Annotated in this window: 38 protein-coding genes and 2 pseudogenes; 29 read left to right on the top strand and 11 right to left on the bottom strand. The window is 69.2% G+C overall.

Features of this window, described 5'->3' with window-relative positions:
- Positions 1-38: 38 nt before the first annotated feature.
- Positions 39-1,142, top strand: a pseudogene (locus OQF71_RS03915) (helicase-related protein); the annotation flags it as partial.
- Positions 1,143-1,164: 22 nt separating this feature from the next.
- Here OQF71_RS03915 and OQF71_RS03910 read toward each other — a convergent pair.
- Positions 1,165-2,232 (bottom strand): phytoene/squalene synthase family protein, encoded by a 1,068-nt coding sequence (locus tag OQF71_RS03910; RefSeq protein ID WP_280585932.1) that lies wholly within the window; start codon positions 2,230-2,232, stop codon positions 1,165-1,167.
- Positions 2,233-2,346: 114 nt separating this feature from the next.
- Here OQF71_RS03910 and OQF71_RS03905 point away from each other — a divergent pair, with 114 nt between their 5' ends.
- Positions 2,347-3,492: an acyl-CoA dehydrogenase family protein gene (locus OQF71_RS03905; protein ID WP_280585930.1), complete on the top strand. Its 1,146-nt coding sequence runs from the start codon at positions 2,347-2,349 to the stop codon at positions 3,490-3,492.
- Between the two features lie 18 nt (positions 3,493-3,510).
- Here OQF71_RS03905 and OQF71_RS03900 read toward each other — a convergent pair whose 3' ends face one another.
- The 4 genes from OQF71_RS03900 to OQF71_RS03885 all read right to left on the bottom strand — a co-directional run bounded on the left by OQF71_RS03900 (position 3,511) and on the right by OQF71_RS03885 (position 7,825).
- On the bottom strand, positions 3,511-5,475 hold the full coding sequence (locus tag OQF71_RS03900; RefSeq protein ID WP_280585929.1) for a PH domain-containing protein: 1,965 nt from the start codon (positions 5,473-5,475) through the stop codon (positions 3,511-3,513).
- The gene (locus tag OQF71_RS03895) at positions 5,472-5,936 is read right to left on the bottom strand and encodes a PH domain-containing protein (RefSeq protein ID WP_280585928.1); all 465 of its coding nucleotides are present in this window, start codon (positions 5,934-5,936) and stop codon (positions 5,472-5,474) included. The genes OQF71_RS03900 and OQF71_RS03895 overlap by 4 nt, the downstream gene beginning before the upstream one ends.
- Before the next feature lie 170 nt (positions 5,937-6,106).
- Positions 6,107-6,796 (bottom strand): DUF2071 domain-containing protein, encoded by a 690-nt coding sequence (locus OQF71_RS03890; protein ID WP_280585927.1) that lies wholly within the window; start codon positions 6,794-6,796, stop codon positions 6,107-6,109.
- A 96-nt stretch (positions 6,797-6,892) separates the two neighbouring features.
- Positions 6,893-7,825, bottom strand: a complete 933-nt coding sequence (locus OQF71_RS03885) for a cation diffusion facilitator family transporter (RefSeq protein WP_280585926.1) — start codon at positions 7,823-7,825, stop codon at positions 6,893-6,895.
- Between the two features lie 208 nt (positions 7,826-8,033).
- Here OQF71_RS03885 and OQF71_RS03880 point away from each other — a divergent pair, with 208 nt between their 5' ends.
- Positions 8,034-8,735: an HD domain-containing protein gene (locus tag OQF71_RS03880; protein WP_280585934.1), complete on the top strand. Its 702-nt coding sequence runs from the start codon at positions 8,034-8,036 to the stop codon at positions 8,733-8,735.
- Positions 8,736-8,747: 12 nt separating this feature from the next.
- Here OQF71_RS03880 and OQF71_RS03875 read toward each other — a convergent pair whose 3' ends face one another.
- Positions 8,748-9,428, bottom strand: a complete 681-nt coding sequence (locus OQF71_RS03875; protein WP_280585925.1) for a TetR/AcrR family transcriptional regulator — start codon at positions 9,426-9,428, stop codon at positions 8,748-8,750.
- 169 nt (positions 9,429-9,597) lie between these two features.
- Between OQF71_RS03875 and OQF71_RS03870 the strand changes: the two genes are divergently transcribed.
- Complete coding sequence (locus OQF71_RS03870; RefSeq protein ID WP_280585924.1) at positions 9,598-11,271, top strand: hypothetical protein; 1,674 nt, start codon at positions 9,598-9,600, stop codon at positions 11,269-11,271.
- Positions 11,272-11,313: 42 nt separating this feature from the next.
- Positions 11,314-13,839: an MMPL family transporter gene (locus tag OQF71_RS03865; RefSeq protein ID WP_280585923.1), complete on the top strand. Its 2,526-nt coding sequence runs from the start codon at positions 11,314-11,316 to the stop codon at positions 13,837-13,839.
- On the opposite strand, the gene OQF71_RS03860 is transcribed toward OQF71_RS03865, so the two are convergent.
- Genes OQF71_RS03860 through OQF71_RS03850 form a run of 3 tightly spaced genes read right to left on the bottom strand, consistent with a single transcriptional unit; the run spans position 13,836 to position 16,662 of the window.
- Positions 13,836-14,843: a metal ABC transporter permease gene (locus tag OQF71_RS03860; protein ID WP_280585922.1), complete on the bottom strand. Its 1,008-nt coding sequence runs from the start codon at positions 14,841-14,843 to the stop codon at positions 13,836-13,838. The two genes, OQF71_RS03865 and OQF71_RS03860, sit on opposite strands and share 4 nt — an antisense overlap.
- Positions 14,840-15,595, bottom strand: coding sequence for a metal ABC transporter ATP-binding protein (locus OQF71_RS03855; protein WP_280585921.1), 756 nt, complete (start codon positions 15,593-15,595; stop codon positions 14,840-14,842). Before OQF71_RS03855 ends, OQF71_RS03860 begins: the two co-directional genes overlap by 4 nt.
- Positions 15,592-16,662, bottom strand: coding sequence for a metal ABC transporter substrate-binding protein (locus OQF71_RS03850; protein ID WP_280585920.1), 1,071 nt, complete (start codon positions 16,660-16,662; stop codon positions 15,592-15,594). Before OQF71_RS03850 ends, OQF71_RS03855 begins: the two co-directional genes overlap by 4 nt.
- Before the next feature lie 149 nt (positions 16,663-16,811).
- On the opposite strand from OQF71_RS03850, the gene OQF71_RS03845 reads away from it, so the two are divergent.
- From OQF71_RS03845 to OQF71_RS03795, 11 genes and pseudogenes are all read left to right on the top strand, one after another.
- Positions 16,812-17,258, top strand: coding sequence for an SHOCT domain-containing protein (locus tag OQF71_RS03845; RefSeq protein WP_280585919.1), 447 nt, complete (start codon positions 16,812-16,814; stop codon positions 17,256-17,258).
- Positions 17,259-17,347: 89 nt separating this feature from the next.
- A complete protein-coding gene (locus OQF71_RS03840) occupies positions 17,348-17,593 on the top strand; it encodes a YhbY family RNA-binding protein (protein ID WP_280585918.1) in 246 nt (81 codons plus the stop codon).
- Positions 17,593-18,510 carry a mechanosensitive ion channel family protein gene (locus OQF71_RS03835; protein WP_280585917.1) on the top strand — a complete coding sequence of 306 codons (918 nt, stop codon included), beginning with the start codon at positions 17,593-17,595 and terminating at the stop codon, positions 18,508-18,510. Before OQF71_RS03840 ends, OQF71_RS03835 begins: the two co-directional genes overlap by 1 nt.
- Positions 18,511-18,603: 93 nt before the next feature.
- A complete protein-coding gene (trkA, locus tag OQF71_RS03830) occupies positions 18,604-19,941 on the top strand; it encodes a Trk system potassium transporter TrkA (protein WP_280585915.1) in 1,338 nt (445 codons plus the stop codon).
- Positions 19,942-19,948: 7 nt separating this feature from the next.
- Positions 19,949-21,451 (top strand): TrkH family potassium uptake protein, encoded by a 1,503-nt coding sequence (locus OQF71_RS03825; protein ID WP_280585914.1) that lies wholly within the window; start codon positions 19,949-19,951, stop codon positions 21,449-21,451.
- 79 nt (positions 21,452-21,530) lie between these two features.
- Positions 21,531-23,066 (top strand): TrkH family potassium uptake protein, encoded by a 1,536-nt coding sequence (locus OQF71_RS03820; RefSeq protein WP_280585912.1) that lies wholly within the window; start codon positions 21,531-21,533, stop codon positions 23,064-23,066.
- Positions 23,067-23,186: 120 nt separating this feature from the next.
- The gene (locus tag OQF71_RS03815) at positions 23,187-23,627 is read left to right on the top strand and encodes a universal stress protein (RefSeq protein WP_280585911.1); all 441 of its coding nucleotides are present in this window, start codon (positions 23,187-23,189) and stop codon (positions 23,625-23,627) included.
- Positions 23,624-26,011 (top strand): amino acid permease, encoded by a 2,388-nt coding sequence (locus tag OQF71_RS03810; RefSeq protein WP_280585910.1) that lies wholly within the window; start codon positions 23,624-23,626, stop codon positions 26,009-26,011. The genes OQF71_RS03815 and OQF71_RS03810 overlap by 4 nt, the downstream gene beginning before the upstream one ends.
- 95 nt (positions 26,012-26,106) lie before the next feature.
- Positions 26,107-26,940 (top strand): annotated as a pseudogene (locus OQF71_RS03805) (universal stress protein); the annotation flags it as partial.
- A 109-nt stretch (positions 26,941-27,049) separates the two neighbouring features.
- Positions 27,050-27,733 (top strand): TrkA family potassium uptake protein, encoded by a 684-nt coding sequence (locus tag OQF71_RS03800; RefSeq protein ID WP_280585908.1) that lies wholly within the window; start codon positions 27,050-27,052, stop codon positions 27,731-27,733.
- A 1-nt stretch (position 27,734) separates the two neighbouring features.
- On the top strand, positions 27,735-29,429 hold the full coding sequence (locus OQF71_RS03795; protein WP_280585907.1) for a potassium transporter TrkG: 1,695 nt from the start codon (positions 27,735-27,737) through the stop codon (positions 29,427-29,429).
- Between the two features lie 80 nt (positions 29,430-29,509).
- Here the strand turns inward: OQF71_RS03795 and OQF71_RS03790 are convergent, their stop codons facing one another.
- Positions 29,510-29,866 (bottom strand): hypothetical protein, encoded by a 357-nt coding sequence (locus tag OQF71_RS03790; RefSeq protein WP_280585905.1) that lies wholly within the window; start codon positions 29,864-29,866, stop codon positions 29,510-29,512.
- Positions 29,867-29,987: 121 nt separating this feature from the next.
- Here OQF71_RS03790 and OQF71_RS03785 point away from each other — a divergent pair, with 121 nt between their 5' ends.
- The gene (locus tag OQF71_RS03785) at positions 29,988-31,688 is read left to right on the top strand and encodes a methylmalonyl-CoA mutase family protein (protein WP_280585903.1); all 1,701 of its coding nucleotides are present in this window, start codon (positions 29,988-29,990) and stop codon (positions 31,686-31,688) included.
- Between the two features lie 79 nt (positions 31,689-31,767).
- Here OQF71_RS03785 and OQF71_RS03780 read toward each other — a convergent pair whose 3' ends face one another.
- On the bottom strand, positions 31,768-32,004 hold the full coding sequence (locus tag OQF71_RS03780; RefSeq protein ID WP_280585902.1) for a hypothetical protein: 237 nt from the start codon (positions 32,002-32,004) through the stop codon (positions 31,768-31,770).
- Positions 32,005-32,116: 112 nt separating this feature from the next.
- Here OQF71_RS03780 and OQF71_RS03775 point away from each other — a divergent pair, with 112 nt between their 5' ends.
- The 12 genes from OQF71_RS03775 to OQF71_RS03720 form a co-directional block, all read left to right on the top strand.
- Positions 32,117-32,881 carry a 4-phosphopantoate--beta-alanine ligase gene (locus OQF71_RS03775; protein WP_280585901.1) on the top strand — a complete coding sequence of 255 codons (765 nt, stop codon included), beginning with the start codon at positions 32,117-32,119 and terminating at the stop codon, positions 32,879-32,881.
- Positions 32,882-32,989: 108 nt separating this feature from the next.
- On the top strand, positions 32,990-33,439 hold the full coding sequence (locus OQF71_RS03770) for an Lrp/AsnC family transcriptional regulator (RefSeq protein ID WP_280585900.1): 450 nt from the start codon (positions 32,990-32,992) through the stop codon (positions 33,437-33,439).
- Positions 33,440-33,503: 64 nt separating this feature from the next.
- A complete protein-coding gene (locus OQF71_RS03765) occupies positions 33,504-34,658 on the top strand; it encodes a DUF63 family protein (protein ID WP_280585899.1) in 1,155 nt (384 codons plus the stop codon).
- A gap of 142 nt (positions 34,659-34,800) precedes the next feature.
- A complete protein-coding gene (locus OQF71_RS03760; RefSeq protein WP_280585898.1) occupies positions 34,801-35,325 on the top strand; it encodes a hypothetical protein in 525 nt (174 codons plus the stop codon).
- Between the two features lie 90 nt (positions 35,326-35,415).
- Entirely contained in the window at positions 35,416-36,591 is a 1,176-nt protein-coding gene (gene coaBC, locus OQF71_RS03755) for a bifunctional phosphopantothenoylcysteine decarboxylase/phosphopantothenate--cysteine ligase CoaBC (protein ID WP_280585896.1), read from the top strand.
- A gap of 146 nt (positions 36,592-36,737) precedes the next feature.
- Positions 36,738-37,994, top strand: coding sequence for a monovalent cation/H+ antiporter subunit E (locus OQF71_RS03750; RefSeq protein WP_280585895.1), 1,257 nt, complete (start codon positions 36,738-36,740; stop codon positions 37,992-37,994).
- The gene (locus tag OQF71_RS03745; RefSeq protein WP_280585894.1) at positions 37,991-38,296 is read left to right on the top strand and encodes a cation:proton antiporter; all 306 of its coding nucleotides are present in this window, start codon (positions 37,991-37,993) and stop codon (positions 38,294-38,296) included. Before OQF71_RS03750 ends, OQF71_RS03745 begins: the two co-directional genes overlap by 4 nt.
- Entirely contained in the window at positions 38,296-38,622 is a 327-nt protein-coding gene (mnhG, locus tag OQF71_RS03740) for a monovalent cation/H(+) antiporter subunit G (RefSeq protein WP_280585892.1), read from the top strand. The genes OQF71_RS03745 and mnhG overlap by 1 nt, the downstream gene beginning before the upstream one ends.
- On the top strand, positions 38,619-39,194 hold the full coding sequence (locus tag OQF71_RS03735; RefSeq protein WP_280585891.1) for a DUF4040 domain-containing protein: 576 nt from the start codon (positions 38,619-38,621) through the stop codon (positions 39,192-39,194). The genes mnhG and OQF71_RS03735 overlap by 4 nt, the downstream gene beginning before the upstream one ends.
- Entirely contained in the window at positions 39,191-39,817 is a 627-nt protein-coding gene (locus tag OQF71_RS03730) for an MnhB domain-containing protein (protein WP_280585890.1), read from the top strand. The genes OQF71_RS03735 and OQF71_RS03730 overlap by 4 nt, the downstream gene beginning before the upstream one ends.
- Entirely contained in the window at positions 39,814-40,371 is a 558-nt protein-coding gene (locus tag OQF71_RS03725; RefSeq protein WP_280585889.1) for a cation:proton antiporter subunit C, read from the top strand. The genes OQF71_RS03730 and OQF71_RS03725 overlap by 4 nt, the downstream gene beginning before the upstream one ends.
- Positions 40,364-41,887: proton-conducting transporter membrane subunit (locus OQF71_RS03720; protein ID WP_280585888.1), on the top strand; the 1,524-nt coding region annotated here is incomplete at its 3' end. The genes OQF71_RS03725 and OQF71_RS03720, both read left to right, overlap by 8 nt.

Raw genomic sequence — 41,887 nt, 5'->3', positions numbered from 1 at the left:
CCTCGGACGGGCCCGCCGTGGAGACGTGATTCGTGTCGGCGGCCGCGGCCGCCGCCGACGAGGTCGAGGACGTCGACGGCACCGTCACGGGGCGACAGCTCGCCGACTGCCTCCGCTCGGGCGTGGCGTTCCACCACGCCGGGCTCCGCTCGGGCCACCGCTCGGTCGTCGAGGCGGCGTTCCGCGACCGCGACGCGGCCTGTATCTGCGCGACGCCGACGCTCGCCGCCGGCGTCAACGTCCCCGCGCGCCGCGTCGTGGTCCGCGACCAGAAGCGGTACGCCGGGTCGGCGATGGAGTGGCTCCCGACGCTGGAGGTCCACCAGATGTGCGGCCGCGCGGGCCGCCCCGGGCTCGACCCGCACGGCGAGGCGGTGCTCGTCGGCGACGACGACACCGAGGCCGAGCTCGTCGAGCGCTACGTGGAGGGCGATCCAGAGGCCGTCGACTCGACGCTCGCGGACCCCGCCTCGCTCCGGACCCACGTCCTCTCGGCGATCGCGACCGGCTTCGCCGAGACCGAAGAGGAGATCCTCGGCGTGTTCGAGGGCACCTTCTACGCCCGGGAGGCCGGCGCCGGCGGCCTCGCCGACGCCGTCGCGGTCGCGGTCGACGGCCTCGTCGCGGCCGGGATGGTCCGCCGGGAGACCGGCGGGGTCGACGAGTACCGGCTGGTCGCCACGCCCGTCGGCGAGACCACCTCGAAGCAGTACGTCAGGCCGGAGACCGGCGAGCGAATCGTCGCCGGCCTTCGGACCGCCGCGGGGATGTCGACCGCGACGACGCTCACCGTCCTCGAGGTGATCTGCGACACGCCGGACATGCAGGACACCTACCTCGGCAACGAGGAACGCGCCGAGATCTACCGCTTCGCCCGGGCGAACGCGGGCGATCTGACCACGGCGATGCACGAGACCGACGATTTCGAGGAGTGGCTGGAGTCGGTGAAGACCGCCCGGATCCTCGACGAGTGGATCGGCGGGTCGACGGTGGAGGAGCTCGTGGAGGCGTACCGGATCGGGCCGGGCGACCTCGACTCGCGGATCGAGCGCGCCGAGTGGCTGTTGAGCGCGGCCGAGGCGCTGGCGGAGACGACCGGCGTGAGCGTGCCGGCGGTCTCGCGGGCGCGGGCGAGACTCTGAGATCCGTAATGAAAAGCGACCGTCAGTCGGCCGGCTCGACGGCCCGGTGGAACGGCGTCCGGGCGATCGTCCGCCGGAGGTCGGCCAGCGAATCGCGGCCGGCGTCGCCGGCGACGGCCATTACGGCGAACACCTCCTGTCTTGACACCTTCACGCCGGTCTCGGTGAGCGCGTCCTCGGGGCGGGAGCTGAGCTCGCGGAGGGTGCCGACCGCGAGCAGGTACGGGACCGTCCACGCCTCCATCGTGTTCCCGTTCGAGAGCGGCATCGTCTCGAGGTACGCCTGCGCGTCGTCGAGGAAAGACCGGGCGTACTCGGCGGTACGCCCGACGACGCGGGCGGACGACTCGCGGTTCTCTGGGTGCACGACGCGCTCCTGTTCGACCCCCTCGTCGGCCAGCCACTCGGCGGGCAGATAGACGTTGTTCTCCTCGGTGTAGTCGTCGTACACGTCCTTCGAGACGTTGACGAGTTGGAGGAGGAGTCCGAACTCCTCGGCGGTGTCGCGGAGCTGTTGTGCCCGGTCCTCTCCGACGTCGCCGCGGGTGAGGAGGTTCGTGATGAGGTTGCCGACGGTACCGGCGGCGTAGTAGCAGTACTGCTCTAACTCGTCGCGGTCGTCGATGCGGAGCCCGCCCTCGGTGGCGTGGCGGTCGACGAACATCGCCATCCCGTCGACCATCTCCAGCACGGGCGGGACGATCGCCCCGCGGGCCTCGGGGCCGAGGTCCTCGAACGTCGCCACGATCGTCGGGGCCTCGGCGACGACCTCCCAGTCCTCGTCGCGCTCGGCGGGCGCCGGGAGCCACTCGTTGACACCGTCGCGAAACGCCGCGATGTCGACGTCCGTGTCCGGGTCGATGGCGTTCCGGTACGTGCGCAGCACGTCGCTTTGCGCCTCGGGAGGGATGTGGCCGGCGTCCTCGACGGTGTCGGCGACTCGACAGAGGAGGTACCCCACGCAGATCTGCGAGGCCATCGGCTCCTCCAACACGTCGACCGTCAGCGCGAAGGTCCGAGAAACGCCCTGAACCGCCTCGTGACACCACGAGAGATCGGGATCAGCGGGACCGTGTGCTCGTCCGCTCATTCAGTTACCGACACTTACGGCACAACGCATAAAAAGCCTCGTGGAACGCGCGAACTCGGAGGGCGTGTACAACCGTGTGGAAACGGCTAAGTTTCCCTGCGGGAAGGGGTAGCCATGGACTTCACGCTCTCCGAGGAACAGCGCCAGATCCGCGACACGGTCGCGGAGTTCGTCGACGAGGAGGTCGTTCCGCGTGCCGCCGAGATCGACGAGACGGACGAGTTCCCGGCCGACCTGATCGACGAGATGGCGGAGTTGGGGCTCATGGGGATGCCGTTCCCCGTCGAATACGAGGGCGCCGGGCTCGACTATCACAGCTACGCGATCGGTCTCGCGGAGATCTCGCGAGGCTCCGGCGGGCTCGGCACCGTCGTCGCCGCTCACACCTCGCTTGCGGGCAATATGCTGTACGAGTTCGGCGACGAGCGTCAGAAGGAGACCTATCTCTCCGCGCTCAACACCGGCGAGGACATCGGGGCGTTCGCGCTCTCGGAGGCCGAGGCCGGCTCGGACGTGCCGGCGATGACGACCGCCGCGGAGCGCGACGGCGACGGCTACGTCGTGAACGGCGGGAAGCTCTGGATCTCGAACGGCTCCGTCGCGGACACGGTCACCCTGTTCGCGAAGACGGACCCCGACGCGGGCCGGAAGGGAATCTCCGCGTTCGTCGTCCGCCCGGAGGAGGACGACGGGTTCGTCGTCGAGGGGACGGAAGACAAGCTCGGCGACAAGGGGTGTCCGACCGCCGAGCTCCGCTTCGACGACGTGTGGATCCCCGAGGAACGCCGGCTCGGCGCGGAGGGTGAGGGGTTCGTGCAGGCCTTAAAAACGCTGAACGGCGGCCGGATCACGATCGCGGCGCGCTCGGTCGGGATCGCGCGGGCCGCGCTGGACGAGGCGGCGTCGTACGCGCAGGAGCGCGAGCAGTTCGACCGCGCCATCGCCGACTTCCAGGCGATCCAGCACAAGCTCGCAGATATGGATACGAAGGCCCGCGCCGCGGAGCTGCTCATGCACGAGGCGGCGGACCTGAAGATGCGCGACGAGGACTACATCAAGGAGGCCGCGCAAGCGAAGCTGTACGCCTCCGAGATCTCCCGCGAGGTCGCCAACGAGGGGATCCAGATCCACGGCGGCTACGGGTACACGAAGGACTTCCCCGCCGAGCGCTTCTACCGCGACGCGAAGCTCTCGGAGATCTACGAGGGGACCAGCGAGGTCCTGCGAAACACCATCGCGCAACGGTTGCTCGACGAGTAGTCAGGGGTGGGTGCCGGGTTACTTTTCGTCGCCTGCGGTGTCGTCGTCCGACTCCTCCTCGGTCTCGGCCGGATCGTCTGAGAGCTCGTCGTCCGGAGTCTCATCGTCACTCTCCTCGTCTCGTTCGTCTCCCCGACGTGCCACGTCCGCGTCGGACGGGAACCGGTCGACCGCGTACTCACCGGTGTCGATCCGTTCGGCGGGCTCGGAGTAGTCCCGTTCGCTCGTGGCGAAGTCCGGTCGGATCACGCCGTTGTCGGGGATCTCCGGGCTGGTCTCGTCGTCGCGGTTGTCGGCGTCGTCGGCGTCGTCGGCGTCGATACCGCTGCGCTCGGGATCGCGGTCAGCGTCGGGAGTCCCGGCGGTGTCCGCGATACCCGGTTCGGTGGTGCCTTCGGCGGATTCGGTGTCCGTGGCATCGTCGGCGCCAGCGGTGTCGACGGCAGCGACATCGTCGCCGCGGTCCGACTCGACCGCGTCGTCGAGGTCGCCCTCGAACCACTCGAAGCGGTCGCGCCGGTCGCGGTGGCTCGCGAGCGCCGACTGGAGCCGCTCTTGGAGCGCCTCGCGGAGCTCGATCGCCTCGTCGACCTCGAAGTCGACGGCGGCGGCCGACGTGCCGGCGATGGAGCTGCTCCCGGCGGTGTCGGCGACGATCGTCGCCACGTTCCAGCGGCGCTGGAAGATCGTCCGGCTGTCGATGACGGTCTGTATCCGGTAGTACGGGACGACGGTCACCGTTCGGCTCCAGAAGCCGTTGCGCGTGAGGAGGTGGTCGTCACCGAGCCAATAGCCGCGGTGTTTCCACTTCAGGTGCGCCGCGGGCAGCACCGCCACCAGGAGAACGGCGGGTCCGTACCACGGGAGGTCAGGGGTCACGTACCAGTCGACCGCGAAGGCGACTCCGACGAGGACCGCGACGGCGATCGCATACCGGAAGACGTACCGCCACCGGATCCGCTTCGGCGGGCGGGAGAACGTCGGCGTCCCGAACGACTCCACCTCGTGGGCGAGCCGGTAAACGCGGTCCGTCGTCGCGATGGGAACGGCCGCCTGACTCCCCCCGTCACTGGACTGTCCGGGGGCGTAGCCGGCGGTCTCGATCGACAGGCTCGCGTAGCCGAGCGCCCGCTTCGCCGGGTTGTCGGTGATCGTCAGCGTCTGGATCTTCTCGGTCGGAATCGAGCCGCTGTACCGCCGGAACAGCCCTCGCTCATACCGGAGCTCGTCGCCGGCCCGCGAGAGGCGGAACCCGTAGTAGTTCGAGAACGCGACGCCGGCGCCGAGGATCCACGACACGAGGAACAACCCGCCGACGGCGACGATGGCGGTCGCAGTGAGTGCGACGGCGGACGTCTCGGGGATAAATCCCGAGAGCACCGGGACCGATCCCGAGCCCAAAAAGGCCATCAGACCGATGAGCCGGCCGTCGAACGACAGCGCGCCGACGAGGGCGAGTTCGCCCGGCGAGATGGCGAACAGGTCCTCCTCCGCGGGCTCGACCGCGTCGCGGTCGGCGTCGGCAGCCCCGTCCACCGCACCGGCCTCACCGGCCGACGCGCCGGACTTGCGGCGCTGGACTTCGCGGCGGAGCCGCGTCGCCTCCTCCGGCTTGACGAAGCGGATCGACCCCTCGGTGGAGGAGCCGCCGGCGGTCTCCAGGTCGACCGCGGCGATCCCGAGCGCCCGCTGGATCACGCTCTGGCTCACGTCGACGTTCTGGATCCGCCGGTAGGGGATCTCCCGCTCGCGCCGCGAGATCACGCCCGAGGAGATGTCGAGCGTGTCCGCCGTGAGATCGTACGCGAACCGCCGGTAGTAGGCGACCTCGTACGCGAGCGCGACGAGAAGGATGGCGCCCCCGGCGGCCGCCGCCGCCGGGAGCCCCCAGTCGTTGCTGTTCACGACGAAGAAGGCGACGACGACGAACCCCGACACCTTCTGGAGTGTGCGGTACGGGACCGACTGGGGCGCGAGTTTCACACCGCGTCCTCCCCGTCCGCACGGATCGCCAGTCGCTTCAGCTCCTCGCGGAGGTCGCTCGCGCCGTCCGGCGTCAGTCCCGGAATTCGGACGTCCGCGCCGCGGGAGCCGGCCGTGTAGACCACACAGGAGGCGAGGCCGACGCTGCGCTCGACCGGACCGCGTCGGGAGTCGACGTGCTGGATCCGTACCAGCGGCACCGTCGTCCGGACCTGCGTGACCACGCCGCGGTCGAGGTACAGCGCGTCCTCGCGGATCTCGTAGCTCCAGCGTCGGTACTTGAGCACGGCGTGGACCACGCCGAGCGCGAGGACGACGCCGCCCGCGACGACCGGCGCCCACCTCGGGAGGCGATCGAGGTAGAACGCACCGACGAACGGGAGGGAGAGCACCGCCGCGACGATCACCGCACGGAGGACCCACACGACCTGAATGCGGGGGTGCAGCGACTGTGTCGTCATCGACGTTCCCCCGCCGCGTGTCCACGTGTCATACGCCGCCGTTGTCGGCGGCGACGTATAAGTCCGGGCGAAACGGGCTCGCTCCGTCGCGTACCGGCTCGCGTTCGCACGCCGAGCTTCCAGAGGACCGCGAGTTGGTCCCGTCGGCGGTCGAACCCGATCGTCTCGCGTCAGACCCGCCGGATCCGGTCCGCACTCACGTCGATCCTCTCGGCGGAGTGAACGATCGGCTCGCCGTCGGGTCGCTCGAAGCCGTTCGCCGCGAAGAGGGTGTTCTCCCGGACCTCGGCGGTCCCCTCGCGCAGCGTCCACGGCTCGTGAGCGATCTCGCCGCGGTAGAGGCGGTTGCCGTGGGCGTAAAACCGGTAGTTCTCGACGAGGAACGCCGCGAGCGACCCCGAGTCTGCCGTGAACGCCTCGCCGGTCGACCCGTAGGTCGCGTCGAACCGGGCGCTCGGGACGCCGCGGTGCGTCCGGCGGCTTCGGAACCGGACGCCCCCGTCGTCGCCGGCGGCCGCCGCGCTCATCTCGGCGCGGTAGTACGGCAGGGCGAACAGCCGCCGGGCGACAGCGACGCCGAGCCGGTCGTCGGCGTCGAGGTTGTAGAAGTAGACGCCGGGACCCTCCGGCCCCTCGACGTATGTCCTGAGGTTGAGTTCCGGGAAGGTGAGGCCGACGGGAGCTCCCCGGGGACGGATGTCCTCCATCACGAACGCGACGACGCCGAGGTAGGCCTCCCCGTCGTGGGTGGCGACCGAGAGACCCTCCGGAAGCGTCTCGTCGACGACGGCGGGATCGACCGGCCAATGAAGGAACAGACCGTCGCGCCACGTCATCTCCAGCCAGCGGCGTCCGAGCATACGAACGGTAGGGTCGCGAGGGGCAAAACCCGCACGGCGGGCGAGCCGACCGCCGCGTTCGGCGATCGGAGCGCGACCGGAAGGGATCCGCCCTCGTCAGTCGCTCCGAGCCCGTGAATCGGGGGCGTCTTCGGCCTCCTTCCACTCCCCGAGTCCGGAGGGATCGAGGTGGATGTGGACATCGCCGACGTCCTCCAGATCACGGAGCCCGGTGACGAGCGCCGTCTCGACCGCGTGGGCCTCGTGGAGCGTCATCCCGCCGTCGACCTCGACGTGGACCTCGACCTCCAAGTCGGTCCCGTCGTAATACACCGTCAGGTCGTGCACGCCCTCGACGGCCGAGTGTTCGCGGAGCGCCTCGGTGACGCGCTCGCGGTCACCGGCCGGCGGCGCCGCCCCGACGAGGTAGGTGACGTTCTCGCGGGCGATCTTGACGCCCTGATACACGACGAGGAGACTGACCAGTGCGCCGGCAATCGGGTCGAGGACGGGAAATCCGAGCAGCACGCCGAACACGCCGACCAGCGCCGCGATGGTGGTGTAGATATCGTTGAGACAGTCGGCCGCGAGCGCGGTCAGGGCCGTCGATCCGAGGGTCGCGTTGACGCGCTCCGTGTACCAGTAGAGGAGGTACATGTCGACCATCGCGAACAGCAGCGCGGCGACGAGGACCGGGCTCGCAGCGACCTCCGTGGGACCGATCAGTCCGACGACCGACTCCCGGAGCAGGAGGGCGCCGAGCAGGACGATGGTCGCGCCGACGAACAGCGCCGTCAGCGGCTCGATCCGCTGGTGACCGTGCGGATGCGTCTCGTCGGCGTCGTCGTACCGCGAGCCGCCCCAGACGAACACGACCGCGCTGGCGACGAGATCGGCGACCGAGTGCGCGGCGTCCGCCAGCAGCGCCACGCTCCCGAACGTCACCCCGGCCGCGCCCTCGACCGCGATCTTCACCGCGTTGCCGAGGACGTTCATCCACGCGGCTCGCTGGAACCGAGCCTTCTCGCCGTCGCCCCACGGGCGCCACATACGTCCAAGTTGCCGTCGGCCGTGTTTAAGAACCTCGCCGTTTCGGTCGGCATCGTCGACCCGCGGACGCGCGTGAAGTTGTTCCGGTCCGTCGAGGCCGTCGACGACCGGTGCGTTCTGCGGAAAAACGCGGATCGCCTCCCGTCGTAACGACTAAGAACGAAACGCTCCTCGGTTACGATAATGAATTATGAGTCTTTCGCCCGAGGTGGTCCCCATGGGCGTCGAGATTAAGGAAACGGAGGTGAGCGACGAGGACTTCGAGGAAATGAAAGGGTTTGTGAGAGATTACCTCGCAGCCAGCGTCGAAAGCGAGGTGGACGGCGGTCGAATGCGCTGGTATCCGTGGCACTCCGCGGACTACCGGTTCAACCACATCCTCAACGTCGTCGATCTCGCGACCGAGATCGCCGAGGCGGAGGGCGCCGACGGCGACGTGGTCCGAGTGGCCGCGGTGTTTCACGACGTGGCGAAGCTGGAGGCGGAACAGGACGTGCACGCCGAGGCGGGCGCGCGCGTCGCCCGCGAGTACCTCCAGAGCCGCGGCAACTACCCCGAGTCGTTCGTCGAGGAGGTGTGCGGGGCCGTCGTCGAGCACTCGTACACGGGCGATCTCGCCGACGTGCCGCTGGAGAGCCGGTGTCTGATGGAGGCGGACCTGCTGGACAAGGTCGGCGCGAACGGCGCCGTGCTGATGCTGCTCCGGATGGGGTACGAGTCTCGCACGCACATGGACGCCGCGAAGATGGTCGACCGCGTGCTCCAGCGCGCCCGCGACCACACGGAGCGCGTCGTCTCCGACAGCGCCGAGAGCATCGCCCACCAGCGTATCAAGCGCGTGAAGTGGCTCCGCGAGTGGTTAGAAGAAGAGGTCACGCGGATGGACGCGGAGGGCGTCACCGACCGCTGAGCGCGGCGCGTCTCACTTCTCCGGGTCGACCCGCGGGAGCATCGTCTCTACGTATTTTCGGGTGCCGCGCCGGGTGCCGTCCGCCCAGTCGCGGTCGGCGGTCGTCGCCCAGCGGAGCATCCCGCCCATCGCGAGCGTCTGCAGCGTAGAGGCGACCTCCGCCGAGCTTATCCGAGACGGCTCGTGAGGCGCGTCGGTTGCGTCGCCGAGGTTCGCGTCGGCCGGGCTCCCCGCGTCGAGGGCGGCCGCCGCCTCGCGGACGGTCCGTTCGAGGAACGCCTCGAACACGCGGTCGCTGCGGTCGAAGTGGTCGCGGTAGGCGTCGTCGCTGGCGGCCTGTGCCCGGAGCTCGATGATGACGGTCAGGAACTCGGCGTCCGGCGCGTACTCGTCGTCGACGGACCCGGGCTCCGTCGTCGCCGCGAGGTAAACGTCGAGCCGCTCTCGGGGCGTCAGGTCGAACTCGCCGGCCGACACCGACGCCTCGAATCCGTCGAGGAGGAAGCCGAGCAGGTCGACGAGCAGCTCGTCTTTCCCGTCGTAGTGGTGGTAGACGAGCGACGGGCTCTTGTCGAACTCCTCGCCGATCCGGCTGATCGTGAGGTCGGCGTACCCGTGCTCGCAGAGCGCGCGGAACGCCGCCCCGAGGATGGCCTGACGGGTGTCGGTCGGCTCCGCGAACGGGTCGTGCATGGGCGACGTACCGCGGCCACGTATAAATCGGCCCTGATTGAACGTTCATTCAACACGCTTAACACGGGAGCGATCCATACGACCGTATGACTCGACGCGAGGCATTCGGCGGTCGATCGGCGGCTCGAGGCTCGACCGCGGTCGACGGGGACGGCGACGGGGGCGGGAGATGAGTCGGCTCGCACGGGCCGGCACGCTCGTACTGGTGGCCGTCGCCGTTACGGCCCTCGTCGGCGCCACCGCGTTCGCTGGGGCCGCGGCGCCCGCGGGAGGTGATGCGCCCACGCCCTCCTCCTCCCTTGCAGACGACGATATCGCCGCGCAGACGACGGATCGACAGATCCGCGGATCACCCGCGCTCGAACTGTTCGCCTCCCAGCGAACGGTGCCGAGCGGCGCCGAATCGACGGTGACCCTCGACATCCTCAACACCGGGCAGATGGTGTTCGGGAACCAGCTCGACTCGCGGGTGACGACGGCACGCGGGCTCACGCTGGAGATCGACGACGGCGACGTACCGATCGAGGTCGGCGACGGTCGGACCGTCGTCGGCGACGTGCGAACCGAGGCGAGCCCGGTCCAGGTTCCGCTCGACGTTACGGTCCCCGACGACGTGCCGGACGGGGAGTACGAGGTCGAGGTGACGGCCCGTTACCGATACACCTTCGAGGTCATCCCCGAGTTCAACGACCACAAGGACCGGCGCGGCACCGACCGCTTCGACGTCACGATCGTCGTCGACGACGGCGCGCGGTTCGCGATCGTCGAGACCGACACCGACGCCCAGGTCGGCGGGGGCGGCGACGTGACCGCGACGCTCCGGAACGTCGGCGACGAGGCCGCCCGCGACGCGGTCGTCTCCGGGACGACGACCAGCAGCGCGGCGGTGGTCGGCGACGGGAGCGCCGAGACGTTCGTCGGCGACTGGGCGCCCGGAGAGAACCGGACCGTGACGTTTGATTCCACGATATCCTCGTCGTTCGGCGAGGGAGCGTACGCGCTCGTCACGTCCGTCGATTATCGGGACCCGGACGGGATCGACGAGACCTCTCCCTCCTCTCGGGCCGGCGTGGTGCCGATCGGCGAACAGTCGTTCTCGATCGACGGGGTGGAGGGAAGCTTAGAGGTCGGCTACTCCGGGGCCGTTAGCGGGACGCTCACCAACGAGGGGCCGCTCGACGTCGACGACGCGGTGCTCGTCGCCGACCCGCAGAGCGACCGCGTGACGATCGGCGAGCGGCGGTACGCGCTCCCGGAGATCTCGGCGGGCGAGTCCGTCGAGTTCTCGTTCGACGCCGACGTGAGCGGGAGCGCCGACCCCGGCCCCCGTCAGTTCCGGTTCACCACCGAGTACACGAACGGCGATTCGACCATCGCGGTCGACGAGACCCGTCGGATCGAAGTCGCGCCGCGCCAGCCCGAGTTCGCCCTCGTCGCGAACAACGCGACCGTCCCGGCCGGCGAGACGCGACGGGTCACCTTCGAGATCACCAACCAGCGGCCGGAGACGCTCTCGTCGATCAACGCCGGGCTGTACGCCGACAGCCCGCTCTCGGCCCCCAACGACGAGGCGTTCATCGACGAACTGGCGCCGGGCGAGTCGACCGAGATCAGCTTCGAGGTGGCCGCCTCGTCCGGCGCGAGCGTCGAGACCCACCCGATCGAGTTGGACTTCCGCTACGACGACGAACGCGGCAACGACCGGATCTCGGACGTCACCCAGTATCCGGTCGAGGTGACGGAGTCGACCGACGACGGCGGGCTTCCGCTCGTCCCGATCGCCGTCGGCCTCCTCGTCGTCGTCGCCGGCGCTGGAGCCGTCGTCCGCTATCGGCGGCGGTGACCGGATGGGCGACCACAGCGCCCGCGCGAATCTGATCGAGCGATGGGCCCGGAGCCGACGGAGGCGGCCGTGACTGCGGCCGACCGGATCGTCGAGCGGGTCGACGCGCTCGTCACGGACCGACCGGCGGCCGTGATCGCCGTCTTCCTCCTCGTCAGCGTCGTCGCCGTCGGCGGTCTGGCGGGGATCACCACCTCGGCCGGCGCCGACCAGTTCACGCAGGACATCCCCGCGCAGCGCGCGCTCGACGACATCGACGAGGAGTTCGAGACGTCGATAGGCGGGTCCGCGACGTCGGCGCAGGTCATCGTCACCGACGACAACGTGCTCTCGCGGTCGACGCTGATCCGCGTCCTGGAGACGCAGGATCGGCTGGAGTCGCGGTCGACTCTCCGGGTACGCTCGACGACGAGCCACGCGGACGCGATCGCAAGACAGCTCGACCCGTCCGCCGAAGCGCCGGGCGAGCGCCGCGACGCGGTCGCGGAGGCGACGCCGGCCGAGCTGCGGGCGGCGATCACGGACGCCGATGCGTCCGGGGCCGTCGCGGCACAGGTGTCCGTCGACTACAATCCGACCGCCCAGCGAGCCGACGCCGCCATCGTCGGTATCACCTACGACCTGCCCGAGTCGGCGACGACCGGTCGGGTGACCGAGCTGCAGACGCAGAGCGTCGCCGTCGTCGACTCCGTCCCGGGCAACGAGGCCGGTGACAACGCCGTCCTCTTCGGCGACGGCATCCTTCAGTCGGAGATCACGGCGCTGCTCGGCGACACCGCGATCATCGTCTTCCCCGCGGCGCTGCTGCTCATCCTCGGCTTCCTCGTGTTCGCCTACCGCGATCCGATCGACATGGGGATCGGGCTCGTCGCCCTCCTGCTGTCGCTGTTATGGACGTTCGGGTTCATGGGGTACGCGGGGATCCCCTTCTCCGACTCGCTCATCACCGTCTTCCCGCTGCTGCTCGCGGTCGGGATCGACTTCGGGATCCATATCGTCAACCGCTATCGGGAGGAGCGCGGCGAGGGGCTTTCGATCGCGGCCGCGATGCGGACGACGACCGACCAGCTTTTGATCGCCTTCCTGCTCGTCACGATCACCACCGTGTTCGGGCTCGTGTCGAACGTGGTGAGCCCCTTCGAGCCGAACCGGGACTTCGGGATCGTCGCCGCGGCGGGGATCACGTTCACGCTCGCGGTGTTCGGCGTGTTCCTCCCGGCGACGAAGGTGCTCGTCGACCGCTGGCGCGAGCGGCTCCCGATCCCCGAGTTCGGGACGACCGCGCTCGGGTCGGGCGGTTCGCGGCTCGGGCGCGTGTTGCGCGTCGGCGTCGACCTCTCGAAGGTCGCTCCCGTGGCGGTCGTCGCCGTGTTGCTCGTCGGCGGGGCGGTCGGGGGCGCGTACGGGACCGGCGTGAACACCGAGTTCTCCGAGGAGGCCTTTTTCCCCGACGAGGACCGGCTGGAGACGTACTCGAACCTGCCGGAGCCGTTCGCGCCGACCGACTACACCTTCCTCCGGGTGCTCTCGCTGTTCGAAGAGGAGTTCGAGCAGAGCTTCGTCGGGAGCGTGACGCTGTACGTCGACCAGTCCGTGCGCGACGACGACGCCTTGGAGCTGATCGACCGGACCACGCGCAACCCGCCGGACACCTTCGCGACGACCGACGAGCGGCGCGCCGCGTCCACGAGCGTCGTGACCGTCATTCGGGACCAAGCGGAACGGGACCCCGAGTTCAGCGCGCTCGTGGATCGCAACGACCGGCTCGGCACCGGGGTCCCCGACCGCGACGTCGACGAGGTGTACGACGCGCTGCTCGACTCGCCCGCCCGGGGCCAAGCACGCGGGTACCTCGCCGCCGATCGCGGGAGCGCGCGGATCGACTACACTATCCGCCCCGGCGTCGACAACTCCGAGGCGGTCGCGGACGTCCGCGACCTCGCCGAGCGCACCCCCTTGGAGGCGGTGCCGACCGGCGATCTCGTCGTCAACGAGGCCGTGATCGACCGGCTCACGACCTCCGCGATCCGAAGCCTGTTCGCCGCGTTCGGGCTCACCGCGGTGTTCCTCGCGCTGTCGTACGCCTACCTGGAGGGGAAGGCCGTCTACGGCCTCCTCAACCTCGTCCCCGTGCTCGTCACGGTCGGGCTGCTCGTCGGGTCGATGCGGCTGTTCGATATCCCGCTGACGCCGATCAACGCGCCGATCCTCTCGGTGTCGATCGGGCTGGGGGTGGATTACACCGTCCACTTCGTCCACCGGTTCGTCGACGAGTTCAAGGCCGGCAAGGCGGTCGACGAGGCGCTCGACGTCACCATCGCGGGCACGGGCGGGGCGCTCACCGGGAGCATGCTCACGACCGTCTGCGGGCTCGGCGTCCTGTGGCTCGCAGTGATCCCGCTCCTGCGGGACTTCGGCGTGCTGCTCGCGCTCGGCGTGCTGTACGCGTACCTCTGTTCGATCCTGCTGGTCCCGTCGCTGGTTGTCGTCTGGAACCGGTACGGCGACCGCGTCGGGCTGGGGCTCGACGGCGGGCTTCGCGACGAGTCGGCTGAACGGGCGGACTAGTCGCTCGTCGGTTTCTCGGCGTCGTCGGCGCGCTCCGGGACCTCGTCGCCCGCGCGCCGCGACTGGACCTTCCCGGCGAGCACCGCGGCGATGTAGACGCCGACGGCGACGAGGACGATCGTGCCCCCGGCGGTCGTGTTGTAGTTGAATGACAGCGTGATCCCGGCGACCACCGCGATCTGCGCCAGCACGACCGACGCGAGCAGCGCCTCGCGGAAGCCGCGGGCGAGCTGCGCGGCGGCCGCGACGGGGACGACGAGCATCGCCGCGACGAGGATGACGCCCATGATCTGCATCGCGCCGACGACGACGAGGGCGGTCAGCGTCGTCATCAGACGGTTGTACCACGGGACGTCGATCCCGGCGACGCGGGCCGCCGTCTCGTCGAACGTGACGTACAGCAGCTGCTTGTAGGTGATCGTGACGACCAGCGAGACGATCGCGAAGAGGACGACCAGCAGGACGGCGTTCTCCCGCGAGACCGTCGAGAGGTTTCCGAACAGGTACTGGTTGATCCCGACCGCGAGCCCGCCGGTGTTCAGGCTGATGAGGACCGCGCCGAGCGCGAACCCGGTCGAGAGCACGATCGCCATCGACACGTCGTTGTACGCGTCGGTGGTCTCGGCGATCAGCTCGATCGCCAAGGCGGCGATCACGGCGACGACGATCGCGGTGACGTACGGCGAGATCCCCGTGCCGAGCAGCGAGTTGACGAACAGCCCGACGGCGACCCCCGCGAACGCGGTGTGCGCGAGCGCGTCGCCGATGAGCGCGAGCTGCCGGTGGACGAGGAAGGTGCCGATCAGCGGCGCCATCACGGCGATGAGCGCGCCCACGAGGAACGCGTGGTGCATGAAGACGTACTCCAGCATCGCGATCCCGAGCCGGTCGCCGACCCAGCCGAGCCCGTCGCTCCACAGCCCGACGAGCCGCGAGAGGAGCTCAACGGGGGCGTTCAGCAGGGGAATCAGCGCGGTCGTCGGGAGAGAGACCGGCGGGGTCACGTGACGATCCCCCCCTCCTCACGACGGACGTTTGTCCCATAGGCCCGGTCGAGCGCGTCGCTCTCGGCGAACGCCGCCGGATCGCCGTCGAAGTACACCTCGCGGTTGAGACAGACCACCCGCGAGGCGTGCTCGATGACGGCGCCGATGTCGTGTTCGACGAGCAGGACGGTGAGCCCGTCCGCGACGAGCCCGTCGAGGAGGTCGAAGAAGGCGTCGACCGACTCGGCGTCGACGCCGACGGTCGGCTCGTCGAGGACGAGCAGCTCCGCCTCGCCGGCGAGCGCCCGGGCGATGTACGCCCGCTGTCGCTGGCCGCCCGAGAGCGCGGTGATCTTCCGGTCGGCGAGGTGTCCGATCCCGACCGTCTCCAGCGCGTCGCGGGCGCGGTCGCGGTCGGCCTCGGTCACGCGGCCGAAGCCGGCGTGCGGGAACCGCCCCATGAGGACGACTTCGCTCACGGTGATCGGCATGCGCTTCTCGTCTTCGGTCACGTCCTGCGCGACGTAGCCGACGCGCTCCCGCTCCGCGAACGCCCGGGCGGGGTGGCCGAGCAGCTCGGCCGATCCCGCGTCAGGCTCGTGGAGGCCCAACACGAGGCGGAGCAGGGTGCTCTTCCCGGAGCCGTTCGGGCCGACGATCCCGACGTACTCGCCGCGGTCGACCCGCAGGTCCACGTCCTCGATCACCGGCGTCGCGGCGTAGCCGAACGTCAGCCCGCGGACGTCGACGAGGGGTGACTCCCCGCTCATGGCTCGAAGTTTCGGCCGTAGTCGGCGAACGTCACGTCGGCGGGGTCCGCGATCCCGAGCAGGATCCGGAAGGTCGGGAGGTTCACCTGACGGGCGATCTCGAAGTACCCCCACCCCCGCTCGACCCACGACTCGGCGGTGCCGGCGTACGGCGTCACCGGGAAGTACGCCTTGACGTCGGTCTGCTCCAAGAGCTGTCTCGCCGGGCGGATGGGTTCGAACACGGCCGCGCCGATGTGGCGGATGTCGTTGTCGGCGATCGTGTCCTGCGCCCGCTGCATGTCGGCCGGCCGAACGTCGTTGCTGGCCGCGAGATTCACCACCAGCGGCTCGATCGTCGCGCCGTAGCGCTCCGAGACGTAGGCGAAGGCGTTGTGCGCGGCGAGAAACGCCACCTCGCGTTCGGCGGCGTCGAAGACGGCCGTCCACTCCTCGTCGAGAGCGTCGAGCTCCGCGTCGATCGCGGCGGCGTTCTCGCGGATCGTCGCCTCGTCGTCGGGAGCGAGCGCCGCGAGCCCGTCCGCGATGTTCTCGACCGCGACCTTCGCGCGCTGGGGGTCGAGCCAGAAGTGAGGGTCCTTCGCGTCCTCGACCGCCTCCTCCTCGGTGAGCGAGTCGGCGAGGTCGAGCAGCTCGACCCCGGCTCGGGCGTTGATAAGCGCCGTCTCCGTCGACTCCGCAGCCAGCGTCTCGATCGCGCGGTCGACCCACGGCTGGAAGTCGGGCCCGACGTGGACCAAGGCGTCGGCGTCGGTGATCCGGCGCTGGATCGACGGATCCGGCTCCCAGCCGTGGCCGTGGAGCCCGGTCGGCACTAGGTTCTCGACCGTCAGGGCCGTCCCCTCGGCGAGGGTGTCGGCGAAATCGTAGAAGGTGAAGAAGGACGCCACGACCGTGTACTCGCCGTCGTCGTCGCCGGACTCGTCGGCCGCCGAACCCCCGCTGCCAGTTCCCGGATCGGCCGCGTTCCCCGTACAGCCCGCGAGACCGCCCGCGAGAACGCCTGCGCCGATCCCGGCGAACCGCCGCCGGTAGACGCCAGTCGTCTCGTTCGTGTCGGTACTCATTACCGCTTGTTTGGCGAGGTGTATATAATACCCTTTGGATCTAATAAAAAGATTAGATAAGTCTAATTTTGTCGGCGGGCGGAGAAACACGACGGAGCGCCACGAGACCGCCGATACGATTTAGTCGGCAGGCCGAGAGGCGCAGCATAATGGCGGGCACCACCGTGCGCGAGCGCTTCAAGCGGAACGCGAGCGGGATCGCGGCGACGGTCGTGACGGGAACGTGGCTCGCGGCGCTGTTCCTCAACGTGGAGTGGTGGCTCCCGCTGATGCTGTTCGGGTACATCGTCGTCGTGCCGGTGATCGCGATGCTGTTCGAGGAGGAGAGAGAATGGGACGAAGAGAGAGCGCGGGCCGCGGAGATCGAGCGCGAGTCGAGCGCCGAGACCGATGTCGATGACGGACCTGAGCGCGTGCAGGACGCGCTCGATCGGCTCCGGACCCGGTACGCCGAGGGCGATCTCACCGACGAGCAGTTCGAGCGGAAGCTCGGCCGGCTGATGGAGACGGAGACACCGGAAGACGCCGCGGAGTACGTCGAACGGAGCCGCCGGGCCGGGGCGGACTCGGAGCGCGATGTCGAGCGCGAGCGCTGAACCGCCTGCAGTATATATAAACAAGCGCAGGTACCCCTGCTCGACCCGCGAACCTCAAGCTTCAACTGCCGCGACCGAGTGAACGACGTATGAGCGACCAACAGCTCCGCAAGGAAGCGCACGACCTCGACGTCACCGTCTGGGTCGGGAAGAAAGGCGTCGACGCCGTCGTCGACGAGACCGCCGATCAGCTCGACGACGCCAAGCTCGTGAAGGCCAAGTTTCTCCGCGCGGCGCGGGGCGGGACCACGACCGACGAGCTCGCCGCCGAGCTGGCCGACGCGGTCGACGCCGAGCTCGTGGAGACGCGCGGGAACACGGCGGTGCTTCACTGATGAGCGCCGCGGGCGGTACGAATTCGGTCGTCGCGGTCGCGGGGACGCTGGAACCGTTTCTCGGCCCGCTGACCGGTATCGTTATCGACGCCGCGATCTTCCTCGTCGTCGTCGTCGCGACGTACGTCATTTATAAGGCCGTCATCACGTCGCTGATGGAACGCCTGTTCGACAGACAGGGGCTCGACGAGCACGCGCGGCGCCCGCTCCAGAAGATCGTCGCGTTCCTCGTGCTGTTCGGGGGCGTCACGGTCGCGTTCGGCGCGGCGGGGTATCAGGGATTCCTGCGGTCGCTGGCGACCATCGCCGCCGCGGCGACGCTCGCGATCGGCTTCGCGCTCCAAGACGTGATCAAGAACTTCGTCGCGGGCGTCTTCATTTACACCGACAGGCCGTTTCGCATCGGCGACTGGATCGAGTGGCAGGGGAACTCGGGGATCGTCGAGGACATCTCGCTCCGGGTCACTCGCGTTCGCACGTTCGACAACGAGCTGCTCACGGTGCCGAACCACGCCCTGACGAGCGACGTGGTGAAGAACCCGGTCGCGAAGAAGACGCTGCGCCTGAAGTTCGTCTTCGGAATCGACTACGGGGACGACGTCGAGAAGGCGACCGAGATAATCGTCGAGGAGGCCGAAGAGAGCGACGCCATCCTCGACGACCCGGCGCCGTCGGTCCGGCTGACCGAGCTGGCCGACTCGTACGTCGGCCTGCAGTCGCGGATCTGGATCGACGACCCGTCCCGGGCCGACTTCGTGAAGGCGCGCGCCGACTACGTGAAGGCGGTCAAAGTGCGGTTCGACGAGGAGGACATCACCATCCCGTTCCCGCAGCGCACCGTCTCCGGACGGGACGCGTGGTCCGAGCCCTCGTCGTTCGGCGGTGCGGGAGAAGGCGGACTCGGCGGCGACTCGTAAGCCGGTATCGGCGAGGGATCGCGGAGCGACGTCTCCGAGACCGCGTCGACATCGATAGTAACGAACTTGAGGGTCCGGTAACTCGTTGCGTCCATGCATGTGGTCGTCATCGGGGCCGGCGAGGTCGGCACGAGCATCGCTTCAAGCCTCGCGTCGGACCACGTGGTCGTCGTCGTCGACGTCGACCCCGACCGCGCGGAGCAGCTCAAGTACGAGCTCGACGTGCTCACGATCGCCGGCGACGGCACGGCGTCGGACATCCAGACGGCGGCGGAGGTCGACCGCGCGGACATGGTCATCGCCTGCACCGACAACGACCAGACGAACCTCGTCGCCTGCGGCACCGCGAAGACGCTCGGCGACGCGTTCACGATCGCCCGCGTGAAGAGCACCGAGTACCTCCGGACCTGGGAGAGCAGCGAGGGGGCCTTCGGCGTCGACTTCATGGTGTGTACGGACCTCCAAACGGCGGAGAATATCGTCCGCGTGATCGGGCTCCCGGCGGCGATAGACGTCGACCCGTTCGCGAGCGGGCTTGTCCAGATGGCCGAGTTCGAGATCGCCGAAGAGAGCCCCGTGGCCGGGCAGACCGTCTCGGAGGCGGACCGGTTCGAGTCGCTCACCTTCGTCGGACTGTTCCGCGACGGCGAGATGACGATCCCGCGCGGGGACACGGGCATCGAGGCCGGCGACCGCGCGGTGGTGATCGGGAGCCCCGAGAGCGTCCAGGCGTTCGCGACCGACCTCGCGCCGGAAACGACCCCCGGCCGCGCCGACGAGATCGTCGTCGTCGGCGGCAGCGAGATCGGCTACCAGACCGCGCGGCTGCTGGAAGAGCGCGACTTCAGGCCGCGGCTGATAGAGCGGGACCCCGATCGCGCGCGCTGGCTCGCGGAGAACCTCCCGGACACCGTCGTGATGGAACACGACGCCACCGACACGGAGTTCCTCTCGCGCGAGCACGTCGACGAGGCCGATATCGTCGTCACCGCGCTCCGCTCCGACGAGAAGAACCTGCTCATCTCCGTGCTCGCCAAGCGGCTCGGCGTCGACCGGGTGATCGCCGTCGTCGACAGCCCGGACTACGTCACCGTCTTCGAGGAGATCGGCATCGACATCGCGATCAACCCGCGGACCGTGACCGCCGAGGAGATAACGCGGTTCACCTACGAGAGCGTCGCGGAGAACATCGCCGTGTTGGAGAACGACCAGGCGGAGGTGTTGGAGCTCGAACTCACCGAGGGGTGCGGGCTCACCGGTCGGCCGATATCGGAGATCGTCGCCGACAGCGACGCGCGGTTCGTCATCGGCGCGATCACGCGGGACGACGAGCTCGTCACGCCGCGGGGCGACACCGTGCTCCGGGCCGGCGATCACGTCATCCTGTTCGTGGAGTCGGAGTCCGTGAGCGCGATCACCTCGATGGCGTGAAAGTTTCGTGACCTCCGGTATCCGGGTCGGTTGGCGGGCGAGCGTGGGGCTCACCGGCGACGTCCTTGCCGCCCTCCCGGTTCCGCTCGCGTTCCCGCTGCTGATCGCCCTCTACTACGGCGAGTCGCCGCTCCCGTTCGTCGCGGCCATCGCGGTCTCGCTCGCTCTCGGCGCGGCGTTCCGGTCGGTGCAGGACCCGGAGGAGAACCTCGGGCCCCGCGAGGCGTTCCTCGCGGTGGCGCTGATCTGGTTCCTCGTCGCCGCGGTCGGCGCGATCCCGTTCGTGGTCGCGGGCGTCGGGACGGTCGCGCATCCCGTGAACGCGATGTTCGAGTCGATGAGCGGGCTGACGACCACGGGCGCGACCGTGTTGCGCGACTTCTCGCTCCACTCGCGCTCGGTCATGATGTGGCGGCAGGTGATCCAGTGGCTCGGCGGGCTCGGCATTCTGATCTTAGCGACCGCGGTGCTCTCCGAGGTCGGGGTCGGCGGGGCGCAGCTGATGGAGTCGGAGTCGCAGACGCAGGACGTCAACAAGCTCACGCCGAAGATCTCGCGGACCGCGCAGCTCATCTGGGGGACCTACTTCGGGCTCACGGGGCTCGCCGTCATCACCTACTTCCTGCTCGGGCTCGCCGTCGACCCGCGGATGGACCTGTACAACGCGGTCGCGCACGCGTTCACGTCGGTCGCCACGGCGGGGTTCTCCCCGGAGCCGCTTTCCGTCGGCGCGTTCCATCCCGTGATCCAGTGGGCGGTCGTCCCGTTCATGGTGATCGGTTCGACGAGCTTCGTGCTCATCTACTTCTTCATCAACGGGGAGCCGATGCGCCTGTTGAAAAACGAGGAGTTCCACTTCTATCTCGGCGCAATGGGGACGCTCGCGTCGATCGTCGCCGTCGGGCTGTTCCTCGATCCCAGCACCGCATTCGGCGCCGAGGGGACGATACGGCACGCCGTCTTCAACGTCGCGTCGATCGTGACGACGACGGGGTACGCCAGCACCGACTACGTGCTGTGGGCGCCCGCCGCGAAGCACATGCTGTTCATGGGAATGTTCATCGGGGGGATGGTCGGGTCGACCACCTGTTCGATTAAGTCGCTCCGGTGGCTGGTCGCGCTGAAGTCGTTCCGCCGGAACCTCTACACCGCCGTCCACCCGGAGGCGGTTCGGCCGGTCCGCGTCTCGGGGAAGTCGGTCGACGAGAGCGCGATCCGCGACATCTACGCGTACCTCCTCCTGTCGCTCATCATCTTCTTCCTGCTCGCCGTGTTCATCGTCGTCGACGCCGAACGGGGAGACCTCCGAGTGACCGAGTTCGAGGCGCTCGGCGCCGCGGCGACGACGTTCCTCAACATCGGCCCCGCGTTCGGCGACGCGGGCCCGTACGGGACGTTCGCGTCGTTCTCGATGAGCACTCGGGCCGTGATGATCGTCTTAATGTGGATCGGACGAATCGAGATCATTCCCGTACTCGTGCTGTTCACGAAAGCGTTCTGGATGTCGTGACTCCCTTTCAGCCTCTCGGCGTCGTCCCTTCGACAGTTTAATACAGCGAACGAGCAACCCCCATAGCGATCGAATACACATGTCTTGGGGCGTCAACTGGAAGGCGAGCGTGGGGCTTCTCGGGGTCGGAATCAAGTACCTCGCCGTCACGATGCTGGTGCCGCTGGTCGTGGCAGCCGTGTACGGCGAAGATATCTGGGTGTTCCTCGCCTCGATGGCGCTCGTCGCCGCGATCGGAATCGCGGTAGAGCGGGTGGATCCGGACCCGGACCTCGGGCCACGAGAGGCGCTGCTTTTCGTCTCGCTCGCGTGGCTCGCAGCTGCGGTCATCGGGACCATTCCCTACATGCTCGCCGGGCACGGCACGGCGTCGACCGTCGCGACTCCGGTGAACGCGCTGTTCGAGTCGATGAGCGGGTTCACCACCACGGGCGCGACCGTCCTCGGAGAGATCAGTACGGACAGGCACTCTCACGCCCTGCTGATGTGGCGTCAGCTCACGCAGTGGCTCGGCGGCATGGGGATCATCGTCCTAATGATCGCCATTCTGCCCGAAGTCGCCGTCAATGGCGCCCAGCTGATGGCGTCGGAGGCCCCCGGCCCGGAACTACAGAAGCTCACACCGAAGATCGCGGAGACGGCGCGAGCGCTCTGGCTGATCTACTTCGGCTTCACCGTCCTGCTCGTGGCGCTCCTGTACGCGCTTCACCTTCTCGGAATGGCGCCGAACATGGACCTGTATAACGCCGTGGCCCACGGGTTCTCCACCCTCCCGACCGGCGGATTCTCGCCGCAGGCCGACAGCATCGGCGCGTTCTCGGCAGTCGTCCAGTGGGTCATCATCCCGTTTATGCTCGTCGCCGGCGTCAACTTCGCGCTGTTCTGGCACGTGCTACGCGGCGAGGCCGAGGTCATGCTGGAGAACGCGGAGTTCCGCACGTACGCCGGCGCGCTCGCGGTGATCACCGCCCTGCTCGCCGTGATCCTGTTCGGCGGTGCTGCCCCGCCGCTCGAACTCGGTGGGACGACCCAAGGAGTCGCCGAGAACTCGCTCCGGCAGGCGGCCTTCCAGGTCGGGTCGCTGTTGAACTCGACCGGGTTCGCGACGGCCGACTTCGCGCAGTGGGACACCCACGCGCAGGTGTTTCTTCTGTTTACGATGTTCATCGGAGGATCCGCCGGGTCGACCGGCGGCGGAGTGAAGATCGTCCGGTGGCTCATCGTGGGGAAGGCGATCCGCCGCGAGCTGTTCACCACGGCGCATCCGGACGTCGTCCAACCGATCCGCCTCAGCGGGAGCGTCGTCGACGAGGACGCCATCCGCGGCATCATGGCGTTCACGATGATGTACGTCGTGCTGTTCGCGCTCTCGGCGGTGTTCCTCTCGCTCGACGCCGCGCGGATCGGGACCCAACTGACGATGCTGGAGTCGACGAGCGCGTCGCTCGCGACGATCGGGAACATCGGCCCGGGGTTCGGTCGGCTCGGGCCGTTCGGGAGCTACCTCTTTTTCCCCGACACGTCGAAGCTGCTGATGGTGTTCCTGATGTGGATCGGCCGGCTGGAGATCGTCCCGGTGCTCGCGGTGTTCATCTCCGCGATGGACAGTCGGTGACAGAGGGGGTCGAAAACCACAAGCGGTGCGTTTTCAGCGCCGAAGACGGCTTGTAACACCATCTGATTGCTCGGTTGTGCAGAGCGTATCTTCTTAACTGACGAGAGTATGAATGAGGGTATGACGAGCACCGACCAACCGGAGGGAGGAGGCCTACTCGACCACGTTCTCCTGCCAGTGGCTCACGAGGAGGACGCGATGGCGACGGCGCAGGCGCTCGGACCGTATCGACCGGAGCGGGTCACGGCGCTGCACGTCGTCGAGAAGGGCGAGGGCGTCCCGGACAAGACGCCCGTCGAACAGTCCGAGGAGCTCGCGGCAGAGTCGTACGACGCGGTCCGATCGGTGTTCCCCGACGCCGGCGAGCACACCGCCTACTCGCGGGACGTCGTGGGCGCCATCTTCGACGCGGTCGACGAGGTCGACGCGACCGCTATCGCCTACCAGTCTCGGGGCGGGAACCGGCTCGTCCAGTTCCTCTCGGGCGACCTCTCTGTGAAGCTCGTGACGAAGTCGCACGTTCCCGTGATCGCGCTCCCGCGCGAGGGATCCACCGAATGAGCGACGAGGAGCTGGCGAAGGACCTCGGTCCCCTCGCCGCACTCACGATCGGGATCGGCACGATGATCGGGGCCGGCATCTTCGTCCTCCCCGGCACCGCGGTCGCGCGTGCCGGTCCGCTCGCGGCGTTCACGTTCGTCCTCGGCGGCGTCATCGCCCTGTTCACGGCGCTGTCCGCCTCCGAGCTCGGGACGGCGATGCCGAAATCGGGCGGCGCGTACTTCTACGTCAACCGGGCGCTCGGACCCATGTTCGGCTCCATCGCGGGGTGGGCGAACTGGCTCGGCCTCGCGTTCGCCTCCGCGTTCTACATGTACGGCTTCGGCGAGTACGTCAACGCGCTCGTCGAGCTCGGACCGGTCGGGATCGGCCCGGTGACGCTGGAGGCCGCGCAGGTGATCGGGCTCGCCGGCGCCCTCCTCTTTATCGCAGTCAACTACTTCGGCGCGAAGGAGACGGGCGGGCTCCAGATCGTCATCGTCATGTCGCTTCTGGGAATCCTCGCCGTCTTCACCGTCGTGGGCCTCTTGAACGCCGACATGGAGTCGCTGCGGCCGATCGCGACGCCCGAGACGACGCCGGAGATACTCCCGGTGACGGGGATCATCTTCGTCTCCTATCTGGGCTTCGTCCAGATCACCTCGGTCGCCGAGGAGATCAAGAACCCGGGCCGGAACCTCCCGCTCGCGGTCCTCGGCTCGGTCGTGATCGTCACGGTCGTCTACGCGCTGTTCCTGCTGGTGTTGCTCGCGGCGGTCCCGAACGAGCTCGTGGCGAACAACGAGACCGCGGTGGTCGATGCCGCCCGCCTCCTGTTCGGTAACTACTCGATCTTCGGCTTCTCGCTGGGCGCCCTCGGCGCCGGAATGTTACTGATCGGCGGACTGCTCGCGACCGCCTCGTCGGCGAACGCGTCGATCCTCTCGTCGTCCCGGATCAACTTCGCGATGGGCCGCGAGAAGATCGTCACTCCGAAGCTCAACGAGATCCACGAGCGGTTCGGCACGCCGTACAAGTCGATCGCGCTCACCGGCGCGCTCATCCTCGTGTTCCTCGTCGCCGGGGGCGTGGAGTCGCTGTCGACGATGGGATCCGTGCTCCACCTCATCGTCTACGGCCTGCTCAACCTCGCGCTCATCGTGATGCGCGAGTCGGGGGTCGAGGGGTACGACCCGGACTTCGAGGTCCCCTTCTACCCGGCCGTCCCGATTATCGGAACGCTGTCGTCGTTCGCGCTGATCATCTACATCGAGCCGACGATCATCCTGATCTCGTTCGGCCTCGTCGCCTTCGCCGTTCTCTGGTACCTGCTGTACGCCCGCAACAAGGTGGAGGCGCGGGGCGTGCTGGGCGCGTGGATCCTCGACCGCTCCGACGAGCTCCCCAAGGCCGCCGTGTCGGCGGCCACGTCGGTCCAGCCGAGCGGCGACGACTACCGCGTGATGGTGCCGCTCGCGAACCCCGCGACCGAGGAGCACCTGATCACGCTCGCGTCGGCCATCGCCAAGCAGCGGGACGGGACGGTCGTCGCGGTCAACATCGCGAACGTGCCCGACCAGACGTCGCTGGAGGCCGCCCGCGACCGCGGCGCCCACGCGGCGGCGCACGACCTGCTGAACAAGGCCCGCGACGACGCCGAGACGTTCGGCGTCGACGTGGAGACGCACGTCGTACTCTCGCACCGCGTGTTCGAAGAGGTGTTCGACGCGGCCCGGACGTACGGCGCGGATATGACGGTGATGGGCTGGGGGGAGGACTCCCACGGGGCGCCCGGCCGCGCGGAGACGGCGGTCGACGAGCTGGCGCGCTCGCTGCCCTCCGACTTCCTCGTGTTCCGCGACCGCGGGTTCGACCCGTCGCGGATCCTCGTGCCGACCGCCGGCGGCCCGTCCTCGGACCTGTCCGGGGCGGTCGCCAAGATGCTTCAGGTCGAGTTCGACGGGGAGGTCACGCTGCTGCACGTCGCCGACGACGAGGCGGCCGGACGGCGGTTCCTCATGGGGTGGGCCGCCGAGCACGACCTCGCGGACGCGACGCTCCGCGTCGAGAGCGGCGACATCGAGGAATCCATCGAGCGCGCAGCGCGGGACGTGACGATGCTGATCATCGGCGCGACCCAGAAAGGGCTGCTCTCGCGGCTGGTGAGCGGCTCGCTCGTGCTACAGGTTCTCGAGGACGTCGAGTGCTCGGTACTGCTCGCCGAGAAGCGCGACGAGCGGGGGATCCGAGCGCGGCTGTTCGGGAGCGGCGCCCGGTCGAACGCCCCGGGCGACGTCGACGCCCCTGAGGCGGACGACGCGACCGCCGAGGCGCGAGGCGACGGCGGGGTGGGGCGGCCGGAAGCAGACGACCGGGCGGAAGCGGACGAGCGGGCGGAGGAGTAGGCGAACGGAGCGATGAGCGAAACAGACGAACGAGCGAACGGACGACCACCGAGGACATAGGGACCGTGTTCGAGACGACGAACGGGTCCCGAGACGAGGGCCCGACGGTCATGGTCGCGGTGTCGAACCCGCACACGGAGAGCGCGCTCATCACACTTGCCGGCGCGATCGCACGGCACGAGGGCGGTCGCGTGCTCGCGACGCACATCGTCACGGTCCCGGACCAGACGTCGCTGGAGAAGGCCGCCGAGGACCGCACCGGTCTCGACGAGTCATCCGAGGAGCTGCTGGCCGCCGCGGCCGCCGACGCCGAGGCGTTCTACGTGCCGATCGAGACGAAGACGATCCTCTCGCACCGCGGGATTGAGGAGGTGTTCGACGCCGCGAGAACGAACGACGCCGACACCGTCGTGATGGGCTACGGCGGGACGCGGTTCGCCGGCGGGCGCGTCGAGGGGTCGCTGGACGAGCTCACCCACGACCTCCCGTGCGACTTCCTCGTCTTAGACGGCCAGCGGCTGGACCTCTCCGACGTGCTCGTCCCGACCGCCGGCGGCCCCTCCTCCGACCTCTCCGCTGAGGTCGCGAGGGCGCTCCGGGACGCCGTCGGCGTCGACGTCTCCCTGCTGTACGTCGTCGAACTGGGGGAGGAGGAGTCCGGCCGGGAGTTCCTCACGGGCTGGGCCGACGGCCACGGTCTGGGCGACGCCGACCTGCGGATCGAGACGGGCGGCGTCGAGGAGACGATCGGCCGCGTCGGCGAGGAGTACAGCCTCGTCATCATCGGCGCGACCGAGCGCGGGCTGCTCTCGCGGATCGTCCGCGGGTCGCTGGCGTTCGAGACGATCGAGAACCTCGACACGCCGGTGCTGCTCGCCGAGCGGCCGTCCGCGCGGTCGCTGTGGGAGCGGCTGTTCGGCGGGCGCTGAGGGCGGGGCGACGAGGACGATCGCTGAGGACGGAAACCGAGGGCGGCCCGTCCCCGCGTTTCGCCGCGGAGCGGTAGGCTTTCGGTGGTCGCTTCTGAACGGGTGACACATGTATCTGATCGTCGTGGGCGCGGGCGACATCGGGACGCCGCTCGTCAAGCTCGCGACCGAGAGCGGCAACGAGGTCGTCGTCATCGAGAGCGACGAGGAGCGCGCGGAGCGGGCGTCGCGGGGGTACGACTGCCTCGTCATCAACGACGACGCGACCTCGAAGGAGACGCTGCAGGACGCCGGCGCCGAGCGCGCGGACGCCCTCATCTCGACGACGGACCAGGACGCGACGAACATCATGGTCTGTCTGCTGGCACAGGAGCTGTCGGTCCCGAACATCGTCTCCGTCGTCCACAACCCCGAGCACATGAACGTGTTCGATCAGATCGGCGTCAACACGATGCAGAACCCGCAGAGCCTGATCGCCGAGTACCTCTACCGGGCGGTGAGCCGTCCCTCAGTCGTCGACTTCATGCACATCGGCGAGGAGGCGGAGGTGTTCGAGATCACCGTGGGGCCCGACGCGCCGATCGCGGGGAAGACGCTGCGCGAGGCGGACGAGGCGGAGCTGATCGGGGAGCAGACCCTGATCGTCGCCGTCGAACGGGACGGGGAGGAGACGCCGATAACGCCGCGCGGGAACACGCGCATCGAGGCGGGCGACCTGCTCACGGTGTACTCCGGGGACGGCGTGACCCCGGAAGTGACGGACGTGTTCGGGCACCCGGAGGACGGCGACTGAGATGGCCGAACGGACCGGCGGCCGAATCCCGGGCGACCTCGGCGTCATCGCCCGCGACGTCGGCTCGCTCCTCCTGATGGAGGCCGGGCTGATGACCGTGACCGTGCTCGTCGCGCTCGGGTTCCGCGAGTTCCACGCCGCGCTCGGCTTCCTCGTCGCGGGCGGCGCGACCGCCCTCGTCGGCGGCGTCGCCAACCGGCGGTTCGCCGACGCCCCGGAGCCGAAGATGAAACACGGGATGGTGATCGCCGCCGGCGGGTGGCTCATGGTCGCCGTCTTCGGCGCCCTCCCGCTGTTCCTCACGGCGTGGCTGACGCCGCCGGCCGTCATGGACGCGTTCGTCCCCGCCGCCGCGGACACGGCCTCGTGGGAGCCGATCGGGGTCGGCGGGACGACGACCCTCTCCAGTCTCGCCTACTTCCGCGACCCGCTGCACGCCTTCTTCGAGAGCATGAGCGGCTGGACCGGGAGCGGCCTGACGATGGCGGTCCACGAGCCGTCGCTGCCGCGGACGGTGCAGTGGTGGCGGTCGTTCATCCAGTGGGTCGGCGGCGTCGGCGTCATCGTCCTCACCGTCTCCATCCTCTCGCGGCCCGGCAGCGGGAGCTACGCGCTCTACCGGAGCGAGGCCCGCGAGCGGAAGATCCACCCGAGCGTCGTCTCGACGGTCCGGACCGTCTGGAAGCTCGTGGTCGGCTACACCCTCCTGTCGTTCGCGGCGCTGTTCGCCGCGATCCGCGCGAGCGAAAGCGACTACGCCGAGTCGCTCTCGCTCGGCGAGACCGCTTGGCAGGCGCTCAACCACGCCATGACCGGCCTGACGACGGGCGGGTTCTCCGTCACGGACAACTCGATCGCGACGTACGGCTCGCCGCTGGTCGAGGCCGTGCTGCTGCCGATCATGATCCTGGGCGCGATCGCGTTCCCGGTCCACTACGTCGTGCTCAGGGACCGGAGCCTCCGCGAGCTGGTGGGGGACCTCCAGACCCGGTGGCTGTTCGCGCTGCTCGCCGCCGGCGTCGCCGCGCTCTCGGCGCAGAACGTCGCGTCGGTTCCGGTGGCCTCCGGCGCGTTCGCGACGGAGTCGTTCCTCTCGTTCCCGGTCCCGCTCCTCGACGGGGCCGGGCTCGACGCGGTCCGGGACTCGACGTTCCAGTGGATCAGCGCGATGACCGCCACCGGCTTCCAGTCGGCCCCGATCGGTCGCTGGGTCGCCGGCGCGAAGGTGGTGGTCGTCGGCGCGATGGTGCTCGGCGGCGCGGCCGGGTCCACCGTCGGCGGCATCAAGATCGTCAGAGCGTACACCGTCGCGCGCGGCATCGTCTGGCAGTTCTCCCGCGTGTTCCTCCCGAGCAACGCCGTCGTCACCGCGCGCATCGGGGACCGCACGCTGGACCGCGAGACGATGGAGCGGGAGTTCAGCGAGGCCGCCATCGTCACCCTGCTGTGGCTCGTCGCGCTCGCGGTCGCCAGCGTCGTGCTCGTCAACGTCGCCGGCCCGGAGTTCGGCTACGCCGACGCCCTGTTCGAGGTCGCCAGCGCCCAGGGCAACGTGGGCCTCTCGTCCGGGATCACCGGCCCGTCGATGTCGCCGGTGGCGGAGGCGATGTTCCTCTTCAACATGTGGATCGGGCGGCTGGAGATCATCCCGGTGCTGGTGTTCATCCGGGCCGGGATCTGGGGGTTAAACCCGTGAGCCGTCCCCCTCGACGCCGCGGGTCCCCGCCGAGCGGGTGATCGGCCCGCCGGCGCCGCCGGCGCGACCGGCGCCCGCGGTCAGTCCCCGTCCGCGTTCACTCGACCGATGAACGACCAGTGGGTCTCGCGGGTCCCGTTGGGCAGGGTCTCTTCGGTGACGTGGTAGAGGTACGGCCCGTGCGGGCAGTCGTCGCAGCCCTCCGAACAGGAGTACTGCTTCACCACCTCGGTGTAGCCGTCGTGTTCGGTCATCCGAAGGATGTCGTCGCCGGCCTCCGCCTCGACCGGGAGCGCCGACTCCTCGTGGTAGTACAGCAGCTCCTGCGCGTGGACGATCGCCTTCCGGAGCTCCTCCGGCGTGCTGTTCGTCAGCTGGTCGACGAGCTTCGGGGGTAATCCCTCGGGCGGAGTCGGTCGATCCGAGTCGTCGGTCATGGTCGAGGGTTGATTCCGAGCCCACATAACAGTCGGTACGGATTCGGTGCGGCGGCGAATCCGCCGGTCGCCCCTTAAAATATAATGAATGTTTATACGAGTTCGGTGGGTAGCTGACGGCATGTACGACGACGAGGAGCTCTCCGAGATCCGCGAGGCCCACGCCGAGTGGGAGGCGGAGACGCTCGATCCGACCCTCGACCGGCACGGCGAGCGCCGCGACCGCTTCGCCACGGTGTCGAACCGTGAGGTCGATCGCTTATACACCCCCGCCGACGTGGCCGACCTCGACTACGGCGAGGACCTCGGCTTCCCCGGCGAGGAGCCGTACACCCGCGGCGTCTACCCGACGATGCACCGCGGGCGGACGTGGACGATGCGGCAGTTCGCCGGCTTCGGCACCGCCGAGGAGACGAACGAGCGCTTCCACTACCTGATCGACGAGGGGCAGACCGGGCTCTCGACCGCCTTCGACATGCCGTCGCTGATGGGGCTCGACTCCGACGACCCCATGTCCCTGGGCGAGGTCGGCAAGGAGGGGGTCGCCGTCGACACGCTCCGCGATATGGAAGTACTGTTCGACGGCATCGACGTGAGCGAGGTGTCCACCTCCTTCACGATCAACCCCACCGCGCCCGTGATCTACGCGATGTACGTCGCCATCGCGGACCAGCAGGGCGTGCCGCGCGATGAGCTTCGAGGGACCCTCCAGAACGACATGCTCAAGGAGTTCATCGCGCAGAAGGAGTGGGTGATCCCGCCGGAGCCCTCACTCGACCTCGTGACCGACACCATCGAGTTCGCGGTCGCGGAGACGCCCAAGTTCAAGCCCATCTCGGTGTCGGGGTACCACATCCGCGAGGCCGGCTCGACCGCGGTCCAGGAGCTCGCGTTCACGCTCGCCGACGGGTTCGCGTACGTCGAGGCGTGTCTCGACCGCGGGCTCGACGTCGACGCGTTCGCGCCGCAGCTCTCCTTCTTTTTCAACTCGCACAACTCCGTCTTCGAGGAGGTGGCGAAGTTCCGCGCCGCCCGCCGAATCTACGCGCGTATCATGGACGAGTGGTACGACGCCGAGGCCGACGCCTCGAAGCAGCTGAAGTTCCACACCCAGACGGCGGGGCAGTCGCTGACGGCCCAGCAACCGCTGAACAACGTCGTCCGCGTCACGCTTCAGGCGCTGGCGGGCGTGCTCGGCGGCACCCAGAGCCTCCACACCAACTCCTTCGACGAGGCGCTGGCGCTCCCCTCCGAGCAGGCCGTCCGGGTCGCGCTCCGCACCCAGCAGATCATCGCCGAGGAGTCGGGCGCGGCCGACATCGTCGACCCCCTCGGGGGGTCGTTCGCGGTGGAGGCGCTCACGGACGAGGTCGAGGCCGAGGCGACGGCGTACATCGAGGAGATCCGAGAGATGGGCGACGGCTCGGTCCGGGACGGCGTGCTCCGCGGGATCGAGCAGGGGTACTTCCACCGCGAGATCCAGCAGGCGTCCTACGAGTACCAGGAGCGGGTCGACGAGGGCGAGGAGACCGTGGTCGGCGTCAACGCCTATCAGGTCGAGGCGGACACGGAGCCCGACCTGCTCCGCGTCGACGAGACGACCCGGGAGCGCCAGCTCGACCGACTGGAGTCGGTGAAGGCGGAGCGCGACGACGACGCGGTCGACGCGGCCTTAGACGACCTCCGCGACGCGGTCGACGCCGGCGAGAACGTGATGCCGGCGATCGTCGCCGCGGTGAAGGCGTACGCGACGATGGGCGAGATCATGGCGGTGTTCGAGGCGGAGTACGGGACGTACCGCGAGCGGATCGGCGTCGCCTGAGCGGGCCCAAAACGGGGACGGCGAGACGGGCGGACCGGAGGCACGCTACGCCGGATCGACCGGGCGGGCCGGAGGCACGCTACGCCGGATCGACCGGGCGGGCCGACTCCGCGCACCACGCGTTGCCTCGGCGGCCCGCGCGCCGGAGATCGAGCTCGACGACCGACCCGGCGTCGAGCGACGAAAGCTCGGCTTCCACGTCGGGGTCGTCGTACTCGACGACGTACAGCGTCCCGTTGCGGGGGTATTCACGGAGGGTGACCGCCCCGTGGTCGTTGCACGCTCTCACGACGGTGTACTTGCCAGTCTGTTCCATCCCGCTCGACGCTACGTAGTGACGTATGTTAACGCTTGTGCGAATGGGTGCCGGAGTCACACGCGACGACCGCGAACGGTTCACTTTAATCGGCGCGTCGCCTCGCTCGGGTATGACGGAGACGGAGGTCTCGGAGGACCACCCGCGGTACGCCTCGCTCGTGACGCGCCACCGCATCGAGGCGGGCGTCGAGGAGGGGATCACCTCGAAGCAGGGGCTCATCGCGCAGGGGCGCGGCGAGGCCTTCGACTACCTCCTCGGCGAACGGACGCTCCCGAGCGCGGACCGCGCCGCGCGCGCCGCCGCGGCGACGCTGCTCGCGGCCGAGCACCCGGTGATCTCGGTGAACGGGAACGTCGCGGCCCTCGCCCCCACGGAGACGGTCGAACTCGCCGAAACGGTCGACGCCGATATCGAGGTGAACCTCTTCAATCACACCGCCGAGCGCGTCGGACGTATCGCCGACCACCTCCGCGAGCACGGCGCCGATGAGGTGAAAGGGCTGACCGGCGACGGCGAGATCCCCGGGCTGTCACACGCCCGCGGCGTCGTCGACGCCGACGGGATCGAGTCGGCGGATGTCGTGGTCGTCCCGCTGGAGGACGGCGACCGCGCCGCGGCGCTCGATTCGATGGGGAAGACGGAGATTGTGATCGACCTCAACCCCGGGAGCCGGTCGCCACGGACCGCGGACGTGCCGATCATCGATAACCTGATCCGGGCGGTACCGAACATCACGGATCACGCGCGGGATCTCGCGGACGCGCCTCCCGAGGAGTTGCGAGAGATCGTCGACGCGTTCGACGCCGACGAGGCACTCGCGGCCGCGGAGGCCGCCATCCGGGACGGTTCGTTCGCGGCGCAGGACGAGACGTAGCCGGATGGGCCGATGTCGGGCGAGACGCAGCCGGGAGGTGTTAAGAATACGACGGGTAGCGCCCTACTACGCCGGAACTGCAAAGTCCACCCCCGACCTAGCACACTCATGGAAATCGACGAGACGGACCGCGCAATTCTCAGAATCCTCCAGGAGGACGCCCGGACGCCGTTCTCGGAGGTCGCGCGTCGGATCGACATGTCGAGCGCGACCGTCCACGACAGGGTGGGACGGATGGAGGAGGCCGGCGTCATTCAGGGGTACCACGCCGAGGTCGACCCCAAGGCGGTCGGATACGGGGTCAGCGCGTTCGTCGGGCTCCGCGTCGAGCAGGGACGCGAAGAGGACGCGCTCGAACGGCTCCGCGACATCGACGGCGTCAGTGAAATCCACCTGACGACCGGCGAGTGGGACGTGATACTGCGCGTCGTCGCCGCCGACACCGATAACCTCCGCGAACTGATGTTCGATGAGATCGCGGAGATAGAGGGCTTCTCCCGTTCCCAGACGATGATCATACTCGGCAGCGATTTCGAGGCCGACGGCCCGCCGATCTGAGCGCAGTCTGACGCGACGAGTCGGGACCGGAACGCTCAACTCGGGCACTCGCCGAACGGGTATCATGAGTACTCGGGTCGCCGAACGGGTGAGGGAGTCGCCGGAGCGGGCGTGGGCGGCGGTCGTCGGCGGGATCGCGCTCCTGCTCGCGATCGGATCGGCCGTCTTCCCACGGGCCGTGTACGACCGCTTCCTCTGGCGGTACTTCTGGGGACCGGTCGTCGCCGACGGTCGGGGGGCGCAGTGCGCCGTTCGGGACGCCGGCGGCACGGAGCTGCTCGGCGGCTCGACGGCGTGTCAGGCGGCCATCGACGCGGGCGAGGTCGTCGCGTTCCCGGGGTACACCACCGTCTCCACGGTGAGCTACGTGGTCGTCCTGCTCGGAATGCTGATCGGCGTGGTCTTCCTGCTCCGCCGGTTGGACATCGGCAACGAACTGCGATTCTTCTACGCGCTGTTCCCGTTCATGCTGCTCGGCGGCGCGCTCCGCACCGTCGAGGACTCGGGCGTCGCCGCGGTCCGCGCCGGCACCGAGCCGCTGATATCGTTCCCCGCGAGCGCGCTGCTGATCAGCCCGTTCATCTACTTCACGGCGTTCGGCGTCACCCTCGGCTGCGTCCTCGCGGCGTACGCGCTGGAGAACCGAGAGATCGTCGACGACTACGCCCGACCGCTGTTCGCGATGGGGACGCTCGCCCTCGCGGCCTCGGTCGGGTACCTCTCGTATCTCGCCGGCGCGACCGACTACGTCGAGTTCTATCCGCAGGTGCTCGGACTCACGCTCGTCATCGCGACCGTCTCGGCCGCGGTCACGTGGAAGCTCGCGACCGCGTACGAACCGACGGTCCGGCAGGGGACGGGCGCGGCGGGGATCGTCATCATCTGGGGGCACGCGATCGACGGCGTCGCCAACGTGATCGGACTCAACTGGATGCCGGCCCTGACCGGGACGGCGAACCTCGTGCCGAAACACGTCGTCAACGCGCTGATCGTCGACTGGACCGCTCGGCTCCTCCCGGACTCGATCCTCGCCGTCACCGGCGACGCGTGGCCGTTCCTCCTCGTGAAGCTCGCGGCCGCGACGTTCGTCGTCTGGGTGTTCAACGGCGAGATGTTCGAGGAGTCGCCGCGCTACACGCTGATGCTGCTTATCACCGTGCTGGCCGTGGGCCTCGGTCCGGGCACGCGGGACATGCTGCGCGCGACGTTCGGGATCTGAGCCGATCCGAATTCGCCGGGACGAACTGAGAGGCGGACGGCAAGCGGGTCGCCGACCGGGGGACGAGCAGCACGCCCCGCGTGACGCGTCTCCGTCGGCGCCTGACGGAATCGCCAAGTGGCCCGAGAACCGAGCCCCGGGCGTGATTGACACACCGCGACGACGCGTGTTAGCGGCGGCGGCGACGGGATCGACGCTCGGGCTCGCCGGCTGCGGCGACCTCGCCGGATCAGATGGCGACGCCGCCGGACAGACTGACGGCGGCGAGGATGGCGGGGCCGGCGACGAGGGTTCCGGGAGCGGACCCGGAGACAGTGAGGCGGCGCGCGCGACGGTCGCGCTCGACGTGCAGGCGGAGATTCAGGCGGCCCGAGAGGAGATCGGAACGCGTGTCGAGGAGGGGAACCTCTCCCGGGAGGACGCGCAGGGGGAACTGCGCGACGCCCAGGCCGATATCATCTCGGCCGCGGTCGAGGAGGTGCGGACGTACGCAGCCGATACCGACGACCTCACCGTGGAGAACGCCAACGAGCGGGCCGGTGCGGTCCTTGTCGCCGGGGCGGCCGCGGCGGTGTTGGGCGCGTTGGAGGCCGGGCCGGTGAACGCGCTGTTGTCCGCCGCCGACTTCCCCGCACCGCGGGAAGGCGGGCAACCGAACGGCTCCTGATTCGGGGCGACCGCGCTCTCGGCGCCGACCCGACTCGGGTGAGGGCCGCAACGGGATGTTATAAATCTCCCCGGGCCGACCGTTCAGGTAATGCTACAGGGGGTCAACGTCGCGCTCGGCGTCTCGGGGAGCATCGCGGCGGTGAAGGTCGTCGAACTCGCCCACGAGCTGCGCCGACAGGGGGCGAGCGTGCGCGCCGTCATGTCTCCGGCGGCGACGAACATCGTCCACCCGTGGGCGGTCGACTTCGCGACCGACGAGCCCGTCGTCACCGAGATCACCGGGAGCGTGGAACACGTGGAGCTGTGCGGCCGCGAGGGCTGGGCCGACGTGCTCCTACTCGCGCCGGCGACCGCGAACACGGCCGGGAAGATCGCGGCCGCCGTGGACGACACGCCCGTGACGACCTGCGCGACGACGGCGCTCGGGGCGGACGTACCGGTCGTGATGGCCCCGGCGATGCACGAACCGATGTACGACCACCCCGGCGTGCTGGAGGCGCTCGACCGGCTGGAGGCGTGGGGCGTGACGTTCGCGGACCCCCGAATCGAGGAGGGGAAGGCGAAGATCGCGGCCGAGGCGGAGATCGTCACGGAGGTCGCCCGCGCGACGACCCCCCAGTCGCTCTCGGGCGCGCACGTCGTTGTCACCGCGGGCGCGACGAAGGAGCGCATCGACCCGATCCGCATCCTGACGAACCGGGCGTCGGGGAAGACCGGCCGGGCGGTCGCCCGCGCGCTCTACGTTCGCGGCGCGAAGGTGACGCTCGTGCAAGACGGTTCGGACGCACCCTACGCCGACGTCGTCGCCGTCGAGACCGCAGACGAGATGATGGCGGCGTGTCGACGGGCCGCGGCCACGGCGGACGCGCTGGTCTCCGCGGCGGCCATCTCCGACTTCACCGCCGACGCCGTCGACCAGAAGATCCGGTCGGGATCGCCGCTCTCCGTCGACCTCCGCCCCACGCCGAAGCTCATCGACTCGGTGCGAGAGGCGTATCCGGACCTGCCGATCGTCGGGTTCAAGGCCGAGACGTCTGGCGACGACGACGGGATGGTCGCGGAGGCCGAGGGGATCCGCGACCGCGTCGATCTCGCCTTTGTCGTCGCCAACGACGCGAGCGTGATGGGCGACGACGAGACGCGCGTCCTCCTCGTGGGTGCCGAGGGGACCGAGCCGGAGGAGGCGGCCGGCTCGAAAGATCGCGTCGCCGGGCGGATCGCCGACCGACTCGCAGTCGTACTGGGGCGAGAAGCGGACTCCTGACCGTCGCCGCTCGTCGCCGCCACCGCGGCCGGTCCGCCGATATCGACTGGGATACAAACTGTTTTGAGGCGGTAGGGAAAGGATCCCGGTAGTGATACCCATATGCCCAGAGACGGTCGACTCCGGACCCGTCGGAGGTGTGGTGGGTGACTGACACCGACGACGCAAACGGGGCCGTCACGGACGACGCCGGTGCGGCCGAAACCGATGCGGCCGGCGCGGAACGGCGACCGACGGTCGTCGTCCCCGTCGAACCGTCACCGACGCTCCGTGCGACCGTCGCACACGTCGTCGAGGCCGCAGTCGACGGCGAGTTCTCCGTGGTCCACTTCGTGGAAATCGCCTCGTGGCGCGACGGTGACCCGGGCTCCGGTGACCGAACCGCCGAGGCCCGGCGCGTCCTCGAACGGGTGGTCGCGTGGGCCGAGGCGGACCTCGACGACGCCGACGGCGACACGGGCGACGGCGTGACCGTCGTCTCGACGCTGATCGGCGCCGACGAGTACCTGTTCGGCCCGGACGACTACGTCGACGTGATCGCCGAGTACGCCGAGGACCAGGGCGCCGACACGGTGGTGCTCGACCCCGAGTACACGCCGGTCGGCAACACGGCGTTGCTCCAGCCGCTGGAGTTCGCGCTCTCGAACACGCCGCTGGCCGTTCGGACGGCGCCGGTCGGTCGACCGACCCGGCGGGAGCGGCTCCGGAGCGAGGCGACGGGCGTGCGGTTCGCGGCGATGTTCGGGCTCTCTCTCGCCTTTTATTTCGTCCTCGGCGACCCGCTCTACTGGTTCGACTGGGTGACTGGCGTCGCCACCGCGGTCATCGTCTCGATCACCCTCTCTCAGATCAGCTTCGACGCCGACCCGGGCGTCCCGCGGACGCCACAGCGGCTGGTCCGCGGCGCGATCTACGTCCCCGTCCTGCTGTACGAGATCGTCGTGGCGAATCTGGTGGTCGCTCGCGTGATACTCGACCCGCGGCTCCCGATCGACCCGACGCTGAACCGCGTCCGCGTGATCGTGGGAAGCGGGCTCCCGCTGATGACGCTCGCGAACTCGATCACGCTGACGCCGGGAACGCTGACGGTCCGTGCGCGCGACAGCAACCTGTACGTCCACTCGCTGGTGCCGTGGGCACGCGAGGGGCTGTTCGACGGCTCGCTGGAGCGGTGGACGCGCTTCGTCTACTACGGGCGCTCGGCGGCGCGCCTACCTACGCCGCGTGAACGTGAGGACTACGCGGTTCTGCAGGGTCCTGACGCCACCGAAGAGCTACCCATCGCCGCTGCGGACGGCGGTGCGACTCCCGGCGACGAGACGGGGGCGCCACCCGATGAGGCTGCGGCGACCGCCGACGGCGACGAGACGAACGCCGGGGACGAAGGGGTGACCGACGAGTGACGCTCGTCGATGCCACGGTCGCCGCCGGCTACACGGTCGGCGACTTCCTGCTTCTCGCGGCCGCCGGATTCACCGTGCTCGCGATCGGCATGCTGTACCGTGCGGTGAAGGGCCCGACGATGCAAGACCGAGTTCTCGCGGTGAACGTCCTCGGGACGAACACCGTCGTCATCCTCGCGCTTCTGGCCGCGGCGCTCTCGGAGCCGACGTTCCTTGACATCGCACTCGTGTACGCGCTGTTGAACTTCCTGATGGCGATCGCCATCTCGAAGTTCACGGTCGAGCGGGGTGGTGTGCTGTGATGGACGCGGTCGGGACGCTCCGCGTCTGGCTGATCGTCGCGTTCACCCTGCTCGGGCTGTTCTTCAGCCTCGTCTCGATGACCGGCGTGCTCCGGCTGCCCGATGTGTACTCGCGCGCGCACACCGCCTCCCAGGCGGACACGCTCGGCGCGGGTTTCGGACTCGCCGCCGTGGCGCTGGCCATCGGTCTGGAGGGCGCCGGTTTCAAGACGGTGCTGCTGTTGTTCTTCATCTTCGTGACGAACCCGACGGCCGCCCACGCGATCTCTCGGGCGGCCTTCGAGGAGGGGATCGTGCCGTGGACCGAGGGGGACGATCGGCGATGACGGGGTCCACTCTGGCAGCGCCGATCGTCGCCCAGATCACCGCCATCGAGGCGAGTCTGCTGGCGTTCGTGGTGTTGACAGCGCTCGCGACGGCCCTCGCTCGCGACGTGCTCGCGGCGGTCATCGTGTTCGGCGCGTACAGCCTCGGGATGGCCGCGCTGTACACGTTCTACCGCGCGCCGGACGTGGCGCTGACGGAGGCGGCGATCTCAGCCGGCGTGACCACCGTCCTACTCGTCTTGACCCTCGCGAAGACGACCCGGATCGACCACGATGTCGCCTTCGAGTCGGTGAACCTCCCGGCCGTCGGCGCGGTCGGGCTGCTGTTCGGCGGATTGCTGCTCACGATGGGCGACGTGCCGGCGGTCGGCTCGCCCGACGCGCCGGTGTGGTCGAACCCGGACGTGAGCCAGTGGTACCTCAGCGAGTCGTACGCACAGACCGGGGTCGAGAACACGGTGATGGCCGTGCTGGCGGCGTTCCGCGGGTTCGACACCTTCGGCGAGGCGGTCGTCGTCTTCGCCGGCGGGATCGCGGCACTCATCGTGCTCCACCGGGAGGTGTTCGCATGAGCGACGCCCGCCCCGAGGACGACGGCGACGCCGAGGGCGCTCCGCCTCACCGGACGCGCTCCCGGTCCGTGCAGCTCGACTCCGAACGGCGTCAGGGCACGCCGTACACGGAGAGTCAGGTGATCATGCCCACCGTGAAGATCGTGGCGCCGTTCGCGTTCACCTACGGCCTGTTCATCACCTTTCACGGTAGCGGCTCGCCCGGTGGCGGGTTCCAGGGCGGCGCGATCATGGCCGCGGTCGTGTTCATGATCGCGTTCGCATTCGGGATCGAGGCGACCCGCGACTGGCTCGCCAACACCGTCGTCGTCGCGCTCGCGGTCGGCGGGGCGCTGGCGTTCGCGGGTATCGGGCTTGTACCGGTGGCACGCGGCGGCGCGTTCCTCCAGTACGACCTGCTGCCGATCCCGGTGAAGTACGGGTTAGAGAGCGTCGAGATCTTCGGCATCGCGGCCATCGTGAGCGGCGTGCTCATGGGACTGTTCTTCCTGCTCGCGAACGGGTTCAACTCGGACGAGGGCGGCTTCGGCGACGACGACGCCGAGAGCGACGACGAGGAGCGCGACGAGCCCGACACGCCGGACGCGGGTCGCACCACCGTCGCCGACGGAGGTGAGCGATGACGGGCGTCGCGGACGCCGGAATCGACGCTACCGACGTCGCCGCCGGCGTCGCGTCCGCGGGAGCGCTCGACGTCCTCGCGACGCGGCACGCCTACGTCGCGTTCGCGCTGCTGCTCTGTGTGGGGCTCTACATGATGATAGCCAACCCTCACCTCGTGAAGAAGGTCATCGGACTCAACCTGTTCCAGACGGCGATCTTCCTGCTGTTCATCGCCTCGGCGTACGTCGAGGGCGGCGCGATCCCGATCGTCCACTCCGGGGAGGCTGAGACCGTGACGTTCGTCAGCCCGCTCCCGCACGTGATCGTGCTCACCGCCATCGTCGTCGGCGTGAGCCTCACGGCCGTGGGGCTCGCGCTCTGCATCCGGATCTACGACGAGTACGGGACGCTCCGGACCGACACGCTCCGCGATCTGATGCGCGACGAGGGGGCGCTTCCGACCGGACCGACGGTCGAGCGCGACGCGGATACGCCCGCCGGCGACGCGACGGGTGCGACCGCGTCCGCCGCCGGCAACGACGCCGCGACGGACGGGGGTGCGAGCGATGACTGACGTGCTCCTGCCGCTGACGGTCGCGGTTCCGATCGTGGCGGCGACCCTCCCGATCGCGCTCGGGCTGCGATACGACGACGTCGGCTGGCCGATCGCCGCGGTCGCGACGACGGCCGTCGTCGGTATCGCGACCGCGATCGGGGTCGAGGTCGCGCTCGGTGGACGGTTCACCCACGCGCTCGGCACGTATCAGCCGCCGATCGGGATCGAGCTCGTGGCCGACGAGCTGTCGGCCGCGGTGCTCGCGCTGATCGCGGTCGTCTCGCTGGCGACGCTCGCGTTCTCGCGGGTGGCCGGCCCGCGCGGGAACTCCTTTTACAGCGCGTACCTCCTCTTGGTCGGGGGGCTCTCGGGGATGGCGCTCACGGGCGACCTGTTCAACATGTTCGTCTTCCTCGAGATCGTCGGGATCACGACGTACGCGCTCATCGCGGCCGACCGCTCGGGCGCGAGCGCGTACGCCTCGCTGAAGTACCTCGTGGTCGGAACCGTCGGTGCCTCGCTGTACCTCGTCGGCGTCGGCTACGCGTTCCTCGCGACCGGGACGCTGAACATGCTCGACATGCAGGAACAGATCGTCGCGCAGGCGGGGTACGGCGACCCGCTGATACAGGCGAGCTACGCGCTGATAGTCGCCGGGCTCGCGCTGAAGATCGCGTTATTCCCGGTTCACACCTGGCAGCCGGACGCCTACCAGCGCGCGCCGGACGCCGTCACGGCGGTCGTGGCCGCGCTCGTGTCGACGACGAGCGCGTACGCGCTGATTCGGGTGACCTACACCGTCTTCACCGTCGACTTCCTCGCCGCGAACGACGCGATCACGACGGCGATGCTCGTCGTCTCCGGGACGTCGATCCTCGCCGGGTCGGTGCTCGCCGCGATGCAGTCCGACCTCAAGCGGATGTTCGCGTACTCCTCGGTCGCGCAGTTCGGGATGATCGGGGCCGCGATCGCGTTGGCGAACGAGACCGCGCTGCTCGGCGGGATCGTCCACCTCGTGGGGCACGGCCTCCTGAAGTTCGGGCTGTTCCTCGGGATCGGTACCCTCGCGCTCGGCTACGGCGTCCGTCGGATCGAGGACGCCGCGAGCGCCGCGCGCGAGGCGCCGTTCACGGCCGGGGCGATCGCCTTACTCGGCCTGGGGCTCGTCGGGATCCCGCCGTCGGTCGGCTTCCTCGGGAAGTGGTACATCGGCGTCGGCGCGGTCGAGTCCAGTATGGCCGGCGCCGGGCCGGCCGGAATCGGGATCGCCGTCGTGATCTTCGTCAGCACGCTGTTCACGCTGTCGTACGTCGCGCGGCTGATCGAACGGTTCTACTTCGCCGGCGTCGGGCTCCCCGGCGGCCACGGCGACGGCGCGGTCGGTCACGGCGATGACACGACCGGCGGGCCCGACGACGACCCCGCCGGCGTGGCCGCCGACGGCGGGCACGACGACGCCGCGGGCGACGACGCCGCGGCCGACGGTCACCAGCCCGTCACGCCCGTGGAGGGCGCGCCGAGAGCGACGCTGGTG

It is taken from the genome of Halorubrum sp. Boch-26, from assembly GCF_029889805.1.
GTDB lineage: Archaea > Halobacteriota > Halobacteria > Halobacteriales > Haloferacaceae > Halorubrum.
The sequence above is the reverse complement of the archived record's forward strand: the minus strand, read 5'-3'. Positions and strand labels throughout refer to the sequence as shown.

Coding starts and splice junctions, on each gene's coding strand:
- OQF71_RS03870 (WP_280585924.1), top strand. CDS start 9,598: ATGAGTCGGCTCGCACGGGCCGGCACGCTCGTACTGGTGGCCGTCGCC.
- OQF71_RS03885 (WP_280585926.1), bottom strand. CDS start 7,825: ATGTGGCGCCCGTGGGGCGACGGCGAGAAGGCTCGGTTCCAGCGAGCC.
- OQF71_RS03810 (WP_280585910.1), top strand. CDS start 23,624: ATGAGCGACGAGGAGCTGGCGAAGGACCTCGGTCCCCTCGCCGCACTC.
- OQF71_RS03735 (WP_280585891.1), top strand. CDS start 38,619: ATGACGGGGTCCACTCTGGCAGCGCCGATCGTCGCCCAGATCACCGCC.
- OQF71_RS03765 (WP_280585899.1), top strand. CDS start 33,504: ATGAGTACTCGGGTCGCCGAACGGGTGAGGGAGTCGCCGGAGCGGGCG.
- OQF71_RS03770 (WP_280585900.1), top strand. CDS start 32,990: ATGGAAATCGACGAGACGGACCGCGCAATTCTCAGAATCCTCCAGGAG.
- mnhG (WP_280585892.1), top strand. CDS start 38,296: ATGGACGCGGTCGGGACGCTCCGCGTCTGGCTGATCGTCGCGTTCACC.
- trkA (WP_280585915.1), top strand. CDS start 18,604: ATGCATGTGGTCGTCATCGGGGCCGGCGAGGTCGGCACGAGCATCGCT.
- OQF71_RS03780 (WP_280585902.1), bottom strand. CDS start 32,004: ATGGAACAGACTGGCAAGTACACCGTCGTGAGAGCGTGCAACGACCAC.
- OQF71_RS03890 (WP_280585927.1), bottom strand. CDS start 6,796: ATGCTCGGACGCCGCTGGCTGGAGATGACGTGGCGCGACGGTCTGTTC.
- OQF71_RS03785 (WP_280585903.1), top strand. CDS start 29,988: ATGTACGACGACGAGGAGCTCTCCGAGATCCGCGAGGCCCACGCCGAG.
- OQF71_RS03895 (WP_280585928.1), bottom strand. CDS start 5,936: ATGACGACACAGTCGCTGCACCCCCGCATTCAGGTCGTGTGGGTCCTC.
- OQF71_RS03820 (WP_280585912.1), top strand. CDS start 21,531: ATGTCTTGGGGCGTCAACTGGAAGGCGAGCGTGGGGCTTCTCGGGGTC.
- OQF71_RS03775 (WP_280585901.1), top strand. CDS start 32,117: ATGACGGAGACGGAGGTCTCGGAGGACCACCCGCGGTACGCCTCGCTC.
- OQF71_RS03795 (WP_280585907.1), top strand. CDS start 27,735: ATGGCCGAACGGACCGGCGGCCGAATCCCGGGCGACCTCGGCGTCATC.
- OQF71_RS03865 (WP_280585923.1), top strand. CDS start 11,314: ATGGGCCCGGAGCCGACGGAGGCGGCCGTGACTGCGGCCGACCGGATC.
- OQF71_RS03800 (WP_280585908.1), top strand. CDS start 27,050: ATGTATCTGATCGTCGTGGGCGCGGGCGACATCGGGACGCCGCTCGTC.
- OQF71_RS03815 (WP_280585911.1), top strand. CDS start 23,187: ATGACGAGCACCGACCAACCGGAGGGAGGAGGCCTACTCGACCACGTT.
- OQF71_RS03835 (WP_280585917.1), top strand. CDS start 17,593: ATGAGCGCCGCGGGCGGTACGAATTCGGTCGTCGCGGTCGCGGGGACG.
- OQF71_RS03910 (WP_280585932.1), bottom strand. CDS start 2,232: ATGAGCGGACGAGCACACGGTCCCGCTGATCCCGATCTCTCGTGGTGT.
- OQF71_RS03855 (WP_280585921.1), bottom strand. CDS start 15,595: ATGAGCGGGGAGTCACCCCTCGTCGACGTCCGCGGGCTGACGTTCGGC.
- OQF71_RS03840 (WP_280585918.1), top strand. CDS start 17,348: ATGAGCGACCAACAGCTCCGCAAGGAAGCGCACGACCTCGACGTCACC.
- OQF71_RS03725 (WP_280585889.1), top strand. CDS start 39,814: ATGACGGGCGTCGCGGACGCCGGAATCGACGCTACCGACGTCGCCGCC.
- OQF71_RS03845 (WP_280585919.1), top strand. CDS start 16,812: ATGGCGGGCACCACCGTGCGCGAGCGCTTCAAGCGGAACGCGAGCGGG.
- coaBC (WP_280585896.1), top strand. CDS start 35,416: ATGCTACAGGGGGTCAACGTCGCGCTCGGCGTCTCGGGGAGCATCGCG.
- OQF71_RS03730 (WP_280585890.1), top strand. CDS start 39,191: ATGAGCGACGCCCGCCCCGAGGACGACGGCGACGCCGAGGGCGCTCCG.
- OQF71_RS03850 (WP_280585920.1), bottom strand. CDS start 16,662: ATGAGTACCGACACGAACGAGACGACTGGCGTCTACCGGCGGCGGTTC.
- OQF71_RS03875 (WP_280585925.1), bottom strand. CDS start 9,428: ATGCACGACCCGTTCGCGGAGCCGACCGACACCCGTCAGGCCATCCTC.
- OQF71_RS03905 (WP_280585930.1), top strand. CDS start 2,347: ATGGACTTCACGCTCTCCGAGGAACAGCGCCAGATCCGCGACACGGTC.
- OQF71_RS03790 (WP_280585905.1), bottom strand. CDS start 29,866: ATGACCGACGACTCGGATCGACCGACTCCGCCCGAGGGATTACCCCCG.